52 protein-coding genes and 3 tRNA genes (1 of these 55 running past the window's edge) are annotated in these 56,453 nt (G+C 70.2%); 23 read left to right on the top strand and 32 right to left on the bottom strand.

Translation table 11 applies throughout. The features are described from left to right. From ACWDEN_RS36635 to ACWDEN_RS36605, 7 genes are all read left to right on the top strand, one after another. On the top strand, positions 1 to 519 hold the 3' portion of the coding sequence (locus ACWDEN_RS36635; RefSeq protein ID WP_450862251.1) for a hypothetical protein. 144 nt of this gene lie to the left of the window's left edge; only the last 519 of its 663 coding nucleotides appear in the window; the start codon falls outside the window, past its left edge; the stop codon is at positions 517 to 519. Then, positions 519 to 2,228 carry a putative T7SS-secreted protein gene (locus ACWDEN_RS36630; RefSeq protein ID WP_450862249.1) on the top strand — a complete coding sequence of 570 codons (1,710 nt, stop codon included), beginning with the start codon at positions 519 to 521 and terminating at the stop codon, positions 2,226 to 2,228. The genes ACWDEN_RS36635 and ACWDEN_RS36630 overlap by 1 nt, the downstream gene beginning before the upstream one ends. A gap of 5 nt (positions 2,229 to 2,233) precedes the next feature. Beyond that, positions 2,234 to 2,545, top strand: coding sequence for a YrhB domain-containing protein (locus ACWDEN_RS36625; protein WP_450862247.1), 312 nt, complete (start codon positions 2,234 to 2,236; stop codon positions 2,543 to 2,545). 1 nt (position 2,546) lies between these two features. Then, the gene (locus ACWDEN_RS36620; RefSeq protein ID WP_450862245.1) at positions 2,547 to 3,848 is read left to right on the top strand and encodes a YrhB domain-containing protein; all 1,302 of its coding nucleotides are present in this window, start codon (positions 2,547 to 2,549) and stop codon (positions 3,846 to 3,848) included. Positions 3,849 to 4,122: 274 nt separating this feature from the next. Next, a complete protein-coding gene (locus tag ACWDEN_RS36615) occupies positions 4,123 to 5,043 on the top strand; it encodes a serine/threonine protein kinase (protein ID WP_450862243.1) in 921 nt (306 codons plus the stop codon). Beyond that, the gene (locus ACWDEN_RS36610; protein ID WP_450862241.1) at positions 5,043 to 7,238 is read left to right on the top strand and encodes a protein kinase domain-containing protein; all 2,196 of its coding nucleotides are present in this window, start codon (positions 5,043 to 5,045) and stop codon (positions 7,236 to 7,238) included. Before ACWDEN_RS36615 ends, ACWDEN_RS36610 begins: the two co-directional genes overlap by 1 nt. Positions 7,239 to 7,284: 46 nt before the next feature. After that, positions 7,285 to 9,420 (top strand): protein kinase domain-containing protein, encoded by a 2,136-nt coding sequence (locus tag ACWDEN_RS36605; protein ID WP_450862239.1) that lies wholly within the window; start codon positions 7,285 to 7,287, stop codon positions 9,418 to 9,420. A gap of 34 nt (positions 9,421 to 9,454) precedes the next feature. Here ACWDEN_RS36605 and ACWDEN_RS36600 read toward each other — a convergent pair whose 3' ends face one another. From ACWDEN_RS36600 to ACWDEN_RS36590, 3 genes are read right to left on the bottom strand one after another with little or no spacing between them, the layout of a single operon-like run. Further along, on the bottom strand, positions 9,455 to 10,639 hold the full coding sequence (locus ACWDEN_RS36600; RefSeq protein ID WP_450862237.1) for a hypothetical protein: 1,185 nt from the start codon (positions 10,637 to 10,639) through the stop codon (positions 9,455 to 9,457). A 19-nt stretch (positions 10,640 to 10,658) separates the two neighbouring features. Further along, positions 10,659 to 10,838 carry a DUF397 domain-containing protein gene (locus ACWDEN_RS36595; protein ID WP_450862235.1) on the bottom strand — a complete coding sequence of 60 codons (180 nt, stop codon included), beginning with the start codon at positions 10,836 to 10,838 and terminating at the stop codon, positions 10,659 to 10,661. Further along, a complete protein-coding gene (locus tag ACWDEN_RS36590) occupies positions 10,835 to 11,680 on the bottom strand; it encodes a helix-turn-helix domain-containing protein (RefSeq protein ID WP_450862233.1) in 846 nt (281 codons plus the stop codon). Before ACWDEN_RS36590 ends, ACWDEN_RS36595 begins: the two co-directional genes overlap by 4 nt. Positions 11,681 to 11,816: 136 nt before the next feature. Between ACWDEN_RS36590 and ACWDEN_RS36585 the strand changes: the two genes are divergently transcribed. From ACWDEN_RS36585 to ACWDEN_RS36570, 4 genes are all read left to right on the top strand, one after another. Continuing rightward, entirely contained in the window at positions 11,817 to 12,326 is a 510-nt protein-coding gene (locus tag ACWDEN_RS36585) for an ATP-binding protein (RefSeq protein ID WP_450862231.1), read from the top strand. A gap of 200 nt (positions 12,327 to 12,526) precedes the next feature. Next, positions 12,527 to 13,486 (top strand): helix-turn-helix domain-containing protein, encoded by a 960-nt coding sequence (locus ACWDEN_RS36580; protein ID WP_450862229.1) that lies wholly within the window; start codon positions 12,527 to 12,529, stop codon positions 13,484 to 13,486. Positions 13,487 to 13,573: 87 nt separating this feature from the next. Further along, on the top strand, positions 13,574 to 13,921 hold the full coding sequence (locus ACWDEN_RS36575; protein ID WP_450862227.1) for a hypothetical protein: 348 nt from the start codon (positions 13,574 to 13,576) through the stop codon (positions 13,919 to 13,921). After that, the gene (locus tag ACWDEN_RS36570) at positions 13,918 to 14,175 is read left to right on the top strand and encodes a hypothetical protein (RefSeq protein ID WP_450862225.1); all 258 of its coding nucleotides are present in this window, start codon (positions 13,918 to 13,920) and stop codon (positions 14,173 to 14,175) included. Before ACWDEN_RS36575 ends, ACWDEN_RS36570 begins: the two co-directional genes overlap by 4 nt. Positions 14,176 to 14,219: 44 nt before the next feature. Here ACWDEN_RS36570 and ACWDEN_RS36565 read toward each other — a convergent pair whose 3' ends face one another. The 5 genes from ACWDEN_RS36565 to rpsL form a co-directional block, all read right to left on the bottom strand. Continuing rightward, positions 14,220 to 14,900: a serine/arginine repetitive matrix protein 2 gene (locus ACWDEN_RS36565; protein ID WP_450862223.1), complete on the bottom strand. Its 681-nt coding sequence runs from the start codon at positions 14,898 to 14,900 to the stop codon at positions 14,220 to 14,222. Positions 14,901 to 15,046: 146 nt separating this feature from the next. Continuing rightward, a complete protein-coding gene (gene tuf, locus ACWDEN_RS36560; RefSeq protein ID WP_351618223.1) occupies positions 15,047 to 16,240 on the bottom strand; it encodes an elongation factor Tu in 1,194 nt (397 codons plus the stop codon). A 156-nt stretch (positions 16,241 to 16,396) separates the two neighbouring features. After that, a complete protein-coding gene (gene fusA / locus ACWDEN_RS36555; RefSeq protein ID WP_450862221.1) occupies positions 16,397 to 18,523 on the bottom strand; it encodes an elongation factor G in 2,127 nt (708 codons plus the stop codon). A 39-nt stretch (positions 18,524 to 18,562) separates the two neighbouring features. Then, on the bottom strand, positions 18,563 to 19,033 hold the full coding sequence (rpsG, locus tag ACWDEN_RS36550; protein ID WP_055706461.1) for a 30S ribosomal protein S7: 471 nt from the start codon (positions 19,031 to 19,033) through the stop codon (positions 18,563 to 18,565). 2 nt (positions 19,034 to 19,035) lie between these two features. Next, positions 19,036 to 19,407: a 30S ribosomal protein S12 gene (gene rpsL / locus ACWDEN_RS36545; protein ID WP_003948652.1), complete on the bottom strand. Its 372-nt coding sequence runs from the start codon at positions 19,405 to 19,407 to the stop codon at positions 19,036 to 19,038. 456 nt (positions 19,408 to 19,863) lie between these two features. On the opposite strand from rpsL, the gene ACWDEN_RS36540 reads away from it, so the two are divergent. The 6 genes from ACWDEN_RS36540 to ACWDEN_RS36515 all read left to right on the top strand — a co-directional run bounded on the left by ACWDEN_RS36540 (position 19,864) and on the right by ACWDEN_RS36515 (position 27,927). Then, entirely contained in the window at positions 19,864 to 20,658 is a 795-nt protein-coding gene (locus tag ACWDEN_RS36540) for a Crp/Fnr family transcriptional regulator (protein ID WP_450862219.1), read from the top strand. Between the two features lie 622 nt (positions 20,659 to 21,280). Then, positions 21,281 to 22,186, top strand: a complete 906-nt coding sequence (locus tag ACWDEN_RS36535) for a hypothetical protein (RefSeq protein WP_450862217.1) — start codon at positions 21,281 to 21,283, stop codon at positions 22,184 to 22,186. Next, positions 22,183 to 24,396, top strand: coding sequence for a hypothetical protein (locus ACWDEN_RS36530; protein ID WP_351620446.1), 2,214 nt, complete (start codon positions 22,183 to 22,185; stop codon positions 24,394 to 24,396). The genes ACWDEN_RS36535 and ACWDEN_RS36530 overlap by 4 nt, the downstream gene beginning before the upstream one ends. Positions 24,397 to 24,417: 21 nt before the next feature. Further along, positions 24,418 to 26,028: a hypothetical protein gene (locus ACWDEN_RS36525; protein ID WP_351620443.1), complete on the top strand. Its 1,611-nt coding sequence runs from the start codon at positions 24,418 to 24,420 to the stop codon at positions 26,026 to 26,028. Beyond that, positions 26,025 to 26,570, top strand: coding sequence for a Pycsar system effector family protein (locus ACWDEN_RS36520; RefSeq protein WP_351620440.1), 546 nt, complete (start codon positions 26,025 to 26,027; stop codon positions 26,568 to 26,570). Before ACWDEN_RS36525 ends, ACWDEN_RS36520 begins: the two co-directional genes overlap by 4 nt. Positions 26,571 to 26,622: 52 nt before the next feature. Beyond that, positions 26,623 to 27,927, top strand: coding sequence for a M48 family metalloprotease (locus tag ACWDEN_RS36515; RefSeq protein WP_351620437.1), 1,305 nt, complete (start codon positions 26,623 to 26,625; stop codon positions 27,925 to 27,927). Between the two features lie 77 nt (positions 27,928 to 28,004). Here the strand turns inward: ACWDEN_RS36515 and ACWDEN_RS36510 are convergent, their stop codons facing one another. The 10 genes from ACWDEN_RS36510 to ACWDEN_RS36465 all read right to left on the bottom strand — a co-directional run bounded on the left by ACWDEN_RS36510 (position 28,005) and on the right by ACWDEN_RS36465 (position 41,329). After that, positions 28,005 to 31,904, bottom strand: a complete 3,900-nt coding sequence (locus tag ACWDEN_RS36510; protein WP_351620434.1) for a DNA-directed RNA polymerase subunit beta' — start codon at positions 31,902 to 31,904, stop codon at positions 28,005 to 28,007. 98 nt (positions 31,905 to 32,002) lie between these two features. Further along, positions 32,003 to 35,491, bottom strand: a complete 3,489-nt coding sequence (gene rpoB / locus ACWDEN_RS36505) for a DNA-directed RNA polymerase subunit beta (protein ID WP_351620431.1) — start codon at positions 35,489 to 35,491, stop codon at positions 32,003 to 32,005. Between the two features lie 578 nt (positions 35,492 to 36,069). Continuing rightward, entirely contained in the window at positions 36,070 to 36,453 is a 384-nt protein-coding gene (gene rplL, locus ACWDEN_RS36500) for a 50S ribosomal protein L7/L12 (RefSeq protein ID WP_351620428.1), read from the bottom strand. 112 nt (positions 36,454 to 36,565) lie between these two features. Next, positions 36,566 to 37,096, bottom strand: coding sequence for a 50S ribosomal protein L10 (gene rplJ, locus ACWDEN_RS36495; protein ID WP_069779227.1), 531 nt, complete (start codon positions 37,094 to 37,096; stop codon positions 36,566 to 36,568). 280 nt (positions 37,097 to 37,376) lie between these two features. After that, a complete protein-coding gene (locus tag ACWDEN_RS36490) occupies positions 37,377 to 38,315 on the bottom strand; it encodes a hypothetical protein (RefSeq protein WP_351620448.1) in 939 nt (312 codons plus the stop codon). Positions 38,316 to 38,496: 181 nt separating this feature from the next. Beyond that, on the bottom strand, positions 38,497 to 39,222 hold the full coding sequence (gene rplA / locus ACWDEN_RS36485; RefSeq protein WP_055706206.1) for a 50S ribosomal protein L1: 726 nt from the start codon (positions 39,220 to 39,222) through the stop codon (positions 38,497 to 38,499). 97 nt (positions 39,223 to 39,319) lie between these two features. Next, the gene (rplK, locus tag ACWDEN_RS36480) at positions 39,320 to 39,754 is read right to left on the bottom strand and encodes a 50S ribosomal protein L11 (RefSeq protein WP_031167035.1); all 435 of its coding nucleotides are present in this window, start codon (positions 39,752 to 39,754) and stop codon (positions 39,320 to 39,322) included. 170 nt (positions 39,755 to 39,924) lie between these two features. Further along, positions 39,925 to 40,785, bottom strand: coding sequence for a transcription termination/antitermination protein NusG (gene nusG / locus ACWDEN_RS36475; protein ID WP_351620425.1), 861 nt, complete (start codon positions 40,783 to 40,785; stop codon positions 39,925 to 39,927). Positions 40,786 to 40,865: 80 nt separating this feature from the next. Continuing rightward, positions 40,866 to 41,150, bottom strand: coding sequence for a preprotein translocase subunit SecE (gene secE / locus ACWDEN_RS36470; RefSeq protein WP_351620422.1), 285 nt, complete (start codon positions 41,148 to 41,150; stop codon positions 40,866 to 40,868). A 106-nt stretch (positions 41,151 to 41,256) separates the two neighbouring features. Then, positions 41,257 to 41,329 (bottom strand) — tRNA-Trp (locus ACWDEN_RS36465). Positions 41,330 to 41,591: 262 nt separating this feature from the next. Here ACWDEN_RS36465 and ACWDEN_RS36460 point away from each other — a divergent pair. Then, positions 41,592 to 42,818, top strand: coding sequence for a pyridoxal phosphate-dependent aminotransferase (locus ACWDEN_RS36460; protein ID WP_351620420.1), 1,227 nt, complete (start codon positions 41,592 to 41,594; stop codon positions 42,816 to 42,818). A gap of 147 nt (positions 42,819 to 42,965) precedes the next feature. Continuing rightward, on the top strand, positions 42,966 to 44,006 hold the full coding sequence (locus ACWDEN_RS36455; RefSeq protein WP_351620417.1) for an adenosine deaminase: 1,041 nt from the start codon (positions 42,966 to 42,968) through the stop codon (positions 44,004 to 44,006). Here the strand turns inward: ACWDEN_RS36455 and ACWDEN_RS36450 are convergent. After that, positions 43,951 to 44,658 carry a hypothetical protein gene (locus tag ACWDEN_RS36450; RefSeq protein ID WP_450862211.1) on the bottom strand — a complete coding sequence of 236 codons (708 nt, stop codon included), beginning with the start codon at positions 44,656 to 44,658 and terminating at the stop codon, positions 43,951 to 43,953. The genes ACWDEN_RS36455 and ACWDEN_RS36450 overlap by 56 nt on opposite strands. A gap of 45 nt (positions 44,659 to 44,703) precedes the next feature. Further along, positions 44,704 to 45,315 carry a TetR/AcrR family transcriptional regulator gene (locus ACWDEN_RS36445; RefSeq protein ID WP_450862209.1) on the bottom strand — a complete coding sequence of 204 codons (612 nt, stop codon included), beginning with the start codon at positions 45,313 to 45,315 and terminating at the stop codon, positions 44,704 to 44,706. 102 nt (positions 45,316 to 45,417) lie between these two features. On the opposite strand from ACWDEN_RS36445, the gene ACWDEN_RS36440 reads away from it, so the two are divergent. After that, positions 45,418 to 46,050, top strand: a complete 633-nt coding sequence (locus ACWDEN_RS36440) for an NAD(P)-dependent oxidoreductase (protein ID WP_450862207.1) — start codon at positions 45,418 to 45,420, stop codon at positions 46,048 to 46,050. Positions 46,051 to 46,069: 19 nt separating this feature from the next. Here the strand turns inward: ACWDEN_RS36440 and ACWDEN_RS36435 are convergent, their stop codons facing one another. The 9 genes from ACWDEN_RS36435 to ACWDEN_RS36395 all read right to left on the bottom strand — a co-directional run bounded on the left by ACWDEN_RS36435 (position 46,070) and on the right by ACWDEN_RS36395 (position 51,901). Next, a complete protein-coding gene (locus ACWDEN_RS36435) occupies positions 46,070 to 47,125 on the bottom strand; it encodes a UDP-N-acetylmuramate dehydrogenase (protein WP_351622926.1) in 1,056 nt (351 codons plus the stop codon). A 567-nt stretch (positions 47,126 to 47,692) separates the two neighbouring features. After that, a complete protein-coding gene (locus tag ACWDEN_RS36430) occupies positions 47,693 to 48,082 on the bottom strand; it encodes a DUF3291 domain-containing protein (protein ID WP_351622928.1) in 390 nt (129 codons plus the stop codon). A gap of 44 nt (positions 48,083 to 48,126) precedes the next feature. Continuing rightward, positions 48,127 to 49,611 (bottom strand): DHA2 family efflux MFS transporter permease subunit, encoded by a 1,485-nt coding sequence (locus ACWDEN_RS36425; protein WP_351622930.1) that lies wholly within the window; start codon positions 49,609 to 49,611, stop codon positions 48,127 to 48,129. Positions 49,612 to 49,698: 87 nt separating this feature from the next. After that, complete coding sequence (locus ACWDEN_RS36420; RefSeq protein WP_450862204.1) at positions 49,699 to 50,268, bottom strand: TetR/AcrR family transcriptional regulator; 570 nt, start codon at positions 50,266 to 50,268, stop codon at positions 49,699 to 49,701. A gap of 113 nt (positions 50,269 to 50,381) precedes the next feature. Then, positions 50,382 to 50,810, bottom strand: coding sequence for a MaoC family dehydratase (locus ACWDEN_RS36415; RefSeq protein ID WP_351622934.1), 429 nt, complete (start codon positions 50,808 to 50,810; stop codon positions 50,382 to 50,384). A gap of 7 nt (positions 50,811 to 50,817) precedes the next feature. Then, entirely contained in the window at positions 50,818 to 51,270 is a 453-nt protein-coding gene (locus tag ACWDEN_RS36410) for a MaoC family dehydratase N-terminal domain-containing protein (protein ID WP_351622936.1), read from the bottom strand. A gap of 184 nt (positions 51,271 to 51,454) precedes the next feature. Further along, on the bottom strand, positions 51,455 to 51,619 hold the full coding sequence (gene rpmG / locus ACWDEN_RS36405; RefSeq protein WP_003948671.1) for a 50S ribosomal protein L33: 165 nt from the start codon (positions 51,617 to 51,619) through the stop codon (positions 51,455 to 51,457). A gap of 90 nt (positions 51,620 to 51,709) precedes the next feature. After that, positions 51,710 to 51,782 (bottom strand) — tRNA-Met (locus tag ACWDEN_RS36400). Between the two features lie 46 nt (positions 51,783 to 51,828). Then, positions 51,829 to 51,901 (bottom strand) — tRNA-Thr (locus tag ACWDEN_RS36395). Between the two features lie 396 nt (positions 51,902 to 52,297). Between ACWDEN_RS36395 and ACWDEN_RS36390 the strand changes: the two genes are divergently transcribed. Next, entirely contained in the window at positions 52,298 to 53,575 is a 1,278-nt protein-coding gene (locus tag ACWDEN_RS36390; protein WP_450862202.1) for an amidohydrolase family protein, read from the top strand. A gap of 253 nt (positions 53,576 to 53,828) precedes the next feature. Continuing rightward, a complete protein-coding gene (locus ACWDEN_RS36385) occupies positions 53,829 to 54,485 on the top strand; it encodes an SDR family oxidoreductase (protein ID WP_351612168.1) in 657 nt (218 codons plus the stop codon). A gap of 139 nt (positions 54,486 to 54,624) precedes the next feature. Here ACWDEN_RS36385 and ACWDEN_RS36380 read toward each other — a convergent pair whose 3' ends face one another. The 3 genes from ACWDEN_RS36380 to ACWDEN_RS36370 are packed head-to-tail and all read right to left on the bottom strand — an operon-like array spanning position 54,625 to position 55,505. Then, the gene (locus ACWDEN_RS36380) at positions 54,625 to 54,837 is read right to left on the bottom strand and encodes a hypothetical protein (protein ID WP_351612171.1); all 213 of its coding nucleotides are present in this window, start codon (positions 54,835 to 54,837) and stop codon (positions 54,625 to 54,627) included. Positions 54,838 to 54,882: 45 nt separating this feature from the next. After that, positions 54,883 to 55,107: a hypothetical protein gene (locus ACWDEN_RS36375; RefSeq protein WP_351612174.1), complete on the bottom strand. Its 225-nt coding sequence runs from the start codon at positions 55,105 to 55,107 to the stop codon at positions 54,883 to 54,885. 44 nt (positions 55,108 to 55,151) lie between these two features. Then, the gene (locus ACWDEN_RS36370; RefSeq protein ID WP_450862199.1) at positions 55,152 to 55,505 is read right to left on the bottom strand and encodes a DUF6233 domain-containing protein; all 354 of its coding nucleotides are present in this window, start codon (positions 55,503 to 55,505) and stop codon (positions 55,152 to 55,154) included. A 199-nt stretch (positions 55,506 to 55,704) separates the two neighbouring features. On the opposite strand from ACWDEN_RS36370, the gene ACWDEN_RS36365 reads away from it, so the two are divergent. Further along, complete coding sequence (locus ACWDEN_RS36365) at positions 55,705 to 56,187, top strand: carboxymuconolactone decarboxylase family protein (RefSeq protein WP_351612179.1); 483 nt, start codon at positions 55,705 to 55,707, stop codon at positions 56,185 to 56,187. The last annotated feature ends 266 nt before the right edge of the window (positions 56,188 to 56,453 follow it).

Raw genomic sequence — 56,453 nt, 5'->3', positions numbered from 1 at the left:
AGCCAGCTGGAACTGTCCGGCCTGGAACTGGGCGACGAGACCCTCACGAGCACCTTCCACTCGTTCTGCGAGCGCTGGGAGTGGGGCGTGCGCTCACTGATCAACGAGGGCAACGCCCTGGCCGTGAAGACGGGCATGTCCGCCGGGACGTACTACGAGACCGATCAGTACGTCAAAGGCACGATGAAGATCGGGCTGAACTCGCTGATCGGCAATCCGCACGCGTCGGAGGACGAGGTCACCAAGCAGGGCTGGGGAGAGATCGCCACCCAGGACCTGCACCCCGACTACAGCGAGCAGTCCTTCGAGCGGGCCTACGACAACAGCCTCCAGGGCTGGAAGGACGCCGGCCGGGACATGATGACCTCCCAGGTCATCGGCCCGCCGGGAATGAACCCGGAGGACCTGCACGGCGCCTTCGGCGTGTCGGACACGCAGTACAACAAGTTCCTCGACGACACCTTCGGCCCCTCACCCGAGGAGCGGGCCCGCATGCAGCAGGGCGGGGGCGAAGGCTGATGGGCGTCCTGGGGGACATCGGTCACGGCCTGGCAGACGGCGCCAACTGGGCCCTCGGCAAAGGCGAGAAGCTTGCCGACGACACCAAGAAGGTGGTCGGCGCGGGCATCGACTACGGCGCTCACAAGATCGGCGAAGGCCTCGACGAGGCCGGCTATCACGGCGCGGCCCGGAAGGTGGAGGACTGGGGCGACGAGATCGCCTCCGACCTCGGCGCCACCCCTGGTGAACGGCAGCTGGGCGACAGCGACGATCCCAAGGACCTGGTCCACGGCGACCATGGCAAGATCGTGGCGACCGCCAAGCACCTGAAGGACTTCTTCAGCGCCTTCGAGAAGGTCAGCGCCGGTCTGAAGAGGGTGGACTCCTCCGGCTGGAAAGGCGAGGGCGGTGACGCCTTCCGCAAGAAGTTCGGTGTGCACCCGGCGAAGTGGCTGCACGCGGCCGACGCCTGTGAGGCCGCCTCGGACGCGCTGACGGCCTACGCGGAGACCGTGAAGTGGGCGCAGGACCAGGCCAAGGAAGCCATCGCGCTGTACAAGCGCGGCAAGCAGGCGTCCGAATCGGCCGTCAGCGCGTACAACAAGCGCATCGACGCCTACAACGCGAAGATCAAGAAGAACCAGGACCCGGGCCCGGAGCCCGAGCCGTTCCACGACCCCGGCAAGACCGACATCGAGGCGGCCCGGCAGAAGCTCGGCGAAGCACGCAAGCAGCGCAACACCGCCGCCGCCACCGCCAACGGCAAGATCAAGGCGGCCCTGGCCCACGCGCCCGCCGAGCCGCCCCCGCTGGACCGCCTCGGCAACGATTTCATGGACGGCGCGCAAGCCGCCAACACGGAGCTGCTGCATGTCGCCGGCGGCGTGGTCAAGGGCGCGGCCGGCCTGGTCAACTTCGTACGCGGCCTCGACCCGATGGACCCGTACAACCTGACCCACCCGGCCGAGTACCTCCAGGGTGTCTCGATGACGCTCTCCGGCCTGGTCTCGACGGCCGCCCATCCCGAACGGGCGCTCAAGGCCGCCGTCGACGGCTTCGAGAAGGACCCTTCCGAGTTCATGGGCCGGCTGCTGCCGCAGGTGATCGGCACGGACGGCGCCGGCCTCGCGGCCGGTGGGCTGCGCACGGCGGTCGAGGAGGGCGCCGAAGCCACGGCCGCGAACATGGCCAAGGGGGGCCTGGAACAGGCGGGAGAGGCAGGTGGCAAGTGGAGCCATCTGGCGCGGCCGTCGACCGCGGCCTCGCGAAGGGCGATTCACTACGAGTCGGTGACTCCCGATGAGGCGCAGGCGTTCATCGACGACCAGGTTCCCTGGCTCAAGGACGTGAACAACACGGGCATGCCCGGATACACCCAGAACTGCAGTCACAACGTCGTCGCAGTGGAACGCCGGCTCAACGGCGAAGAGGTCAGCGCCGCGCCCAAGCAGATTCCCGACCACATTCCCCCGGAGGCACTGGGGCTGCAGAACGTCCCCAAGGGACTCTATATCCGTGCGCACACCTACGATGACGTCATCCGCGACCTGGAGCTGCGAGGAGAGGGCTCGAGAAGCGCGGTGTACATCGCCCGGCCCGATGGGTCGGCCCATGTCTTCAACGCCGTGAACACGGAGCACGGTGTGGTGTTCCTCGACGGCCAGAGCGGGACGCTCGGCAGACTGGAGCATGGTGTCTCGCGTATCGGCTACATTCCTTATCGTTAGTGGAGTTGGCATTGTTGACCAGGGATGAAGCGGTGGCTTCGGCCGCCGTGTATCTGAAAACCGTCGCCTACCCCGACCGGGCCGATTCCGTGGTCGTGCTTCCTGACACGGCGATCGAATTCCGTTACGGCTGGACGGTGCGCTTCGATTTCAAGGAGCATCTGGAAACGGGCGACCCGATGGCGGCCCCGTTCAGTTCGGTGATCGTCGCCCCGCACGACGGCACGGGGGTCCACTTCCCTCCGACGTTCCTGCCGACGGGGGAGTACATGGAGCGGCGGGCCGCTGGTGACTGGCCGCCGAAGAAGGGCCATTGAGATGCCGGGTCCCGACCAGCGGGCCACAGCCTGGCTGCACATGACCTACGGCGGGCTGGTCGAGCCGGCCTCGCCGCACCCGGTGCACGAGACGGCCACGGCCTGGCTGCTGGCGTGCCGGACCCTGCCTCAGCCGGGTTACCCGCAGACGCCCATGCTCGCGTCGTCCGTCGTCGTGCCGAAGGACGGTGGCTCGCCCTTCCATCCGGCGCCGAGTACTCCCCTCGCGGACCTGGAGCCCGCCGGGCCCCAGGAAGCCGCCGCCCGCGTCGAAGGCCAGCCGCGCCGGATCAATGCCCGCGGTTGTGTGATCGCCGTCCACTCCGCGGTCAACGGCTGCCCCTCGGTGGCGTTGCCCTGGCGCCCGGCCGACGAGGCACCCGGCTGGTGGCCCAGGATGGCCCGCCGGTATTTCCCCGGCTTCGAGGAGGTAGCGGTCAGCGACTGGGACGACGTGGTGAAGGCCGTCGCCGATCCGGGACCGGACACCCGGGGCCTGGTCTGGGTGCGCCGTGAGATCGGCGGCCAGGAGGCCACCGGGAACCTGCTGTACGCCCAGAACCACAAGGGCCAGGTCGTCCTGCTGGACGGTCTGACCTCTTCGCTCGCCCGGCTCGACATGGCACCGCTGCTGCGCGAGATCGTCCTCCTGCGGGCCCTGCCCGGGGCGTCCGCAGGCCGGCGTTCTCCCTGGCAGCAATCGGCACCCGACTTCGCCTCGGCAGTCGCCAAGGCCCGGCTCTGGCTCGACGACGCCTACCGGGGACAGGTGGACCTGGACAGGCCGACCGCCCAGGACGAGACGCGGCGCGGCTGGATCTTCTCCTGCAACAGCAGGCGCTTCCTGGATGACGGACAGTGGCAGGACGCCATGCTCGACGCCACGGTCGTCGTACCGAAGGACGACACCGCGCCCTTCGGCCTTCCGAACTCGGACCCCTGGGCATGGCTGGCCAGCTGGGACGCCGGCGAGGATCCAGGCACGGCGAACCTGCCCACACCGCCCACTCCAGGGCATGCGTCATGGTACGAGCCGACGCTCGCCCAGCTCGGCCAGGTGTTGTCCGTGTCGGAGCATCCGGACTGGCAGACGACGATGGACGCGCTCGCGGCGCTACCGGTCGGTGCCCGCGCCCTGGTCTGGGTCCGCCGCACGGACGGCCGCGGCCGCGAGGCCGTGGGCTGGCTGGTGAATGCGGTGCGCCTGGAGGACGGCGTCATGGTCATCGATGGTTCGTCGGACGAGCCGGTGTCCTTCGACCCGACGGGCGTGCACCGCCTGCACATCATCCGCTACCGCTGACCCCGCTCCAGCACCTCGGTGACCGTTGCCGCCCCGGCCGGGAGAACAGCCCTGCCGGCCGCCGAGTCGACTACTTCGGCGTCACCGCGTACCGGTTCGGCGGGTGGGGGCGGTCCCGGCGACGGGAGCGGCGCTGCTCACACTGGCGCTGCTGATGTGGGGTGCCGGTCGTGACGTGAGGCAGACCTGGCCCTCCCAAGGGTGCGCTCAGAGCGGACCGACCCCCTCCAGGTAAGATCCGACATCTGTGCCGACAACCGGGGGGAACGCGCGCATGATGCAGCTGCGTCACGACGACCCGGCGTGGATCGGCCCGTACGCGGTTCTGGGCGGGATCGACGAGGAGCACGAGCGGCGGCGGGCGCCCGATCGCCGGTATGTCGCCCGCAGCGCGGACGGCCGGCGCACGGTCCTGGTCCATGTTCCGCGCCCCGAGACCGATCCGGCCCGCTGGGCCGCCGAGGCCGAAGACGCCCGGCGACTGTCCGTATCCGGCTTCGCGCCCGTGACGGAGGTGGTCCAGGCCGCCGCTTCACCCTGGCACGCCGCTCCGTACACCCCGGTACTGCCCTTGCCCGCCGCCCTCGCCGCACATGGTGGTCCGCTGGCGGAGACCGTCGTACGCGCCCTGGGCGCGGCCCTCGCCGGCACGCTGGCCACGGCCCACGCGCGGGGTGTGACCCACGCCGGTCTGTCCCCGGCCGCCGTCCTGCTCGGTGTGGACGGACCGCTGCTGGCCTGCTTCGGTGCGGTGCGCGCCATCGCCCCGGACGGCGAGCCGCGGCTGGGCAGGCCAGGACTGGACCCCGGCTGTCTGGCTCCGGAGCAGGCCCAGGGCGGGCGTCCCCGGCCCCTCGGTGACGTGTACGCGCTCGGCGCCGTGCTGTCGTACGCGAGCAGCGGCTACACCGTCCCGGACCGGAAGGAACTGCCGGCGTCGCTGCGCGAGCCGATCACGGCCTGCCTCGCCCGTGACGCCGCCCGGCGGCCGTCGGCGGCCGACCTCTCAGCCGGTCTGGCAGCACCCCGGCTCGGACACCAAGTGGCCCCGCAGGCCCCGACACCGGTCCCCACGGTTCTCGACGGCCCTGCGTTCCCTCTGCCGTCCCGGATCGTCGCCGCTCTGGCCCGTCAGTCGGCGGCCGTTCTCATCGCCCGACCGGCCGCACGTACCCAGGAGGCGGGGCGGCCCTGATGTTCACCCCTCTCGCTCACGACGATCCCGGGACGCTCGGCGCCTACCACCTGATCGCCCGCCTCGGCAGCGGTGGCATGGGCACCGTCTATCTCGGCCGCGCAGACACCGGGGTCGTCGTCGCCCTCAAGACGATGCACGCCCGCATCGCAGCGGATCCCGTCTTCCGGACCCGGTTCCGGCTGGAGACGGACGCCGCACGGGTGATCGGCGGGGAGCACGGCGCCCGGGTCTTCGACGCCGACATCGTCCACAGCACGCCCTGGCTGGCCACCGAGTATCTGATCGGCCCGCCCCTGGACGACGCCGTCCGGCTGAACGGGCCACTGCCGGAACGAGCGGTCCGGGCCCTCGGTGCCCGGCTGTGCGCCGCGCTGGCCCAGCTGCACGACTCGGACGTCGTCCACCGCGACCTGAAGCCCTCCAACATCATCGTGACAGCGGACGGCCCCAAGGTCATCGACTTCGGTATCGCTCGGGCGCTCGGCGACGACCGGCTCACCCGGGCAGGTGCGGCTGCGGGCACGCCTGCGTTCATGTCGCCCGAGCAGGCGGCGGGCGGGGAGCACACGCCGGCCGGTGACGTCTTCGCCCTGGCGGGAGTGCTGGTCCACGCCGCGACGGGCAGGGGCCCGTTCGGCGCGGGGCAGGCGGCGGATCTGCTGTACCGGGTGCGGTATGCGGAACCGGACCTGACCGGGGTTCCGGCCGGGCTCGTCTCCGCGCTGCGGCCGTGCTTCGCCAAGGATCCGCTGCACCGGCCCACAACCGACCAGCTCCGCTGCCAACTGGGCGGTGACGAGGGAGACTTCGCGGACTTTCTGCCGGAGCCGGTCCTGGTGGACATCGCCCGGCGAGCCGCCGACGTCTGGCGGGTCGAGCCCCGCCGGCTGCCGCCCCCGGCCGGGCACGGCCTCGCGGACACCGCACCCGACGGCACCGGGACGCGAATGTCCCGACGCCGTCTGCTCACGCTCGGCGGCACCACGGCCCTCGGCGTCGCCGCGGCCGGGACAGGTGCCTGGGCCTGGCTCGGCAACCACGGCGGCGGCACGCCCACCCCGCCCCGGCCGACCGGCGCCGCACAGCGGAAACCCGCCTGGGACCTGCTCTGGCAGGTGTCGGCCGACTTCGACGACCCACTCGTCCCGCCGGCGCCGCTCTTGCTGGACCGGCTCCTCGTCGTCGGCCAGGTCGAACTCAAGGGCTTGAACCCGACCAGCGGAAAGGCGCTCTGGCCGCAGTACGCCGCGATCTCTTTCCAGCATCGTACGGCCACGGACGGCACCTTGATCCACACGCTCGACCACGTCACCGAGGATCCCCCGCCACTGACCGTGTGCCGGGTCGACCCGGCCGACGGCAGCGCGGGTGACCCGCTCATTGAGCTCAAGGACTTCAGCGGGGACCTCTACGGGACCCAGTTGCTCTGTGCCACGGACACCGCGCTCTACGCGGTCGGCGGCCGTGGCACCCAGCCGATCGACAGCGATTCCTTCCGCAGGGGCCAGGCCTGGTATCTGCTCGCGTTCGACCTCCGGGCCCGCAAGAAGCTGTGGGGCGTGCCGCTGCCTGCGCGCCCCGAAGGCTCCCCACGGCTCCACTTCCTGTCCGCCCAGGTCTCGGGTGCCCGTCTCGTCCTCGTCCAGCAGGCAGCCGATGGCGCAACCGAGCTGGTCGTCCGCGACACCGGTACCGGGCGACTGCTGTGGAGCCGCGCACTGGACAGTGCGCAGCCTGCCTTCAGCCGGGCCTGTCTCGCCGTCGACGACCGGCACGTGTACCCGTCGGCCGGCGGGCTGCTCGCGCTCGGCCTGGACGACGGCAAGGTCGCCTGGCGCTACGACAAGGGTCCCGCCGGAGCCACGTACAGCCCGCCCGCCGTCAAGGACGGGGTGGTGTACGCGGTGGAGGCCGGCCGCGGGGTTGTCGCTGTCGAAGCCGTCAGCGGCGAACCGCGCTGGACGGAGAAGAGCGGCGGCGCCACCGCCGCGGATCTCGTCGCCCCGCCGGTGGTGGGCCTCGCCTACGTGTACCGCAACGCGTCGCCGCACCTGGCGGCTGTCGACCTGACCGACGGCGGCACGACACGCCCCGTCAAGGCCGCCGCGACGGCCCGCTACTTCGCTCACCCGGCCTCGGGGCGACTGATCGCCGTGGGCGACAACTACGCCGCCGGCTATCCGCTCCTCTGACCCTCTGCCCCTCTGAGACGGAACGACGAAAGAGTCAGCACCGGACATGAAGCCACTGGACACCGGAGACCCGCTCCGCCTCGGGCCCTACCGCATCCTCGGCGTGCTCGGCGAGGGTGGCATGGGCAAGGTCTACGTCGGCCAGGAACGCGACGGTCGCACGGCCGCCGTGAAGGTGCTGCACCGCCACCTGGCGGACGACCCGCAGCTCGGTCAGCGTTTCGTGCGCGAGGCCCGGATGGCGCAGGCGGTCAGCAGCCCGGGTGTGGCCCGGGTCCTGGACGCGCAGACCGAGGGCGGGCGCCCGTGGATCGCGACCGAGTTCCTCTGCGGCCCGACCCTGGACGAGGCGGTCGGCACCTACGGACCGCTCGACGAGAACGGGGTCCGGGCTCTCGCGGCGGCACTCGCCCTCGCGCTCCGGGACATCCACGCCGCCGGGCTGGTGCACCGCGACCTGAAACCCGCCAACGTGGTGCTCACCTCGGCAGGCCCGCGCGTTATCGACTTCGGCATCGCCCGTCCCGAGCACGGACTCACCCTCACCACCACCGGCCAGGTTCCGGTCACCCCGGGCTACGGCGCGCCGGAACAGGCTCTCGGTCAGCGCGTCGGCCCGGCCGCCGATGTCTTCTCCCTCGGCGCCCTGCTGGTGTACGCGGCGAGCGGGCAGCGCGCGTACGGGGGTTCACACGTCGCGGCCGTCCAGTACGAGGTCGTCCACGGCATGCCGCGCATGGACCGCATCCCGCCCTCCCTCCAGCAGCTCATCGGCCCGTGCCTGGCCAAGGATCCCGCGTACCGGCCCGCCCCGGACGCCATCGCGCAGGCCTTCGCTCCGCCACGCGGCGCCGACCGGGTGTGGCGTTCCGGCCCGTTGGCCGAGGACGTGCGGCGCCGTGAACGCGCCCTGCACGAGCTGACCACGCTGCCGGGCACGAGCAGCGCGCCGGGCGGGGTCTCCCGGCGCCGTGTGCTGACGGCTGTCGCGGTCGGCGCCCCGGTCGCCCTCGCCGGCGCGGGCACGGCCACCTGGTGGTTCTGGCGCAAGGACCGCAGCAATCTCTTCGACATCCCGCCCGCCGTCGCGACCCCGAAGGCCCGCCTGCTGTCGGCGGAGAAGGGGGACTACGTCCTCGGACAGACGCCGGACCCGATCTGGACCCGGCCGTCCGTCCTCAGTGCCGACGCACCCGCGCCGTTGCCCGTACGCGACGTCCTGATCGTCGGAGACAGCAAGGGCAGCATCACGGCACACAACGTCGTCGACGGGAAACCACGCTGGTCCGCGCCCGAAGCCCAGGCGATAAGCCGTTTCGTATCGCTCTCCGACCGGCTGGTCGCCGCTGTCGACAGCCATGGCACACTGCGGACCTTCGTGGCGTCCACCGGCGCCCCCAAGTGGACGGCGCCCGCGGAGGCCTCCTACATCCTGGCGGCCGACGCCGAGGCGGTGTACGTCGTCACCGACGACGGCCGACTGCGCAGCGTCGGCCGCTCCGACGCGAAGATCCGCTGGACCGCGAAACCCCGTGCCGACCTCGGCACGACCGGCTCGGCGAAGGGTGTCGTGGCCCAGGGCGTCCTGGCTGTCGCCACGAAGGCCGGGGACGTCCTCGCCGTCGACACACGCACCGGCCGCACGGCATGGGTGCTGCGTGACCAGGCCGACGACAGGCCGGGGATCGCCGCATCGGGCGGGACCCTGTTCGTGAGCGGCAGCCCGTACTTCACGGCCCGTCGCCTCACCGACGGCAAGCAGCTGTGGCGCCCGGACCTGAGACGGACGGACGGCACGAAGATCTTTTGGGGTCCCTCGGCGATCCACGGCCCCTACGTCTTCGCGGCCGCACTCGGAGCACCGGTGCGTTTCGACATCAAGAACGGGAAACAGAGCGGCTGGCTCTACGACCTCGAGTACATGTGCGACCCGCACAGCCCACTGGCGGTACAGGGCCACGGCTTCTGGTCGGTCGCCGTCAACGCGACGGAGGGCGCGGTCGGCGTCCTCGATGTGGCCGACGGGCCGCAAAGCTCCGGCTTCGATCCCAACTCCACGCTGGGCAAGACAACCTGGAGCTTTCGCATCATCAAGAACCCCAGGAGTTACTGGATGACGGCCGACGCCAACCGTGTGTTCATCGTGGACGGCGACTCACTCACGGCGCTGCCGGTCTTCTGATCTCGCGCTGGTCCTCTCGCATGCACGGACCTCGTCAGGTGCGGGTGACCGTGCCGCAGCCCTTGTGGTGGTCGTCCGTCACGGGCTTGCTGCGGTCGTAAGGGTCTGCGGCGGGGCCCGTGCCCGGGGCGCCGGTGGGGGTGCTGTCCGGGAAGACGGGGTGGTAGTAGCCGTCGTAGACGCCGCACTCGCTGTTGTAGAATTCGCTGTCGGACGACCGGACGGTGAGCTTGCCCTCGGTCGCGATCCACTTGTGCGGGTCGAGCAGGACGAGGGTCAGGTCGCGGCGGATGATCGTGCGTGCTACGGCATCGCCGCCGTCGCCCTTTCCGCCGGCCCGGACCAGGGGGTAGACGAAGGTGTAGTCCGCGTGCACCCGCACCTCGCCCGCGGCACCGGCGGAGAACGTCATATGGCCGCGCACCTTGACCACGTCCCCGGCGAGGGCCACATCCGCCGGGTCGAAGCGGGTCACCAGTTGCAGGAGGTCGTGGTGACGGTCCGGGGTGCGCAGCGAGCGCCGCAGGTCGGACAGTTGGGGCTGCTTCGGGTCGAGCAGGGCCATCGCCGAGTCGGGCTGTCCGCCGCGCAGCACGGCCGGGTCCAGGTTGGTGCCGACCAGGAACTCCTTGGTGTGGCGCAGGGCGAGAGCCACGTCCTCCTGACTCATCCCGCCCACTGCCTTCGCAGGCGGCACCTCGACAGCATCCGCCCCGTCGGCCCACCGCTGGGCGGGCGATCCGCGAAACGGGTCCTTGCGGGTGGGCAGTCCGGCCTGACCGACCGCGCCTGGTGCGCCGGACGGCGGCGCCGTCTCGGCAGGCAGCGGCGAGGCCGAATCGGCGGCGCCGTGGTCGCGGCCGGGAAGCCGGTCCAGCAGCAGCGACGGCCGTACGGCTACGACGGCGAGCGCCACCGCCAGCACCACACCGATCACCGAACCCACGGTCCGGCGCCGGCTGCTCCGCCCCACCGGAGGATGCGGCTCGTGCGCCCGCTTCCGCCGCCACCGCCACCGGCCGCCGCTATCGGCCGTCCGGCCTCGCATCGCCTCGTCCTGCTCCTGCAGCCGACGGGTCACCATCCGCGCCCGCGCGGACGGCTCCTTCGGCGCGTTCCTGCCACCGTCCTCCACGGCCTCGCGCAGGAACGCCTCCCACTGCTCGTCGGGTATGGAGGACTCATCGGGGTGATCAGGGGGTGACGGGACGGTGCTCACGGGTTCTCTTCCGGGTGTGTCAGATCCTGCGAACGAACTCCGACCAGGCCTCCGGCGCGAGGGCGAGCCGGGGGCCGTCGGCGTTCTTGGAGTCGCGGATGTGGATGGTGGTAGGGGTGGGGGCGACCTCGATGCAGTCGTTGCCGTTGCTACTGCTGCTGTAGCTGCTCTTGAACCAGTGGAGTTCCGGGGTGCTCATAGTTCTCCCAGTGCTTGCTCGATGAAGACCAGAGACTCCTCTGGCGTGAGCGCCTGAGCCCGGATGATGCCATAGCGCAGGTCGAGGACACGGAGTTGCCTCGGGCTCGAGACCGGGCGGCCCGAGAAGTCACCGTCGGTACGGCCAACTCCCGTTCCATCCAGGAACTTCAGCACCTCGATCAGACCACCCGTCCCAGGGTGATTCGCGCGGGCGGTCGGCATCACTTGAAGCTCCACGAACGGCAACCGGGCCACCTCCAGCATGTGTTCTAGCTGTCGGCGCAACACCATTGTGTCCCCGACCGGGCGGCGCAGTGTCACCTCTTCCTGGACGAAGCTGAACTCGGGTGCGGGCGACCGCTCGAAGACGGACTTCCGGGCGATGCGCGCCGCCACCATGCGCTCCAGCTGATCCGGGGTATAGGCCGGACGCCAGGTGCGAAGCAGCGCTCGTGCGTACTCCTCCGTCTGCAGCAGGCCATGGATGTTGTGGTGGCTGTACAGCAGTAGCTCGACCGCCCGGCCCTCCATCTCCGCCAGCTCCCGCACCTTCTTCGGATACCGGGCCTTGCGCATGTCCTCCATGAAGGCCCTCAGATGCCCCTGCGCCTTCAGGATCTGGTCCGCCCTGTCCAGCAGCTCAGGCCGGGGAATCCGCACGCCGCGCTCGATCTTGCGGATCATGTCCTCGCCGTAGCCCAGGGCCTCGGCCAGCTCGGCCACGCTCAGCCCGGCCGCCTCGCGGCACACCCTGAGCAGGCGCCCCACCGCCTGGACCACCGGCTCGATCTCGTCCCCCGGCTCGACGTCCCAACCCGCCTCGTCCACACCGTCGCTCATGACCCTCCTCCGACGCGCACCTGTACCCGTACAACGCCCGAGACAGCCGAGACAGCCGAGACAAAGCGGATACAGTCACCGTACGTGAAGGCGTTGTCACTCACCTATGGAAGCAGGGACCGCCACGCTGAGTGACATGAATCAACAAACCGCCGAGACGGCCGAGATCGGCGAGGCCCCGGCCGAACTCACCAGCCCAATCCCCAACTTCACGGTCCTCCTGTCCCCCACGCGTCGCGGCGCCCGGCTGGCCCGACTGCTGGCTACCGAGCAACTCCGCACCTGGGGGCTTCCGTTGGATGCGGCGCAGCACATCGTGGGTGAGCTGGCCGCCAACGCCGCGATCCACGGCCGGGTGTCCGGACGGAACTTCCGGCTCACCCTCTACGTCGTCGGCGACATCCTCCGCATCGAGGTGACCGACACGCGCGGTGACCGCCTGCCCAGACTCCAATCCCCGTCTCCGCAGGGCGAGTCGGGCCGGGGACTGGTCCTCGTGGACGCGTTGGCCGACCGCTGGGGTGTCTCGACGGGCCGGACTCCACGCAAGACCGTATGGGCCGAGGTCACCGTCCCCGCACCGGAACCCGGGGCCTCGCGCTCCGGTGCCACGAGCGGCCTTTCCCAAAGAAGAAAAACGAAGTGAAAAGGACCCCCGCCAAGCCCCACCTCTCCCGCCCGCGGCGCAAACTCACTCGCCTGGGTGAACTTCGCCAACTCGGGTGGATTTGCGCCCCGTTGCCTGCCTTACGCTCGGCGCAACACAACCCCAGACATGCGACGGCCCCCGCCGGGACTGGCATCCCAGTGCGAGGGCCTGACCACCGAGGAAGGTCACTCTTCCTGATGGATACCCAGCACCCTAGCGCGGCCCCACCCGCCCGGTCCCGCTTTGCGGGCAACAAGCACCCGAACCGGCGTCCCCCGTCCACGCCGGACGCCGGCGGGCTCATCCACGAGCACACCCGCCACACCACCCGCTTCACGGTGATCGGCAACCACCTCACCCAGCACCCGGATCTGTCCCTCCTCGCGATCGGTCTGGCCTGTCACATCCAGTCCCTGCCGAAGGGCGCCCGCGTCGACATCAAGACCCTGGCCGCCCGCTTCCCAGAGGGCGCGACCCGTATCGGCGCCGCGCTGCGCGAACTGGAGGCCCACGGCTATCTGCGCCGCGAACGCGCCCGCACCCCCGGCGGGCGCATCGTCACCCGCACGATCTCCTGCAACCAGCCACAGGCAGCCGTACGCCGGCACGCACCCGCCATCGCCCACACCAACCAGACGGCGGCCCCCGAGGAACCCCCTGCAAGGCACGACAAGCCCCACGAACCCCGCAAGAAGCGGCACCCGCTTCCCCCGGTCCCCCAGCCGGCGTACCCCTCTCCCGCCCTCCTCGAGCAGGCCACGGATCTCCTCGCCACTCTCCACCGCGAGGACCCCCGCCTCCTCCTCTCCGCCTGCGACACCGCCCACCTGGCCCCCGGCGTCGTCACCTGGCTGCTGCACGACGTGTCCCCGACCGCCGTACGCCGCGCCCTGACCGCCGACCTGCCACCCGAGGGTGTACGCCGCCCAGCAGCTCTGCCGGCCCACCGCCTCACAGCCCGGCTCCCGCCCCCACCCCCCTTCCGAGCCCCGCCCGCCCCACGACCCGTCCGGCGTCCCCTGCGGAACTGCGACGGCTGCGACCGCGCCTTCCGCGGACCCGGGCCCGGAGGTCTGTGCCGGGACTGCCGTGCCACGGCCACGAGCCCCGCAGGATCTCGGCCCGACTCCGGCCCCGGCCACTCCCCCACCCACTGACCAGGAAGACGGCACAGCATGTCCGCGCTCCCGCACCACAGCCGCCCCGGACGACTACCCTGGCCAGTGCACTCCCGGGAGGACTCCATGAGCACGCAGGCCGACCACGGACACGAGCTGGTTCCTCGTCCCGAACAGACTCCGGACGCTTTGCGGGCCGCCCTCGCCGTCGTCGATCCGGGGCGCCTGCCGGAGATGCAGCGGACGAAGGACGAGGCGTTCGCCAAGGCCGTGGATTGGCAGTCACTCAGCCCGGTGCGGAGCTGGGTTCTGGCCTGGGCCAGGGACATCGAGATCGCCCGCCGCCCCGACCTCGCCGCCCGCCATGCCCGAGCCAAGAACGACCTGGAACATGAAGACCCGGCCGTCGCCGGGGCAGCCCTGCGGGAACTGAGCGCTGTCCTGGACGAGGCGATGGAGGCAGTACGCGCTTGAGCTGGACCTGGGAGTACGCCTTCGCAGCAGAGGCAGCCGCCCGTCATCTCCCACCCGGCTTCCTCGCCGAGGTTGAACGCAAGGCAGCCGAGCTGGTCCGAGCCGCTGAGGCGTTGTACGTGCACGGCCGAGCCCACGCCGGTCATGACCCCAAGGGCGGAGACGTCATCGTCCCCGGCGGGATGTTCACGTACCAGATCGTCGTGCGCAGCGAGCGCGTCTATGTCCTGCAGATCACCTACCTGAGCCGGTGAGCCGACGACCGGCCGCTCTCCGTGCGGCCGGGTGACGAACCGTGTCAGGACACCGGCCCGGCCGGGGGCCACGCCGTAGGTCCGGAGGGCGGTGGACCCCACTGCGGTGGCGGGGCCGACGCGGCGGCCAGCCGGCGCCGGTGCCGACCGCGTCGGACAGCGGTGACGATGACGATGGTGGCGGTGGTGGCGACCGCGGCGAGGAAGCAGGCGATCCCCGCGGCGATGCTCCCGATCGTGGCCCCCACCCGGGGCTTGTCTCCCAGGGCGAACTCGGCCGGCAGCTCGGAGGTGCAGGTGAGCGTGTAGTCGCCGCTGCTGCCGGGTTTCACCTCGAGGACGCGGTCCCAGGTGCGGGAACCGAGGGTGATGGTGAAGGTGCTGTCCGGCTGGGTCATCGACCCGGACCGCATCTGCGGGATCCGGCAGACGACATGGCCCTGCCCGGACTGGGAGACGTAGATCGCCTTCGTCTTCCCCCGGACGAAGCCGAACGTCCGCGAGTCACCGCTGGAGAAGCTGTGGGCGGTGTCGATCGAGTCCACGGTGTCCTTCACCGTCACCACGATGAAGGCGACGCCGGCACCGGCCAGTACAAGCCCCAGCAGCGCGGATACCACGTACCAGATGCGCCGGGGCCGCAGGTCCTTCGCCGGGATGTTCACCGGCGGAGGCGGCGGACCGCCGTACGGGGGTCCCCACGGGTACGGATTCTGTATCGCCACGAGGGCGCATCGTACGGCAATGGCTGCGGCAGGCGTGCAGTGAAAACCGCCCCCCCGGAACGACGAAGAGGCCCGTACGACCGGAGTCGTACGGGCCTCTCCCAGGTCAGAGACCTCAGGTCAGGTGACCCTCAAGCAAGCTGGACTTACTTGACGATCTTGGTGACCTGGCCGGCGCCCACGGTGCGGCCACCCTCGCGGATGGCGAACTTCAGGCCCTCCTCCATGGCGACGGGCTGGATGAGGTCCACCTTCATCTCGGTGTTGTCACCCGGCATGACCATCTCGGTGCCCTCGGGGAGGGTCACCACGCCGGTCACGTCCGTCGTACGGAAGTAGAACTGCGGGCGGTAGTTGTTGAAGAACGGCGTGTGGCGGCCGCCCTCGTCCTTGGACAGGATGTAGGCCTGGGCCTCGAACTCGGTGTGCGGGGTGACCGAGCCCGGCTTGATGATGACCTGGCCGCGCTCGACGTCCTCGCGCTTGATGCCGCGGAGCAGCAGACCGACGTTCTCACCGGCCTGGCCCTCGTCGAGCAGCTTGCGGAACATCTCGATGCCGGTGACCGTGGTGCTGGTCTTCTCCGGCTTGATGCCGATGATGTCGACGGTCTCGTTGACCTTCAGGACACCACGCTCGATACGGCCGGTGACGACCGTACCGCGACCGGTGATCGTGAAGACGTCCTCGATCGGCATCAGGAACGGCTTGTCGACGTCGCGCTCCGGCTGCGGGATCGACTCGTCGACGGCGGCCATCAGGTTGAGGACGGAGTCCACCCACTCCTTCTCGCCCTCGAGGGCCTTGAGAGCGGAGACCTTGACGACCGGAACGTCGTCGCCGGGGAACTCGTACTCGGAGAGGAGCTCACGGACCTCGAGCTCGACGAGCTCCAGGATCTCCTCGTCGTCCACCATGTCGGCCTTGTTCAGGGCGACGACGATGTACGGAACGCCGACCTGGCGGGCCAGGAGCACGTGCTCCTTGGTCTGCGGCATCGGGCCGTCGGTGGCGGCCACCACGAGGATGGCGCCGTCCATCTGCGCCGCACCCGTGATCATGTTCTTGATGTAGTCCGCGTGACCCGGGCAGTCGACGTGGGCGTAGTGACGCGCCTCGGTCTGGTACTCGACGTGCGCGATGGAGATGGTGATACCGCGCTGGCGCTCCTCGGGCGCCTTGTCGATGTTGTCGAACGGGGTGGCCTCGTTCAGGTCCGGGTACGCGTCGTGCAGCACCTTGGTAATGGCGGCCGTGAGGGTCGTCTTACCGTGGTCGATGTGACCGATGGTGCCGATGTTGACGTGCGGCTTAGTCCGCTCGAACTTCGCCTTCGCCACTGGGGTCCTCCTGTGGAGTGGTTCTGTACGCCTTACTTCATCGGCGCCAGGTGATCTTTGCTGTAAAGGCCCGGAACCGGGGGCAAACATCCGGGTTTACGGCTGTTTGCCCCTTGAGGCTCCGGAGTCAAGCCTACGGCGTGTGAACGCGGTGCGTTACTCGCCCTTGGCCTTCGCGATGATCTCCTCGGCGACGTTCCGCGGAACCTCGGCGTAGGAGTCGAACTGCATGGAGTAGCTCGCACGGCCGGACGTCTTGCTGCGCAGGTCGCCGACGTAACCGAACATCTCCGAGAGGGGCACGAGGCCCTTCACGACGCGGGCACCGGCCCGCTCCTCCATGGCCTGGATCTGGCCACGGCGGGAGTTGATGTCACCGATGACCTCACCCATGTAGTCCTCGGGCGTGGTGACCTCGACGGCCATCATCGGCTCGAGCAGCACGGGCGAAGCCTTGCGCGCGGCCTCCTTGAAGGCCTGCGAACCGGCGATCTTGAAGGCGAGCTCGGAGGAGTCGACCTCGTGGTAGGCACCGTCGTGCAGGATCACGCGGACACCGGTCATCTCGTAACCGGCGAGGATGCCGAACTGCATGGCCTCCTGCGCACCGGCGTCGACCGAAGGGATGTACTCCTTCGGGATACGACCACCGGTCACCTTGTTCACGAACTCGTACGAGGTGTCGCCACCCTCGAGCGGCTCGATGCCGATCTGCACCTTCGCGAACTGACCGGTACCACCGGTCTGCTTCTTGTGGGTGTAGTCGACGCGCTCGACGGCCTTGCGGATCGTCTCGCGGTAGGCCACCTGCGGCTTGCCGACGTTGGCCTCGACCTTGAACTCACGGCGCATACGGTCGACCAGCACCTCGAGGTGCAGCTCGCCCATACCACCGATGATGGTCTGGCCGGTCTCCTCGTCCGAGTGGACCTGGAAGGACGGGTCCTCCTCGGCCAGGCGCTGGATCGCGACGCCCAGCTTCTCCTGGTCGCCCTTCGACTTGGGCTCGATGGCGACCTGGATGACCGGCGCCGGGAAGTCCATGGACTCCAGGATGACCGGGTTCTTGTCGTCGGCCAGCGTCTCACCGGTGGTGGTCTGCTTCAGGCCCATGACGGCGACGATGTCGCCGGCGCCCACCGAGTCGATCTCCTCACGCTTGTTGGCGTGCATGCGGTAGATCTTGCCGATGCGCTCCTTCTTGCCCTTGACGGAGTTCAGCACCGAAGAGCCGGACTCCAGGCGGCCCGAGTAGACCCGGACGAAGGTGAGCTTGCCGAGGTGCGGGTCGCTCATGATCTTGAACGCCAGCGCGGACAGCGGCTCGTCGTCGGACGGCTTGCGCTTGACGACCTCCTCCGGGTTGTTGACCGCGTGGCCCTCGATGGCCTCGATGTCAACCGGGGAAGGCAGGTAGCGCACGACCGCGTCGAGCAGGGGCTGGACGCCCTTGTTCTTGAACGCGGTGCCACAGAACACCGGGGTCACGGTGGTGCCGGTGCCCTTGCCGGACGCGATGGTGATACGACGGATCGCCGCGTAGAGCTGCTCCTCGGTGGGCTCCTCGCCCTCCAGGTACAGCTCCATCAGCTGCTCGTCGTTCTCGGCGACGGCCTCGAGGAGCTTGCCGCGCCATTCCTCGGCCGCCTCGGTGTGCGTGGCCGGGATGTCGACGACGTCGTACATCTCGCCCTTGGTCGCCTCGGCGGACCACACGAGCGCCTTCATGCGGACCAGGTCCACGACGCCCTTGAAGTCGGCCTCGGCACCGATCGGCAGCTGCATCACGATCGGCTGAGCGCCGAGGCGGTCAGAGATCATGTCGACGCAGCGGTGGAACTCGGCACCGGTCCGGTCCAGCTTGTTGACGAAGCAGATACGCGGAACGCCGTAGCGGTCCGCCTGACGCCACACGGTCTCGGACTGCGGCTCAACGCCGGCGACGCCGTCGAACACCGTCACGGCACCGTCGAGCACGCGCAGGGAGCGCTCCACCTCGACGGTGAAGTCGACGTGGCCCGGGGTGTCGATGATGTTGATGGTGTGGTCGACGTTCTCCAGCGGCCAGTGGCAGGTGGTGGCAGCAGAGGTGATCGTGATGCCACGCTCCTGCTCCTGCTCCATCCAGTCCATGGTGGCAGCGCCGTCGTGGACCTCACCGATCTTGTACGACACACCGGTGTAGAACAGGATCCGCTCGGTGGTGGTCGTCTTGCCCGCGTCGATGTGGGCCATGATGCCGATGTTGCGCACCTTGGCCAGGTCAAGTGAAGTGGTAGCCATAAGGCTTCAGTCTTCTCTCGGTCTCGATGTGGGTAGCGACTACCAGCGGTAGTGCGCGAAGGCCTTGTTGGACTCGGCCATCTTGTGGGTGTCCTCGCGCTTCTTCACGGCCGCACCGAGGCCGTTGGAGGCATCGAGAAGCTCGTTGAGGAGACGCTCGGTCATGGTCTTCTCGCGACGGGCGCGGGAGTAACCGACCAGCCAGCGCAGCGCCAGGGTGTTGGCACGGCCGGGCTTGACCTCGACCGGGACCTGGTAGGTGGCGCCACCGACACGGCGGGACTTGACCTCGAGGGTCGGCTTGATGTTCTCGAGAGCGCGCTTGAGCGTGACGACCGGGTCGTTGCCGGTCTTCTCGCGCAGGCCCTCCATGGCGCCGTAGACGATGCGCTCGGCGGTGGAGCGCTTGCCGTTCAGCAGCACCTTGTTGATCAGGGAGGTCACCAGAGGAGAACCGTAGACCGGGTCGATGATGACCGGGCGCTTCGGGGCGGGGCCCTTACGAGGCATTCTTACTTCTCCTTCTTGGCGCCGTAACGGCTGCGAGCCTGCTTGCGGTTCTTGACACCCTGGGTGTCGAGAGAGCCGCGGATGATCTTGTAGCGAACACCCGGCAGGTCCTTCACACGGCCGCCGCGCACGAGCACGATGGAGTGCTCCTGCAGGTTGTGTCCCTCACCCGGAATGTAAGCGGTGACCTCGATGCCGCTGGTCAGACGCACACGCGCGACCTTGCGGAGGGCCGAGTTCGGCTTCTTCGGGGTGGTCGTGAACACACGCGTGCAGACGCCACGACGCTGAGGGGAGCCCTCGAGTGCGGGCGTCTTGTTCTTCTCGACCTTGTCCTGCCGGCCCTTGCGGACCAGCTGCTGGATCGTAGGCACTACTTCTCCGGTTTCTGTGTGCCGATGGGTACAGCTAACCTGGAACGTCGCCGACCCACGCGGTCGGGTGTGTCGAATCCGGCGGACTCCCGCCGCAAGGCGAAAAGAGCACAGATTACGGTGGCCGCTCATAGCTCGCCATGCGGTTTGAAGGCACGCACGAGAGCCAGGGCACACCCCAGGCACAAGGTCTGAGCGTACCTACCTCACGGACTTCGGTCAAAACAAATGGAGCGAGCACCGACACGCCGGACTTCCCACCTCGCCGGCCGGGATTCGTCCCAGTTGTCCAGCGCCCGCCGCGAGCCGCCCACCGAACGGCGTCAGGCCTGGTCGGAAGGCCGGAAAGTGCCCTCCGGCCGTACCTGGCCGGTTTCCGCTCTTGCCGAGGATATGCCTGGTGCGCTTTCAGTACGTTGATCCGTCCGCTGCGGGTGAACAATTCGGGGGGCCGGCATGGCGAGCACTTGGACGACCGCGTCTGCACGGGACGACGGCGGCCTGGACGACCGGGTGCCCTTCCTGGCCCGGCTGGAAACCGAGGACCGGGAGGTGCTGCTCGCCCTCGGCCGGGAGCTGGCCTTCACCGCCCGCATGGTGCTGATCCACCAGCACGAGCCCTCCTCCCATGTGCTCTTTCTCGTGCAGGGCTGGACCAAGGTGACCGCGGCGGCCGCCAACGGATACGAGGCGCTGCTCGCGCTGCGCGGCCCCGGTGACATCGTCGGCGAGTCGGCGGCGCTCACCGGGCGGCCGCGTTCGGCCACGGTGACCGCGCTGGAGCCGGTGCGCTCGCTGGCCGTGGAGCACGAGCGGTTCCGGGACTTCCTGCGCCGCTCCCCCGCCGCGTCGTTCGCCCTGCTGGGCCTCACCGCCGACCGCACCCGGGCGGCCGACCGGCGCCGCCTGGAGTTCGCCTCCATGAACGTGCGCGAGCGGCTCGCCGTCCTGCTGCTGGACCTGGCCCGCACGCACGGCCGCCGCACCGAGGAGGGCATCGAGGTCTCCGTCCCCCTGAGCAAACAGGAGCTTGCGGGCTCGGTGGGTGCCTCCCGCGAGATGGTCCAGCGCCTGCTGAAGGAGCTGCGCGACAAACACGCGGTCACCACGGGCCGCCGGGCCCTGCTCATCCACCGCCCCGACGTGCTGCGCCGAATAGCGGCCGCGGCCTCCACCTCCGCCCCGGGCGCCCCGGGCGCCCCGGGCGCCCCGTGGATTCCGTCACCGCCGGGACCGCCGGACGGGGGGTGACGGCGGGCATCGCGGGCGTGGGGGTGACGGCGGGCATCGCGGGCGCGTGACGGCGGGCAGCGGGGCCGCTGGCAAGGCGCCAGCGTTCATCGGAGCGGCCTCAGGAGGGTGACGGCCGCAGGACGGTTCCAGCAGTCATCCAGGACCGCAGGGTGCGACACCGGTCACCGGCACCGCCAGAAGGGTGACAGCCGCAGGACCGTGGCAGCAGTCACCGGCACCGCAGGGACGGCGACAACCGCAGGACGGTCACAGCAGCCGCCGGCGCCGCCAGATGGGTGACAGACGCAGCGCGGTGCCGGCCTGGCAGGGGGCCTCGGGGCCGGGCCGTCCCAGGGACGGACGGCTGCCCCCACGGCCGCCCGGAGAGCGACGCCGGCCATCACTGCTGCCCCCGGACCCCGAAGAGCGACGGCGGCCACCCCAAAGGGACCGGCTCCCGAAGAGCGGCGCCGGCCACCACGGTCACCCGAGAGGGACCGAGCCCCCGAAGGGTGACGGCGGCCCCCCGGGTCACTCTGTGCACACGGTCACACTTCGACTGCGTCATCCGCCCTCACGGCCGCCGCCGCGGTGCGGCCACTCTGCTGTCCTGCACGGCGGACCCCCCCGAGAGGCGACGATGACCGACCCCGTGAGCCGTACGATCCTGCTGCTGGACATCGAGAGGTTCAGCCACCGAGACGACGTGGAGCAGGCCTATCTGCGGCGCATGCTCTACGACATCACCGACCGCACCCTGGAACGCGCCGGCATCGACGAGACCCAGCGGTTGCGCGCCGACCGCGGGGACGCGGTCCTGGCACTCATCGATGCGAACGCCTCGGTCACGACGCTGCTGCGCGTCCTGCTCAAGGAGGTCCCGGCCGAGCTGCACGCCGTCAACCGCATGGCGTCCCGCTCGGCCCAGATCCGGCTGCGCGGTGTCGTCGCCACCGGCTATGTCGCCGTGGACGAACTCGACGGCTGGGTCGGCTCCGATCTGAACCACGCCTGCCGCCTGCTCGACGCCGGCCTGTTGCGCGACGCCCTGCGCGAGCGGTCCGACGACTTCGCGCTGTGCGTCTCGGACGCCCTGTACGCGGGCGTGGTGCGCCACGACCACCCGGGCATTCCCGCGGCCGAGTTCCGCCCGGTGACGGTGGGCAGCAAGAACGGCCCGCTGAAGGCCTGGCTGCACGGGCCGCTGCCCGCCGGCCTGGACCGGCAGGAGGACCGGCAGGAGGACCAGCAGCAGGACTGTCAGGAGGACCACCGTGACACGGGGGAGGGGGAGGTGCCGGGCGGTTCGGGGGACCGCCCGGCACCGCGCACGCCCGCTGCCCCCGCCGAGGACGGCCCGGCGCCGGCCGGATCAGGGGGAGCCCCGGCCCCGGGCCCGGTCATCAACGTCCACGGCGGCAGCTTCACCGGCGGGCTGATCGGCGGCAACCAGTTCGGCGGCATCAGCGGCGGCCACTTCACCGGCGACGTCGTCTTCGGCGAACCCGGCAAGGACGGCGGGCGCGGGCGGGGTGAGACCGCGTGAGCACACCCGAGGCGCAGGCCCCGCCCCGCCCGGCGGCCGCAGCGGGGAACGAGCCGGCCCCGGACGAGCCCAGACCGCCCGAAGGCGCCGCGGACGCGGGCGAGTCCGAGGAGCGGGACCAGCCGCAGACCGCCTGGTCGGCGCGGCGCGACCTGGTCGACCACAGCCCCCGCAGCATGAACGTCGGCGCCCGCGCCCGCTTCAGCGGCGGTCTGCTCGGCGGCGACCAGCACGGCGGCATCAGCGGCGGCCACTTCACCGGGGACGTCTTCCTGGGCGGCAGGACGGAGGTCTACCAGCTCGCCGCGTCCGGGGCCGCCGCCCCTCCCTCCGGCGAGGTGCCCGAGGCCACCCTGGAGGAGCTGGAGCGCGGTTTCGCGGCCGACGAACGGCTGATGGACCGCCTGCTGCGCCGGCTGCGCGACGACCGGGTCCTGGTGCTGTCCGGCGGCCGCTTCACCGGCCGGCGCACGGCCGCCCTGATGCTGCTGCGCCGCCTGGGTGCCCTGCCCGTGCGCACCCTGGTCAGCGACACCACCGCCGACAGCCTCGCCGAGCGGCTCGGCGGTGAGCGGGGCGAGCCGAAGGCCCGCGGCCATGTCCTGTGCGACCTCGCCCCGCGCCGCGACCGGCCGCTGCGCTGGACGCATCTGCTCGCCGCCCGCGAACGCCTCACCGAGCGGGACGCCTACCTCGTCGTCACCCTCGATCCCGGCGCCGCGCTGGACGACGTGACCGCCGAGGAGTGGCGCCCGCCGGCCGCGGCCGACGTGCTCGCGGCTCAGCTGAGCGCCCGCACCGACCAGGAGACGGCTGGGAAGATGCTCGGCCTGCCGCCGGTGACCGAATTCCTGCAGCGCAGTCACCAGCCGCGCGAGGCCGCCGCGTTCGCCCGGCTCCTCGCCCGGTACGCGACCGGAGAGGCCGCCGAGGACGCCGTAGGACAGTTCTCGCTGGTGTCCCTGGAGAACCAGGTCCAGGAGTGGTTCGAGGCGGAGGAGTCCGAACTCCACCTGCGGGACAAGGCCTTCCTCGTCGCGCTCGCCGCCTTCGACGGCGGACCCTACGCGCTCACCGCCGAACTGAGCGACCTGCTCTACCGGTTCCTCCAGGAGACCGAGAACCCGGCCCGCGTCCCCGAGGTCCCCGTCTTCGGCACGCACGTCGGCAAGCGGCTGCAACTGGCGCGGGCGCGCATCTACGGGGAGCCCGAGCACACCGAGTGGGGCCCGGTCGACCAGCAGAAGGCCGCGTTCCGCGACGAACGCGCCTCCCTGGTGCTGCTGCGCGAGGTGTGGACCGGCCACCCCTCCGCCCGGCCCGCGCTGGTCGCCTGGCTGCGCCGGCTCGCGGACGACGGCCGCCCGCTGGTGCGCACCCGGGCCGCCTCCACCGCGGCCGTCCTCGCCCGCACCGACCTGCCGTCCGCGATGGCGCTGGTCATCCAGCCGTGGGCGACCTCCAAGCGGTACCGGCAGCGGCTCGTGGCGGTCAACGCGCTCGCCCTGTCCCACCTGGTCGGCACACCCAACGTCCCGCGCATCCTGGACACCTGGTGCGAGGGCGACGACCCGAGGCTGCGCTGGGTGGCCGTAAGGGCCTACGGGTTGATCGGGGCGGAGCGACCGGAGCAGGCACTGGCCGCCCTGCGCGGGGCCGTACGGCGCCTGTACGCGGACACCCCGGACGACATCGACGGCGAACTGGCGCGGGAACTGGCCGAGTCCGTGGAGCTGTTGCTGCTGTCGGCGGCGAGCGACCGCGTCCTCGACGAGCTGCGCGAGCACCTGGCCGACGACCATGCCGTGCGGGACCTGGCGCTGAGCGGCTTCGTCGGGGCATGCCGGCACACCGAGGACGACGAGCGGTACGGCCTTCCTCTCGTCCTCGGCTGGTTCGCCCGCGCGGCCGCCGACGGCGGGCCCGCCGCGCAGGGCGTGCCGTTCCTGTGGCGGGCCGCGCTGGGCGATCCGCGCGCCACCCGGCAGGCCCTGCAGGTCCTGCGCACCTGGGTGCTCATCGCCGACCGGTCGACGGCCGTCGAGTGGGCCCTGGCCGCGCTGCTGCCCAGGCTCGTCACCACGGCCACCGAGCACGAGCGGCTGAACCACCTGCTGCGCACCATGCCGGGCGAGGACGGCACTCCCCCGCCCGAGGTCACCGACCGCCTGCTGACCGCGCTCCACACCGACCCACGTCCCACCCGCTGACCTACCCCTGGACGACACGCCATGCCCTCCTTCCGACCCGAGTGGCAGCAGCCCGCCGACCGGCACACCCAGCTGGTCGACCCGGTGCTCACCGTGCGGCAGCTGTCCCGCTTCGAGTTCAACTTCCGGTCCCTGGTCCGCATCGACCACGCACTCGTCTTCTCCACCCCCAAGGGCTCCTACGAGGCCTATCTGCCGCCGCAGCGGCCGACGCGCGCCGAGATCACGGCCAAGCGCTATTCCGCCGTCTACGAGGTGGACATGGGGGTCCATCCCTACACCACGACCCTCGCGCTGCCGAGCGACAACGACGCCTTCGAGTTCACCGCCGAGGTCGAGCTGTCCTGGCAGGTGCTGGACCCGGCCCGGTTCGTGGCGAGCGGCCACCGGGACGTGCCCGCCCTGGTGCTCGGCGAACTCCAGCAGGCCGCACGGCCGGTGTCCCGGGGCTTCCAGGTCGCGGACAGCGCGTCGGCCGAGCGGAAGCTGCTGGAGGCGGTGACCGTGCTGGGGCCGCTGGGCGCGACCGCGGGACTCCAGGTCACCTGGACCCTGCGGCTCAAGCGCGACCAGGCCGACATCGAGCACCAGCAGCGGCTGCGGGCCATCGACCACTCCGCCACCGAGCAGGTCCACGCGGCCCAGCGGGGCATGGAGGTCGACGTCGAGGTGGACCGCAGGCTGCGTCAGCAGGACGCCCTGCAGATCGAGCGGGCCGTCGCGTACGGCACCCAGCAGCACGAGCTGCTTCTGCGGCAGCAGCACTGGCAGCACGAGCAGGCCATGCTCGCCGGCGGGCAGCAGCACGAGCTCGCCCTGCAACAGGGCCGCCAGCAGATCGAGTTGCAGCAGATCGAGGCCCAGAAGATCGCGTTCTACCAGTACCACCTTCAGCAGGGCGGCGTGCACGCCTGGGCGCTCCACCTCGCCCAGCACCCCGAGGACTCCCAGCTGGTGATGTCCAGCATGCGCGAGGACCAACTGCGCATGATCCAGGCCCAGATGGACCTGGTGAAGCAGCTGCTGAGCGGCGACACGGCCGAGAGCTACGAGCTGGAGGGACCCAAGCAACTGGCTCTCCGCACGGTCAGCGACATCCTCAACCAGCGCCTCCCGGGAGTCCCGCAGAACCCGCCCCTGCTGCCGGGGGGCACCGGCTACGGCCCGCCGGTGCCCGACGGATCCGGCTACGGCCCACCGGCACAGCCGACGCCGGCCCCGCAGCCGGGGGCGCCGGGGGGAACACCACCGCCGCCGGCCCCCGAGGGGCAGCCCTCCGGCCCTCCCCCGTCTCCGGCACCTACGGCTCCCCCGGCGCCGCCGGCAGCTCCGACGGGCCCCTTCAGCCCGCCGGCGCCGCCGGCAGCGGCTCAGGCAGCGCCTTTCGGTCCGCCGGCCACGGGCGCGCCCCCCTTCCTGCCGCCGCCGGGAATGCCGGGGCCGTACGGCACCCCCGCCGCTCCGCCCCCGCCGCCCCAGCCCGCCTACGCCCCGCCGCCCCCGGCCTGGCAGCCGCCGCCCGGGTACGGCACGACGCCGACGGTGCCGGATGCGCGCGCCACGGCGGAACCGGACGACATCAAGGCGCCGGTCGCACCCGGCGACGAGGACGGCGACGGGAGCGCTCCATGACGGCCACGGCCCCGGATCCCCCCGGCGCACCGGGCGCCCCGGACGTCCCCGCCGCTGCCGCGCGGCTGTGCGAGCGGCTGCTCGCCGAGACACGGCACGAGATCGCCCACGCCGACAACAAGGCCTCCGTCCTGGTCGCCGCGCTCGGGATGACCGCCGGTGTGTTCAGCGGTCTGGTCGCCGGACGCAACTGGACCCCGTCCACCCTCTCCGCGCTTGGCACGGTCGTGTGGTGGGCGGGGGCCCTGTCGCTCCTGCTCTCGCTGTTCGCCCTGCTGCTCGCGGTACTGCCCCGCTACCAGCTGGGCACCTGGACGCCCGGGGAACCGCTGTCGTACTTCGGTGACATCCAACAGGCCGTCCGGCAGGGCCGGTTGGACACCGCTCTCGCCGACACCGAGCACCACCCCACGGCCGGGCTGGCCCGTGCCCTGACCGAGAACAGCCGGATCGCCACACGCAAGCACCAGTGGATCCGCACCGGGCTCATCGCCTTCTGCGCCGGCACGGTCCTGCTGCCCGCATCCCTGCTGATCGGCTGATCCGCCCGTCCGCAGCCGTCCCCACCCGCACGTGAAGGAACGAACGACCGCCATGACCCAGCCCACGCCCCCGGACCGACCCGAGCCCCCCGCCCGCCCCCACTCCGAGCCGGCCCCGCCGTACCCGCACACGGCGCCGCCCTACCCGCAGCCCACCGCTCCCCAGCAGCCCAGCGCTCCCGCGTACCCCCAGGCGGCACCGCAGTACCCGCAAGCGGCACCCGAATACCCGCAGGCAGCGCCCCAGTATCCGCAGGCAGCGCCTCAGTACCCCCAGGCGGCACCGCCCCAGCACTCACCAGCGGCGCCCTCGTACCCGCAGGCGGCGCCCGTGCCGCCGCAGTACCCGGCGGCGCCCGCGCCGGCGCCCGTGCCCCCGGCCCCCGCCCAGCACCCGCACCACATCGACACCGACCGGGGGCGGGTCTTCCTCTCCGCCGACCAGCGGCGGACGGACGCCACGGCCGTGGGGAACCTGCTGCTGCACGTGCCCAACTTCCTGTGCAGCCTCTTCGTCGTCGCCCTGGTCTCGCTGTTCTTCGGCGGCCTGGGCATCGTCGTCATACTCGCCTGGGTCGCCAGCGGCGCACTCGTGTTCCACCGGCCCACGGAAAGCGCCCTCGCGCGCCATGTGCTCCGTCTGCGCTACCCCACTCCACAAGAACGAGCCAAACTCGAACCGGTCTGGCGGGAGGTCACGGCCCGCGCCGGCATCGAAGGGCGTAACTACGAGCTGTGGGTGGAGGACAGCGACGCCCTGAACGCGGTCGCGGCGGCGGGACACATCGTCGGCGTCACCCGCTTCGCCATGAACGAGCTGCCCAACGGCGAACTGGCCGCCGTCATGGCGCACGAGCTGGGCCACCACGTCGGCGGCCACGCCTGGTCCTCGCTGCTCGGCTACTGGTACGCCCTGCCCGGCCGGGTGGCCTGGCGGGTGCTGAAGGCGTCCTTCGGCTTCATGTTCAAGGTGTCGCGTGCCTTCGGCTGCCTCGGCTTCGGCTTTCTGGTGCTGCTCGTCGGCGGGATCGCCCTGGCCACGATCTCCACGTTCTTCGGCCTGCCGCTGTTGATCCTGGCGGTGCCGTACGCGCTGGCCGCCGTGGGCCGCCGTGCCGAGCTGCGGGCCGACGAGCACGCCGCCGTGCTCGGCTTCGCCCCCATGCTGGCGGCCGTACTCGACAAGCTGCACCGGCAGGAGCAGTGGCAGCAGGCCCAGCTGGCCGCTCAGAACGGCGGGCGGCCCGTCGAGGAGAGCGCGCTGGCCCGGCTGCTGTCGTCCCATCCGGACCACTACACCCGGCTGCACCACCTGCAGCCGTATCTGCAGCCTCAGGGGCAGCAGCAGGGGCAGTAGCAGCGGCCGGCCGCACGGCCGGTGAACACGCCGAAGGGCGGCCACCCCGAGGGGTGACCGCCCTTCATGCTGCTCGCTTACTGGTTGTACGGACCGTAGTCGTAGTCCTCCAGCGGAACGGCCTGGCCGGAGCCGGTGCCGAACGGCGAGTAGTCGATGTCGTCGTAGCCGACGGCCGAGTACATCGCGGCCTTGGCCTCCTCGGTCGGCTCGACCCGGATGTTGCGGTAGCGGGACAGGCCCGTACCGGCCGGGATGAGCTTACCGATGATGACGTTCTCCTTGAGGCCGATGAGGCTGTCGGACTTGGCGTTGATCGCCGCGTCCGTCAGGACTCGGGTCGTCTCCTGGAAGGAGGCGGCCGACAGCCAGGACTCCGTCGCCAGCGAGGCCTTGGTGATACCCATCAGCTGCGGACGACCGGAGGCCGGGTGACCGCCCTCCTGGACCACACGACGGTTCTCGGTCTCGAACTTCGAGCGCTCGACCAGCTCGCCGGGCAGCAGCTCGGCGTCGCCGGACTCGATGATCGTCACGCGGCGGAGCATCTGCCGGATGATGATCTCGATGTGCTTGTCGTGGATCGACACACCCTGCGAGTTGTAGACCTTCTGGACCTCGCCGACCAGGTGGACCTGGACGGCACGCTGGCCCAGGATGCGCAGCACGTCGTGCGGGTTGGTGGCACCCACGGTGAGCTGCTGGCCCACCTCGACGTGCTCGCCCTCGCTGACCAGGACCTTGGCACGCTTGGAGATCGGGTACGCCGTCTCGTCGCTGCCGTCGTCCGGGGTGACGACGAGCTTCTTGGTCTTCTCGGTCTCCTCGATCCGCACGCGGCCGGAGGCCTCGGAGATCGGGGCGACACCCTTCGGGGTACGGGCCTCGAAGAGCTCGACGACACGCGGCAGACCCTGGGTGATGTCGTCACCGGCCACACCACCGGTGTGGAAGGTACGCATCGTCAGCTGGGTACCGGGCTCACCGATGGACTGGGCGGCGATGATGCCGACCGCCTCACCGATGTCGACCAGCTTGCCGGTGGCGAGCGAACGGCCGTAGCACATCGCGCAGGTGCCGACGGCGGACTCGCAGGTCAGGACCGAGCGGGTCTTGACCTCCTCGACGCCGTGCTTGACCAGCTCGTCGATGAGCACGTCACCGAGGTCGGTACCGGCCGGGGCCAGCACCTTGCCGTCGACGACGATGTCCTCGGCGAGGCAGCGCGCGTACACGGACGTCTCGACGTCGTCCGCCTTACGCAGCACGCCGTCCGCACCGCGCTCCGCGATGTGGAGCTTGAGGCCACGCTCAGTGCCGCAGTCCTCCTCGCGGATGATGACGTCCTGCGAGACGTCGACCAGACGACGGGTGAGGTAACCCGAGTCGGCGGTACGAAGGGCGGTGTCCGCCAGACCCTTACGGGCACCGTGCGTGGAGATGAAGTACTCCAGCACGGACAGACCCTCACGGAACGACGCCTTGATGGGCCGCGGGATCGTCTCGTTCTTCGCGTTCGACACCAGACCACGCATACCGGCGATCTGACGCATCTGCATCATGTTGCCTCGTGCACCCGAGTTCACCATCATGAAGATCGGGTTGGTCTTCGGGAAGTTCTCGTTCATCGCCTCGGCGACCTCGTTGGTCGCCTTGGTCCAGATCGCGATGAGCTCCTGCGTGCGCTCGTCCTTGGTGATCAGACCGCGCTCGTACTGCTTCTGGACCTTCTCGTCCTGCGCCTCGTAGCCCTTGACGATCTCCTTCTTCGCCTCGGGAACGACGACGTCGGAGATGGCGACGGTGACGCCGGAACGGGTGGCCCAGTAGAAGCCGGACGCCTTCAGGTTGTCGAGCGTCGCCGCCACGATGACCTTCGGGTAGCGCTCGGCGAGGTCGTTGACGATCTCGGAGAGCTGCTTCTTGCCGACCTCGTAGTCGACGAACGGGTAGTCCTCGGGCAGCAGCTCGTTGAAGAGCGCGCGGCCCAGGGTCGTGTTCAGACGGAACGAGTCACCCTGCTGCCACTCCGGCTCGCCCTCCTCGCGGGCCGGCGGGGTCCAGCCGCGCGGCGGGATGGTGCCCACCGGGAAGCGGATGTCCACGCGCGACTGCAGCGAGAGCTCGCCGGCGTCGAACGCCATGATCGCCTCGGCCACGGACGCGAACGAGCGGCCCTCGCCCTTGACGTCACGCATCTCGCCGTCGGTGGTGAGGAAGAACAGACCGAGGACCATGTCCTGGGTCGGCATCGTCACCGGACGGCCGTCGGCCGGCTTGAGGATGTTGTTCGAGGACAGCATCAGGATGCGGGCCTCGGCCTGCGCCTCCGCGGACAGCGGCAGGTGCACGGCCATCTGGTCACCGTCGAAGTCCGCGTTGAACGCGGTGCAGACGAGCGGGTGGATCTGGATGGCCTTGCCCTCGACCAGCTGCGGCTCGAAGGCCTGGATGCCGAGGCGGTGCAGGGTGGGAGCACGGTTCAGCAGGACCGGGTGCTCGGCGATGACCTCTTCGAGGACGTCGTACACGACCGTGCGGCCGCGCTCCACCATGCGCTTGGCGCTCTTGATGTTCTGCGCGTGGTTCAGGTCGACCAGGCGCTTCATCACGAACGGCTTGAACAGCTCCAGCGCCATCGCCTTCGGCAGACCGCACTGGTGCAGCTTCAGCTGCGGACCGACGACGATCACGGAACGCGCCGAGTAGTCGACACGCTTGCCGAGCAGGTTCTGACGGAAACGGCCCTGCTTACCCTTCAGCATGTCGCTGAGGGACTTCAGCGGGCGGTTGCCGGGACCGGTCACCGGACGGCCGCGACGGCCGTTGTCGAAGAGGGCGTCAACGGCCTCCTGAAGCATGCGCTTCTCGTTGTTGACGATGATCTCCGGGGCACCGAGGTCCAGGAGCCTCTTCAGACGGTTGTTGCGGTTGATGACACGGCGGTACAGGTCGTTCAGGTCGGAGGTCGCGAAGCGGCCACCGTCCAGCTGCACCATCGGACGCAGGTCCGGCGGGATGACCGGGACGCAGTCCAGGACCATGCCCTTGGGGCTGTTGGACGTCTGCAGGAACGCGGAGACGACCTTCAGGCGCTTGAGGGCACGGGTCTTCTTCTGGCCCTTGCCGGTGCGGATGATCTCGCGGAGCCGCTCGGCCTCCTCCTCCAGGTCGAAGGACTCCAGGCGCTTCTGCAGCGCCGCGGCACCCATCGAGCCGTCGAAGTACGTGCCGAAGCGGTCACGCAGCTCGCGGTAGAGCAGCTCGTCGCCCTCGAGGTCCTGGACCTTGAGGTTCTTGAACCGGTTCCACACCTCGTCGAGGCGGTCGATCTCGCGCTGCGCGCGGTCGCGCAGCTGCTTCATCTCGCGCTCGGCACCCTCGCGCACCTTGCGGCGCACGTCGGCCTTGGCGCCCTCGGCCTCCAGCTCGGCCAGGTCGGCCTCGAGCTTCTTGGCGCGGGCCTCCAGGTCGGCGTCGCGGCGGTTCTCGATCTGCTGGCGCTCGACCGAGACATGCGCCTCCAGGGAGGGCAGGTCGCGGGTACGGCGCTCCTCGTCGACGTACGTGATCATGTACGCGGCGAAGTAGATGACCTTCTCGAGGTCCTTCGGCGCCAGGTCCAGCAGGTAGCCGAGGCGCGAGGGGACACCCTTGAAGTACCAGATGTGCGTGACGGGCGCGGCCAGCTCGATGTGGCCCATCCGCTCACGGCGCACCTTGGCGCGCGTGACCTCGACGCCACAGCGCTCGCAGATGATGCCCTTGAAGCGGACGCGCTTGTACTTGCCGCAGTAGCACTCCCAGTCCCGGGTGGGGCCGAAGATCTTCTCGCAGAAGAGTCCGTCCTTCTCGGGCTTGAGGGTGCGGTAGTTGATGGTCTCGGGCTTCTTGACCTCGCCGTGGCTCCACTGACGGATGTCGTCAGCGGTGGCCAGGCCGATCCGGAGCTCGTCGAAGAAGTTGACGTCGAGCACTATGCGTCAATCCCTCTCAGGGTCGTAAGTCTGTGGTCTGAAACGGGGGCCTGGGGGTCGGCGGGGCCCTTAAGGGTGAGGGCCCCGCCGGACTCCCGTCAGACCTCTTCGACGCTGCTCGGCTCGCGCCGGGACAGGTCGATGCCGAGCTCCTCCGCAGCGCGGAAGACATCCTCGTCGGTGTCACGCATCTCGATGGACATACCGTCGCTGGACAGCACCTCCACGTTCAGGCAGAGCGACTGCATCTCCTTGATGAGGACCTTGAAGGACTCGGGGATGCCGGGCTCGGGGATGTTCTCGCCCTTGACGATGGCCTCGTAGACCTTCACGCGGCCGGTGACGTCGTCGGACTTGATGGTCAGCAGCTCCTGGAGGGCGTACGCGGCGCCGTAGGCCTCGAGGGCCCACACCTCCATCTCGCCGAACCGCTGGCCACCGAACTGGGCCTTACCACCCAGCGGCTGCTGGGTGATCATCGAGTACGGACCGGTCGAGCGGGCGTGCAGCTTGTCGTCGACCAGGTGGTGCAGCTTCAGGATGTACATGTAGCCGACCGAGATCGGGTCCGGGAACGGCTCACCGGAGCGGCCGTCGAACAGCCGCGCCTTGCCGGACGGGAGCACCATGCGCTCGCCGTCGCGGTTCGGGATGGTGTGCTGCAGCAGACCCGCCAGCTCGTCCTCGCGGGCACCGTCGAAGACCGGGGTGGCGACGTTGGTGCGCGGGGCAACCTGGTCGGCGCCGATGGCCTGCAGGCGCTGGGCCCACTCGTCCGCGAGGCCGGAGACGTCCCAGCCGCGGCTGGCGAGCCAGCCGAGGTGGATCTCCAGGACCTGTCCCGGGTTCATTCGGGACGGCACACCCAGCGGGTTGAGGATGATGTCGACCGGAGTTCCGTCCTCGAGGAACGGCATGTCCTCGATGGGCAGGATCTTGGAGATGACACCCTTGTTGCCGTGACGGCCGGCGAGCTTGTCACCGTCGGTGATCTTGCGCTTCTGCGCGACGTAGACGCGGACCAGCTGGTTCACGCCCGGCGGCAGCTCGTCGCCCTCCTCGCGGTCGAAGACGCGCACGCCGATGACCTTGCCGGTCTCGCCGTGCGGCACCTTCAGCGAGGTGTCACGGACCTCACGGGCCTTCTCACCGAAGATCGCGCGGAGCAGGCGCTCCTCGGGGGTCAGCTCGGTCTCACCCTTCGGGGTGACCTTGCCGACGAGGATGTCACCGGCGATGACCTCGGCACCGATGCGGATGATGCCGCGCTCGTCGAGGTCGGCGAGGACCTCCTCGGAGACGTTCGGGATGTCCCGGGTGATCTCCTCGGGGCCGAGCTTGGTGTCACGGGCGTCGACCTCGTGCTCCTCGATGTGGATCGAGGAGAGGACGTCGTCCTGCACGAGGCGCTGCGACAGGATGATCGCGTCCTCGTAGTTGTGACCCTCCCACGGCATGAACGCCACGAGCAGGTTCTTGCCGAGGGCCATCTCGCCGTTCTGGGTGGCCGGGCCGTCGGCCAGGACCTGGCCGGTGACGACGCGGTCGCCCTCGTTGACGATGACCTTCTGGTTGACCGAGGTGCCCTGGTTGGACCGGGAGAACTTGGCCAGGCGGTACGTGATGTACGTGCCGTCGTCGTTGGCGGTGGTGATGTAGTCCGCGGAGACCTCCTGGACCACACCGTCCTTCTCGGCCTTGACCACGTCGCCGGCGTCGACCGCGGAGCGGTACTCCATGCCGGTGCCGACGAGCGGCGCCTCGGACTTAATCAGCGGCACGGCCTGACGCATCATGTTCGCGCCCATGAGGGCACGGTTGGCGTCGTCGTGCTCGAGGAAGGGGATCATGGCGGTCGCGACCGACACCATCTGGCGCGGCGAGACGTCCATGTAGTCCACGTCCTCGGGGGCGACGTAGTCGACCTCGCCGCCACGGCGGCGGACCAGCACGCGGGCCTCGGCGAAGCGGAGCTCGTCGGTCAGCGGCGCGTTGGCCTGCGCGATGACGAAGCGGTCCTCCTCGTCGGCGGTCAGGTAGTCCACCTCGTCGGTGACCACACCCTGCTCGTCGACCTTGCGGTACGGGGTCTCGATGAAACCGAACGCGTTGACCCGGCCGTAGGAGGCGAGCGAGCCGATCAGACCGATGTTCGGGCCTTCCGGCGTCTCGATCGGGCACATGCGGCCGTAGTGCGAGGGGTGCACGTCACGGACCTCGAAGCCGGCCCGCTCACGGGAGAGACCACCCGGGCCGAGGGCGTTCAGACGACGCTTGTGCGTCAGCCCCGACAGCGGGTTGTTCTGGTCCATGAACTGGGACAGCTGCGAGGTGCCGAAGAACTCCTTGATCGACGCCACGACCGGGCGGATGTTGATCAGGGTCTGCGGCGTGATCGCCTCGACGTCCTGGGTGGTCATGCGCTCGCGCACGACGCGCTCCATACGGGCGAGACCCGTACGGACCTGGTTCTGGATCAGCTCGCCGACGCTGCGGATACGACGGTTGCCGAAGTGGTCGATGTCGTCGGTCTCGACCATGATCGAGCGGCCGGACTCGCCGGTCGTCTCGGTCTCGCCGGCGTGCAGCTTCACCAGGTACTTGATGGTGGCGATGATGTCGTCGGTGGTGAGCACACCGGCGTCCAGCGGCTCGTCCGCACCGAGCTTCTTGTTGACCTTGTAGCGGCCGACCTTGGCGAGGTCGTAGCGCTTGGGGTTGAAGTAGAGGTTCTCCAGCAGCGTCTGCGCGGCCTCACGCGTGGGGGGCTCGCCCGGACGCAGCTTGCGGTAGATGTCGAGCAGCGCGTCGTCCTGGCCCTGGGTGTGGTCCTTCTCCAGGGTGGCGCGCATGGACTCGTACTCGCCGAACTCCTCGAGGATCTGCTCGGTCGTCCAGCCGAGCGCCTTCAGCAGCACGGTGACCGACTGCTTGCGCTTGCGGTCGATACGCACACCGACCATGTCGCGCTTGTCGATCTCCATCTCCAGCCAGGCACCCCGGGACGGGATGATCTTGGCGGAGAAGATGTCCTTGTCGGACGTCTTGTCGATGGTGGAGTCGAAGTAGACACCGGGGGAACGGACCAGCTGGGACACCACGACACGCTCGGTGCCGTTGATGACGAAGGTGCCCTTGTTCGTCATGAGCGGGAAATCGCCCATGAAGACCGTCTGGGACTTGATCTCACCGGTCTCGTTGTTGGTGAACTCCGCGGTGACGAAGAGCGGGGCGGCGTACGTGAAGTCGCGCTCCTTGCACTCGTCGATGGAGTTCTTCGGCGGCTCGAAGCGGTGGTCCCGGAACGTCAGGGACATCGACCCGGAGAAGTCCTCGATGGGGGAGATCTCCTCGAAGATCTCCTCCAGACCGGACTTGGTGGGGACGTCCTGACCGTTCTCCAGAGCCTCCTCGACCCGACTCTGCCAGGCGGTGTTGCCGAGCAGCCAGTCGAAGCTCTCGGTCTGCAGCGCGAGCAGGTTCGGAACCTCGAGAGGCTCCTTGATCTTTGCAAAGGAGATGCGCAGCGGGGCGGTGCTGGCGCCGTTGTTCATATTCGCGGTCGAGGCATTGCGCGAGGCGGCCAAGAGGGGGTCCTTCCGAGGGCTCGGACTCACTACGCGCGTACCGGCCCCTCACCCGTACACAGAGACAGAAACCCCAGGTCAAGGGAGCTTTTGTCGTCAGTGCTCGAGTGAGGGCAGACCCCTGGTGACGGGCAGGGGACAGCTAACAGGCAGCGCAAAGGGTCAGTGTAGCCACTTGGCACACTGATGTCCAGTGCGGGTTTGTCGAGACCCTCGCTGTGCTCACCACTCTTGTCAACGCCCTCGGCATGCTGCCCTCAACGCACGTTGATACTGCCCTCTTCGCCGTCGATCCATGCCTCGGATTCGGATCCTTGTGACGACGCGTCCTGAGAATTGCGCGCTGCGTGCGGTTCGTCAAGGGCTCCCTTGCGGGAACCGGGGATCCGGAGACACGGCGAAGATCACCTTACCCCTCACGAACACAGGTGCAAGGCAGCCCAGGCCGGGCTCCGGGGAACGCCGAAGGGCGACCACCCGGATGGATGATCGCCCTTCGGTGCGTTCGCGTTACAGCCCTACGGGACTGATTTCAGCGCGCGGCCGGGTCCTGCGGTGCGTGCGGGACCCGGAAGGTGTTACTTGACCTCGACGGAGGCGCCGGCGGCCTTGAGGGACTCGGCGGCCTTGTCGGCGGCTTCCTTGTTGACCTTCTCGAGGACCGGCTTCGGGGTGCCGTCGACGAGGTCCTTGGCCTCCTTCAGACCCAGGGAGGTCAGCTCACGCACGACCTTGATGACCTGGATCTTCTTGTCGCCGGCGCCGGTGAGGATGACGTCGAACTCGTCCTTCTCCTCCTCGGCCTCGGCCGGGGCGGCCGGACCGGCCGGACCGGCAACGGCGACCGCGGCGGCGGCGGTGACGTCGAACTTCTCCTCGAAGGCCTTCACGAACTCGGAGAGCTCGATGAGGGTCATCTCCTCGAACTGCGCGAGCAGGTCTTCCTGGCTGAGCTTCGCCATGATGGGCGATCCTTCCACTCAAATCGGCAGGTGCCGGATGTACTGGATGTGGCGGGCGTACGTCGGCCCGCTGCGACCCGTGCCGTCGGCGCGGGTCAGAAAGCGAGCCGAATTACTCGGCACCGCCCTGCTCGGCCTGCTTGGCGCGCAGCGCGTCCACGGTACGGACGAGCTTCGACGGCAGCGCCTGGAAGAGCTGAGCAGCCTGGGACTGCTTGCCCTTGAAGGCACCGGCCAGCTTGCTGAGCAGAACCTCGCGGGACTCGAGGTCCGCAAGCTTCTTGATCTCGTCGGCGGAGAGGGCCTTGCCCTCGAGGACACCGCCCTTGATGACGAGATTGGGGTTGTCCTTGGCGAAGTCACGCAGACCCTTCGCCGACTCCACCGGGTCACCGGTGACGAAGGCGACGGCCGTCGGGCCAGCGAAGAGCTGGTCCTCCAGCGTGATCCCGGCCTCCTTGGCCGCAATCTTGGTCAGCGTGTTCTTCACCACGGCGTACTGGGCGTTCTCACCGAGCGACCGGCGCAGCGTCTTGAGCTGCGCCACGGTGAGACCGCGGTACTCGGTCAGCACGGCGGCGTTGGAGCTGCGGAACTTGTCCGTCAGCTCCGCAACCGCGGCAGCCTTGTCGGGCCTCGCCATAGAGCCTCGGCCTCCTTCCGGGTGATTCGGACCGCGCGGACCCGAAGGAGGACTGGGAAAAACGAAACGCCCCGGCGCAGGCGCACGGGGCGGACTCGACCGGCCGCACACGCGCTCAGCGCGCGCACTCCGGGAGTTCTTCCACTGTCACCTGCGCGGGTCGCCCACTTTTCAGCGGATCCTTCGGCCACCGCACCCTCGTTCGAGCGTGCGACAACGACCAGCGGTCTTTGGCTTCCGTGGAAGAGTACGGGACGGCCCCCCGCCCAGGCAAATCGGGTCAGGACGTCGTCATGCTCGTGCCGCTGCCCGTCGCGGTGCCGTTGGGCAGGCCGCTGGACTTCATGAGCTTGGCGAAGTCCAGCGTGTCGGAGGCCGGCGGGGCCTCGGTGGTGACCGGGACGCCGTAGTCGCTGTAGTAGGCGGTGTTGACCATCTCGCCCTTGGCCGTGGCGCCCTTCTCGATCTTCTTCACGAGCAGGTTCTGGTCGTTGAGCCAGATGTCGACGGTCTCGGTGGTGATGCCCGCCTGGTCGAGCTGCTTCTTCAGGGCGGCCAGCTGGTCCGCGCTGATGTTGCTGTTCCTGCCCGCGAGGTCGGCGACGTTCACCGTGCCCGAGTAGTGCCGGGTGTGTACGCCGGAGACCGTCTCCTCGCCCACCTTCTTGACATCACCGGAGGCCAGCAGCAGCTTCACGGACTGGTTCGGCGTGGCGGTGCGGACCTGGTCCTTCAGGTACGCCCCGGAGGCACCGCTGACCTGGGCGAGGAGGTCGTACGAGTACTTGATCCAGTGCTTGCCGCCCAGGCGCTCGGCGGACGCGCCGCCCAGGTTCGCGTAGTAGGCGTCCGGCAGGTAGCGGGCCTGCAGCGACGGCGCCGCACCGACCTTGTGCATGGCCTCGGCGATCTTGCCGCCGGTGTAGGTGATGGTGAGGCTGCCGGTGAGGCCGTTGCCCCAGCGCATGGTGCCGTTTCCCGACATCGACATCACGTCGCCGACGACCATGGTGGAGCGCACCTTCGCCGAGTCCGCCTTGTCGGTGGACTGCTCGGCGGTGCGCAGCACGGCCGCGATGGGGCTGATGTGGATCGTCTCGCCGCCGGCGGCCTTGTCCCCCTTGCCGGAGCCTGAGGAGGAGCCGCAGGCTGCCACGGAGGTCAGCGCGGCGACCACCGCTACGGAAAGGGCCGTGCGGCGAACGGTCGTGCTCTTCATCTGGTCCCACCCCTGTTGCGAGTCGTTGTGCCCGGCACGGTAGTCCAGGGCACTGACAGTCATTCGAAAGGCCGTACAAAGTAAGGCCGTACGAAGAAAGGACGGACCCCGCACCTCGAAGGTTGCAGGGCCCGCCCTTGCTCACGCGTACCTGACGCGGCTACCGGGGTGAGCGGACGGCTCAGACGGCGGCCGGGTCCTCCTCGACGAGGAGGTTGCGGGTGCGGTTGGGGTCGACCGGAATGCCGGGGCCCATCGTGGTGGTGATGGCGGCCTTCTTGAGGTAGCGACCCTTGGCGGCGGACGGCTTCAGACGGAGGATCTCCTCCAGCGCCGCGCCGTAGTTCTCCACCAGCTTGGCGTCGTCGAAGGACGCCTTGCCGATGATGAAGTGCAGGTTCGAGTGCTTGTCGACGCGGAACTCGATCTTGCCGCCCTTGATGTCGGTGACGGCCTTGGCGACGTCGGGGGTGACGGTGCCGGTCTTCGGGTTCGGCATCAGACCACGCGGGCCGAGGACGCGGCCGAGGCGGCCGACCTTGCCCATGAGGTCCGGGGTGGCGACGACGGCGTCGAAGTCCAGGCGGCCCTTCGAGACCTCGTCGATCAGCTCGTCGGCACCGACGATGTCGGCGCCCGCGGCACGCGCGGCCTCGGCACGGTCACCGGTCGCGAAGACCAGGACCCGGGCGGTCTTACCGGTGCCGTGCGGAAGGTTCACGGTGCCACGGACCATCTGGTCGGCCTTGCGCGGGTCGACACCCAGACGGAAGGCGACCTCGACGGTGGCGTCGAACTTGGTCGTGGAGGTCTCCTTGGCGAGACGGACGGCCTCGAGCGGGGCGTACAGCTTCTCCCGGTCGACCTTGGCGTCCGCAGCGCGGAGAGCCTTGCTGCGCTTGCTCACAACTTGCTCCTGTGTGTTCTGAAAGGAGTCGTGGTCCCTGGGCCGAGCAGGCCCTGCCACGTGCGGCCGAGGCCGCATGACTGCTGGGGGGTTGAGGTCAGCCCTCGACCGTGATGCCCATGGAACGGGCGGTACCGGCGATGATCTTCGACGCGGCGTCCAGGTCGTTGGCGTTGAGGTCGGGCATCTTGGTCTGGGCGATCTCGCGGACCTGCGCCTCGGTGATCTTGGCGACCTTGGTCTTGTGCGGCTCGCCGGAGCCCTTCTCGACACCAGCGGCCTTGAGGATCATCTTCGCGGCCGGCGGCGTCTTGGTGACGAAGGTGAAGGAGCGGTCCTCGTAGACCGTGATCTCCACCGGGATCACCCAGCCACGCTGCGACTCGGTCGCGGCGTTGTACGCCTTGCAGAACTCCATGATGTTGACGCCGTGCTGACCCAGCGCGGGGCCGACCGGCGGGGCCGGGTTCGCCGCACCGGCGTTGATCTGGAGCTTGATGAGCCCCGTGACCTTCTTCTTCTTGGGAGGCATAGCTCTCCGGGTCCTTTCATTCGGGTCCATGCCCGCGCGAGGATCGCGATCCTGACGCAGGCATACCGCACAACGATAACGGGTATAGATGCGCGGCCAAAAACCGAGCAGGTCAGACCGGCTGAGACAGCCCGCCTGACCTGCGCGGAAGAGCGACGTCCAGAAATGGACTAGTTCTTCTGGATCTGGTCGAAGGAGAGCTCGACCGGCGTCTCGCGGCCGAAGATCTCCACCAGGCCCTTGACCTTCTTCGAGTCGGGGTTGATCTCGTTGATGGTCGCCTGCAGCGTGGCGAACGGGCCGTCGGTGACGGTGACCGAGTCGCCGACCTCGAAGTCCAGCACCTGGACCTCGACCTTGCGCTGCGGGGCGGGCTTGCCCTCGGCCTCGGCGGCCTCGCGGGCGGCCTTCTCCTCGGCCTCCGGGGCGAGCATCTTGACGATCTCGTCCAGGGTCAGCGGGTACGGGTCGTAGGCGTTGCCGACGAAGCCGGTGACGCCGGGGGTGTTGCGGACGACACCCCAGGACTCGTTGGTCAGGTCCATGCGGACCAGGACGTAACCCGGCAGCTTGTTCTGCTTGATCGTCTTGCGGTCGCCGTTCTTGATCTGGACGACCTCTTCCTGCGGCACCTCGGCCTGGAAGATGTAGTCCTCGACGTTCAGCGAGACGGCGCGCTGCTCCAGGTTGGTCTTCACGCGGTTCTCGTAGCCGGCGTAGGTGTGGATGACGTACCACTCGCCGGGCAGGGAGCGCAGTTCCTCGCGCAGGGCCTCGACGGGGTCGACGGGCTCGGCCGGCTCTTCCTCGGCGGCCTCGGCGGCGGCCTCCTCGGCAGCCTCGCCGGCCTCCTCGTCCTCGTCCTCGACGTTCAGGGCAGCCTCTTCGGCCGGCTCCCCCGCCTCGGCCTCGGCAGCCTCGAACTCGTCCTGCTCGTCCGCGCCCTCGACGATGTCGAGCTCGTCGTCCACCATCTCGGCAGCGGTCCCGCGAGGCTCGGTGGCGTCGTCGTTCAGGTTCGGGTCAGACACGATGGCTGCTTCTTCCTGGATACATAGGGGTGGAACATGCGAAAACGGGCGCCGGTGCCACGGCGCCCTTCGCTCTTGGCTCAGCCGAAGACGTACTTGGCCGCGTGGTTGAGCCCATAGTCAATCACGGTCACCAGCGCGATCATGATGGCGACGAAGAAGATCACCACGGTGGTGTACGACGTCAGCTGGTTGCGCGTCGGCCAGACGACCTTGCGGAGCTCCGCGATGACCTGGCGGTAGAAGGTGGCCAGGCGCTTCAGCGGGCCCTTCTTGGCGCGCTTGCCGCCCTTGCGTGTCTTCTTCGACTCGAGTGCCTCGTCCTGGGCATCAGGCGTGTCGATGGAGCCCACGGCGTCCGTCATTGTCCTCACCTGGTCCCGGGTCGTGGCCGTGCCGCGCCCGGTTTCTGAGCCGCACGGCGGTGCAATGCTGTACGTACATGCGCACACATCCTGGCGGTGTGTGTAGCAGGGCCGGAGGGACTTGAACCCCCAACCGCCGGTTTTGGAGACCGGTGCTCTACCAATTGAGCTACGACCCTTTGTGTGTCCCCCAACGTACCGCATCCGGCCGGGTGCGGGGTGTGCACCGGTTTCGGCGGCGGCTTCTGAAGGCCAACGAGGTGAGAGTGTACGTGGTCCGCGGCCCGGCGTCGAACAGAAAGCGCCCGTCCGGGGCCTGTTGACCAAAGATCGTCCTGGCCGGGGACCGGATTCGGACCCGTGTTCACGCATCGACCCCTGGTTGTTCAGTCCGTGAAACCCGTGTGCCGGGGACATTTCCGGTCTGGAACGATGGGCTCCATGAGCGCTGCAACCCCACCCACCGAGCGCCGGGTCTCCGCCCGAGTCGGCGCGATCTCCGAGTCCGCCACCCTCGCCGTGGACGCCAAGGCCAAGGCCCTGAAGGCCGCCGGGCGTCCGGTGATCGGCTTCGGCGCCGGCGAGCCCGACTTCCCGACCCCGGACTACATCGTCGAGGCGGCCGTAGAGGCCTGCAAGAACCCCAAGTACCACCGCTACACGCCGGCCGGCGGCCTGCCCGAGCTGAAGGCCGCGATCGCCGCGAAGACGCTGCGCGACTCCGGCTGGGAGCCCGACGTCTCGCAGATCCTCGTCACCAACGGCGGCAAGCAGGCCATCTACGAGGCGTTCGCCGCGATCCTCGACCCGGGCGACGAGGTCATCGTCCCGGCGCCGTACTGGACGACGTACCCGGAGTCGATCCGCCTGGCCGGGGGTGTCCCGGTGGAGGTCGTGGCCGACGAGACCACCGGCTACCGCGTCTCGGTCGAGCAGCTGGAGGCGGCGCGCACGGAGAAGACCAAGGTCGTGCTCTTCGTCTCCCCGTCCAACCCGACCGGCGCGGTGTACTCCGAGGCCGAGACCGAGGCGATCGGCCGCTGGGCCGTCGAGCACGGTCTGTGGGTGCTGACCGACGAGATCTACGAGCACCTGGTCTACGGCGACGCGGCCTCCGTGTCGCTGCCGGCGCTGCTGCCCGAGCTGCGCGACAAGTGCATCGTGGTCAACGGTGTCGCGAAGACGTACGCCATGACCGGCTGGCGCGTGGGCTGGGTCATCGGCCCGAAGGACGTCGTCAAGGCCGCGACCAACCTGCAGTCGCACGCCACCTCCAACGTCTCCAACGTGGCGCAGGTGGCCGCCCTGGCCGCCGTCTCGGGTGACCTCGAGGCCGTGGCGAGGATGCGCGAGGCCTTCGACCGGCGCCGCAGGACCATCGTGCGGATGCTCAACGAGATCGACGGCGTGGTCTGCCCCGAGCCCGAGGGCGCCTTCTACGCCTACCCGTCGGTCAAGGCGCTGCTCGGCAAGGAGATCCGGGGCAAGCGCCCGCAGGACACGGTCGAGCTGGCCGCGCTGATCCTGGAGGAGGCCGAGGTCGCGGTCGTCCCGGGCGAGGCCTTCGGCACGCCGGGTTATCTGCGGCTGTCGTACGCGCTGGGCGACGAGGACCTCGTCGAGGGCGTGAGCCGCATCCAGAAGCTGCTGGCGGAGGCCAAGGCCTGAGCAGTCCAGCTTTGGACAACCGAGCGGTCCATTTTTGGACAGGGGCACCCGGGAACCTTCCCGGGTGCCCCCGTTCGTTTGTGCGAGCAAGACCACGTACGGGGAAACGGCTACCGGTACGGCAGGGACGTACGGCAGGATCTGGGAATGGAGCGTGTACGTGATCTCTCTGAGCTGCCGAAAGCCCATCTGCACCTGCACTTCACCGGTTCGATGCGGCCGGGGACCGTCCTGGAACTGGCCGACAAGCACGGCGTACGTCTGCCCGAGGCCCTGACGGACGCACTGACCAGCGGCGAACCGCCGAAGCTGCGGGCCACCGACGAGCGGGGCTGGTTCCGTTTCCAGCGGCTCTACGACGCGGCGCGCTCCTGCCTGCGGGAACCGGAGGACATCCAGCGCCTGGTCCGGGAGGCCGCCGAGGAGGACCTGAAGGACGGCTCGGGCTGGCTGGAGATCCAGGTGGACCCGACGTCGTACGCGCCCCGGCTGGGCGGTCTGATCCCCGCACTGGAGATCATCCTGGACGCCGTGGACACGACCTCCCGGGAGACCGGGCTCGACATGCGCGTGCTGGTCGCCGCCAACCGCATGAAGCACCCTCTGGACGCCCGTACCCTGGCCCGCCTCGCGGTGCGGTACGCGGACCGGGGCGTGGTCGGTTTCGGGCTCTCCAACGACGAGCGGCGGGGCATGGCGCGGGACTTCGACCGGGCCTTCCACATCGCGCGCGAGGGCGGCCTGCTGTCGGCCCCGCACGGCGGCGAGCTGACCGGCCCGGCGTCGGTGCGCGACTGCCTGGACGACCTGCACGCCTCGCGAATCGGCCACGGGGTGCGCGCGGCGGAGGACCCGCGGCTGCTGAAGCGGCTGGCGGACCGGCAGGTGACCTGCGAGGTGTGCCCGGCGTCGAACGTGGCGCTCGGCGTGTACGAGAAGCCCGAGGACGTCCCGCTGCGGACCCTCTTCGAGGCGGGCGTTCCGATGGCCCTCGGCGCCGACGACCCGCTGCTGTTCGGCTCCCGGCTGGCCGCCCAGTACGAGATCGCCCGGCACGCGCACGGCTTCTCGGACGCCGAGCTCGCCGAGCTGGCCCGGCAGTCGGTACGGGGTTCGGCCGCCCCGGAGGACGTCAGGGCGCGGCTGCTGGCCGGCGTGGACGACTGGCTGGCCCGCCCGGCCGTCTGAAGTGGGCGTAGGGCGGGTAGGGCTTGAAACAGACCAGGACGTCGATGGAGTGCCCGCCGCCGGGCGGCTGGAGCAGGGCCGGGAGCTCCGCCATCAGCGTGGCGTGTCCCTTGGCGACGTTCTTCCGGTACGGCCCGTTGCCGGCCGCGTGGGCGAACCAGGTGGCCGTCTCGGCGAACACGTCCCGGCTGCCGAAGAGGAAGAACGTACGGGCGTGCGTGGCGTGCCGCAGCACGTCCCGGAGGCCGGGCCGCTCCCGGCGCTCGCGCCAGGCGGCGGCGTCCCGCGCGGTGCGCGCCTCGTCGGTGCGGACGGTCAGCGGCGCGCCCCGGCCGAGCCTGCGGCGCAGTTCGGGCCACTGGGCGGGGCGCAGCCCGAGGGTGTGATGGGCGAGGACGAGGTCGACCCGCTCGCCCACGCCCTCGTCGGGCGGGACGCCGTCGCGCAGCGGCACGTGGACGATCGTGTGCCGGGAGTAGGCGGCGAAGGAGAACAGGCCGGCCAGCCGGCTCAGTCCGTCGTGGTCGCCGAGCAGCAGGCCGATGGGTTCGGGTGCGCGCAGCGAGGTGTGGCGCAGGGGCTGCCGGGGCTGGACGACCCGGTGCTCGTGCGGGCCGGTGCGGGGCCGGAACTCGCGCAGCCTCAGCCGCATACGGTCGTGATCGCGGGGGCGTTTGTCATGCCCCCAGCGTGAGGCTCACGCGGAGGCCGGGGCAACGGAGATTCCGCCCAGCAGCGTCCGTGCGAGCCGCGCGGCGAACGCGTCGACCGACGGCCGCTCGCCCGTGTCGGTCGCGTCGTAGGCGAAGGCGCGCTGCGCGCAGGCACCCAGCAGCAGGGAGGCGGCCGCGAAGGTGTCGGCGTCGGCGCGGACACGGCCGACGGCCTGTTCCGCGCGCAGGTAGGCGTCCAGGTCCTGGATGGGCCGGTGCGGGCCGGCGCCGAGGGTGCGCAGGGCGTCGTCGTGGCGCCGTTTGAGCTGGGTCTCGGCGTACAGGGAGGCGGCGATCGGGAAGCTCTGCTCGTAGAAGAGGGCGGCCTGGCGGGCGATCTCGGTGAGGTTGCCCTCCAGGGTGCCCTGTCCCGGTTTCGCGGCGAGGCCGTTGAGGAGGGGCGTGAGCCGGGGCAGCCGCTCGGCGAGCACGCGTACGAACAGGTCTTCCTTGCTGTCGAAGTACTTGTAGAGGGCCGCTTCGGAGCAGCCGGCCGCGCGGGCGATCTCCTTGGTGGTGGCGCGGGCGAGTCCGACGGTGAGCATGAGCTCGTGGGCGGCGTCGAGGATGCGGACACGCGCCGGCTTCGGCTCCATGGGCGTCCAATCGGGCTTGACGAGTGGGTGAGTGCTTACCCACTCTAGAGTGAGCAAGGGTGAGTGAATACTCACCCACCAATCCCGAGTACGGGAGCATTCATGAACCTCACCGTTTTCGGCGCCACCGGCGGCATCGGCCGGGAGATCGTCCGCCAGGCGCTCGGCGCGGGCCACCGGGTGACGGCCGTGGTCCGCGATCCGGCCCGGCTCGACGTCACGGGGGACGCACTGGAGGTCTTCCGCGCCGACCTCACCGACCCCGAGGAGCTGCGCGCCGCCGTCCGGGGCCGGGACGCGGTCCTCTCCGGCCTGGGCGCGCGCAGCCGCAAGGACGCCGGGGTCGCCACCCGGCTGACCCGTACGGTTCTGCGCGCCATGGAGGCGGAGGGCGTACGACGGCTGCTCGTGGTCAGCGCCGGTCCCGTCGGCCCCGCCCCCGAGGACGACGGCGCCCTGGACCGTGCGATGCGCGGCCTGGTGTCGGCCGTCCTGAAGGACGTCTACACCGACCTGCGCGGGATGGAGGCCGAGCTGGCCCGCAGCGGCATGGACTGGACGTCCGTACGGCCGCCGCGCCTGCAGGACAAGCCGCTCACCGGCCGCTACCGCACCGCCGTCGGCGGCTTCCCGCGCAAGGGCCGCTTCATCGCGCGCGCCGACGTGGCGCACGCGATGCTGGCGATGATCGATGACGAGGGGACGGTGAAGCAGGGGGTGGGGGTGGCGTACTAGGCCACCGCCGTTCGTGCCGTCAGAGGCTGACGCCGACCGTCACCGGTTCGTTGACGAGCGTGATCCCGAAGGCCTCACGGACGCCGGCGACCACCTCGCGGGCCAGGGCCAGCAGGTCCTCGGTGGTGGCGGCGCCCCGGTTGGTGAGGGCGAGGGTGTGCTTGGTGGAGATGCGGGCCGGTCCGGTGCCGTAGCCCTTGGTGAAGCCCGCCTTGTCGATCAGCCAGGCCGCGGAGGTCTTCGTACGGCCCTCCCCCGCCGGGTAGGCGGGCGGCTCCACGCCGTCGCCCAGCCGCTCGCGCACGCGCGCGTGGAACGCGGCGAACTGTTCGTCGGTGAGGATCGGGTTGGTGAAAAAGGACCCGGCGGACCAGGTGTCGTGGTCCTCGGGGTCGAGCACCATGCCTTTCCCGGTGCGCAGCTTCAGCACTGTCTCGCGGGCGTCGGCCAGCGGTACCCGGTCTCCCGGTTCGACGCCGAGCGCGCGGGCCGTCTCGGCGTACTTGACGGGCCCGGAGAGCCCGTCGGCGTCCTCCAGCTCGAAGCGGACGCGCAGCACGACATAGCGCTCGGGGTCGGCCTTGAAGCGGCTGTGGCGGTACGAGAAGGCGCACTCCTCGTTCGTCAGCGTGACGGTCTCGCCGGCGCGCCGGTCGTAGGCGATGACCTCGGTGATGGTGGAGGAGACCTCCTGGCCGTAGGCGCCCACGTTCTGGATCGGCGTGGCGCCCGCGGAGCCGGGGATGCCGGCCAGGCACTCGATACCGGCGAGCCCCGCCTCGACCGTGCGGGCGACGGCGTCCGTCCACACCTCGCCGGCCGCGAGCTCCAGCGTCGTGCCGCGCAGCTCGACCCCGCGTGTGGCGATGCGCAGGGCGGTGCCGTCGAACCCCTTGTCGCCGATGACCAGGTTCGATCCGCCGCCGATGACCAGCAGTGGCGTCCCGCTGTCATCGGCCTCACGGACGGCGGCGATCACCTCGGCGTCGGTCACCGCAGTGACCAGCCGCGTCGCTGGACCGCCCAGCCGGAAGGTGGTCAGCGGGGCAAGAGGGGCGTCGTGGAGTACCTGCACGGGCCCAAGACTACGAGACGACTCCGCCGGCACGGGCGACGGTCACGGCACCACGACGGACGCCGGGGGCCCCTTCTTCTGCCTGACGCCGCGGGCCCCTCCTCCTGCCGGACGCCGGGGGCCCTACTTCTGCCGGACGACGGGGGCCCCTACTTCTGCGGGACGACGGGACTCCTCCACCGACGGCGTCGGCCCCGGCCGACGGCAGGGCCGCCCCGGCACGCAGTCGCGTCCTGCTGCCGGAGGCACAACATCCGTAGGAGCGGCGGTTACGACACCGTGGCAGTCGCCGGAGGCCCTCGGCCCCGGGCCGACGGCAGGGCCGCCCCGGCACGGCCGCGGTGCCGCGCCAAGCCTTGGTCCCACGCCGACCGCACCCAGCCGCTCCGCAACCCGCACGCACCGACAGGCACGTACGCGCGTGTGAACGCGTGACATGCGTGCACGCGCGCGTGAACACCTGACAGATGTGCACCGCACGTGAACCACAACACACGTGCACGCGCGCGTGGCTCCCCTCGAAGGCCACGCGCGCGTGGACGGCGTACCGTCTCTGCCGCCGACGGTCTACGTGAGCCGCCGCTCCGCCTCCTCCCAGGTCACCGGCAGTTGGTCGCTGGTGGTCTGCCACGTGGCGAACGCGGAGTCCCGCATCCGGGAGGCCAGCGCGCGGGAGGTGGGCCGGTGGGCACCGGAGTGGGCGAAGGCCTTCAGCGCGTCGGCGGACTCCCAGGCGGACAGCGTCCAGAAGGTCCGCCGCAGGGGCTGTGCCCTGAGGGAGGCCCCGTACGCGCCGGGCGCCCTGCCCACCTGCCGCCACACGGCCGGGGTGCGAACCAGGAAGCGGAGGGCGCCCCACAGGGAGCGGGTCTCGAAGCGCGAGGCGAAGACGTGCACCTCGGTGTCCTGCGGCGGGGTGTTCGGCACGATCCAGGGAAGAGCGGGGAGTGCGGGCATCGCGAACTCCTTGTGACGAGGGTGGCGAGGTGCCGGGCAGGTCTTCAGCGGGCGGTGGCCGCCGGCACCGGAGCCTCGGCGCCAGCGGCCTCCGGGGCCGGGGCGGGCGTCTGCCCGTCCGCTGCGGGGGCGAGGCGGGCGGCGCCGAGCCGGGCCGGGATCACCAGGGCCGCGACCGCGGCGAGGGCGACAACCGCCGAGCCGGTGACCAGGGCCGGCCGCAGGCCGTCGACGAAGCTCTGTGCGCTGTCGTAGCCGCCCTGTGCGGAGAAGATCGACGACATCACGGCGATGCCGAGCGCGCCGCCCACCTCGCGCAGCGCGTTGTTGGCCCCGGAGGCGATGCCCTGTTCCTGCGGGCGGACGCTGGACATCACCAGGTTGGCGGCCGGAGCGAAGTACAGGGCCATGCCGATCCCGCTGATGACCAGGGCGGGCAGCTGGGCGGCGTAGGAGGCGTCCGCGGTGGCGACGGCGGCCATGTAGCCGAGACCGAGGGCCTGCAGGAACAGGCCCGCGGCGACGACCGGTCGGCCGCCGATGCGGTCGGAGAGGATTCCGGCGATCGGCGCGACGAGCATCGGCATGCCGGTCCAGGGCAGCATCCTCAGGCCCGCCTCGGTGGGCGAGTAGCCGAGCACGCCCTGCATGTACTGGCTGAGCAGGAAGATCGAGCCGAACATGCCGACGAACATCAGCAGGCTGGCGGCGTTGATGCCGGAGAAGGCCCGGGACCGGAACAGCCGCATCGGCAGCATGGGGGCGGCCGCGCGGGAGCTGTACAGAACGAACCCGGTCAGCAGCGCGCCCCCGGCGAACAGCGAGGTGAGGACCACGGAGTCGGTCCAGCCGTCGGCGGGGCCGCGGACCAGGCCGTAGACGATCCCGAAGAGGCCGCCGCTGGCGAGCAGGGTGCCGGGGACGTCGAGCCGGGCGCCGGTGCCGTGGGACTCGGCGAGGCGGAGACGGGCGAGCGGCAGGGTGATCAGGCCGAGCGGCACGTTCAGCCAGAAGATCCAGTGCCAGGACACGTGCTCGGTGAGGCTGCCGCCGATGAGCGGTCCGGAGGCGACGGCGAGCCCGTTGACGGCGCCCCAGATGCCGTACATCATCCCGCGCTTGGCGGCGGGCACGGCCGCGGTCAGCAGGGTCAGCGTCAGCGGCATCATCACGGCCGCGCCGACACCCTGGACCGCGCGGGCGGCGATCAGGGAGCCGATGCCGGGGGCCATGGCCGCGGCGGCGGAGGCGCCGGTGAAGACGGCGAGTCCGGCGATGAAGAGCCGGCGGCGCCCGAAGCGGTCGCCGAGCGCCGCGCCGAACATCAGCAGGACGGCGAAGGTGAGCGTGTAGGCGCTCACGGTCCACTCGAGGTCGTCCAGCGCGCCGCCGAGGTCCTTGCGGATGGAGGGCAGGGCGGTGGTGACGACGAGGTTGTCGAGGGCCGCCATGAAGCCGGCGACGCTGGTGATGACGAGGGCCCAGGCGGCGCTTCCGCGCCCCGCGCTCGTCGCGGTCTGCTGTGACATCTCTCCCCCAGAGAGCGATCTCTAGTTAGTTATTGATGACTAACTTTTGTGCGCAAAGAAAGAGGCGGGACAGTCCGCCTCGTTCCGCTACTTCTCCAGTCGGCCGGTGATCCGGGCCGCCGGATACATCCCCTGCCAGACCCGGTGCTCCGGCGGGAACCTCATGGCCGCGAGGGTGTTGATGAGCATTCCGTACGCCAGGAAGGTCGTGGTCCCGTTGTCGTCCGCCCCCAGCGGCAGGTGAACGGTGTCCCAGAGCTTCATCCAGGAGGCCCGTACGGCCTCGCCGAACTCGTGGTCCCCCTCCGCCTCGGCCGCCGCGACCGTGATGTACGTCTGCATCTGCATCTGCAACCTCTCGGGCTGCTCCGTGATCATTCGCACGTAGGCGTTCGCCATGGCGTGCAGGGCCTCCTCGCCCTGCAGCCCCGCGGCCGCCTCCTGGAAGACCCGGCAGGTGTCCTCCACGCAGCGCAGCGACGCGGCCGCGAAGATCGCCTTCTTGCCCGCGAAGAGCCGGAAGAGGTACGGCTGCGACACACCCACGCGGCTCGCGATCGCCTCCGTGGAAGTGCCGTAGTAGCCCTTCTGCGCGAATTCCGCGATCGCCGCGCGAACGACGCTCTCGCGCCGCTCCTCTGCGCTCATCCTGACCATGGGAGGTAAGTTAGTGCTCAATCACTAACTTGGCAAGGCCCTCGTGCGCGGATGTGCGTAAGGGGCGTCCCACCAGGAGGACGCCCCTTACATCACCGTTCCGGTGGAAGCCGTCAGGCCAGCCGTACGACCGCCCGGGACACGCCCAGCACCTTCTGGCCGTCGCTGGTCGCCGTCAGGTCCACGCGTACGGTGTTGTCGTCCAGCTTGGCCGCGACCTTGCCGCTGACCTCGATCAGCGCACCCTTGTCGTCGTTCGGCACGACGACGGGCTTGGTGAAGCGGACGCCGTACTCCACGACCGCGCCGGGGTCCCCGGTCCAGTCGGTGACCACGCGGATCGCCTCGGCCATGGTGAACATGCCGTGCGCGATGACGTCCGGCAGGCCGACCTCCTTGGCGAACTTCTCGTTCCAGTGGATCGGGTTGAAGTCCCCGGAGGCACCCGCGTAGCGCACGAGCGTGGCGCGGGTCACGGGAAAGGTCTGCGCCGGCAGTTCGGTGCCGACCTCGACGTCGTCGTACGCGATCTTCGCCGTCATCAGGTCCTCACGCCCCCTCGGCCGCGCGGGCCACGAGCTTGGTCCAGGCGGTCACGACGTGCTCACCGGCCTCGTCGTGCACCTCACCACGGATGTCCAGGATGTCGTTGCCCGCGAGGGACTTGATCCCCTCGATGCTGGAGGTGACCGTGAGCCGGTCGCCGACCCGCACGGGGCGGCTGTAGGCGAACTTCTGGTCGCCGTGCACCACGCGGCTGTAGTCGAGACCGAGCTGCGGGTCCTCGACGATCTGCCCCGCGGCCGGGAACGTGATGGCGAACACGAACGTCGGCGGGGCGATCACATCGGAATGACCGAACGCCTTCGCGGCCTCCGGGTCCGTGTAGACCGGGTTGGTCTCGCCCACCGCCTCGGCGAACTCGCGGATCTTCTCCCGGCCCACCTCGTAGGGCGCGGTGGGCGGGTAGGTCCGTCCCACGAAGGACTGGTCGAGCGCCATGGCCCGGCACCTCCTGATGTCTGCTGTGATGGCCCCAAATTAGCCGGAATCCACGGCGGGGATCGCGCGGGGGACGGGTGAGTCCCGGCCGCTGAAGCGCGGGTGAAGCCGAAGCCCCGGTGGAGGGGGTGAAACGCCGCGAGGCCGCCCCCTCGGAAGGGGACGGCCTCGCGGACGAGCCTGTTTATCGCGTTTCGCGGTGCGCGGTGTGCGCGTTGCAACGCGGGCAGTGCTTCTTCATCTCAAGACGGTCCGGGTTGTTACGCCGGTTCTTCTTGGTGATGTAGTTCCGCTCCTTGCACTCCACGCAGGCCAGCGTGATCTTCGGGCGGACGTCGGTGGCAGCCACGTGAGTGCTCCTAAGACGAACGGGTGGACTAATTCAACGCAAGAAAGAGTAGCCGATCGAAGGACCGACCCCGCAATCGGCTACTGTGAGTAGCGGTGACCGGACTTGAACCGGTGACACAGCGATTATGAGCCGCTTGCTCTACCGACTGAGCTACACCGCTGCGGTGCGATCGAGTCCCGCCTTTCGACGGGAACCTCTCACACCAGAGCCCCAAAACGGAATCGAACCGTTGACCTTCTCCTTACCATGGAGACGCTCTGCCGACTGAGCTATTGGGGCGAGCGATGAAGACATTACACGGTCCGCCGCCGTTCACCCAAATCCGTATCCGGCAGCCCGCGACCACCCCCGGCCCAGGGCCCGCAGCGACCTCATGGGTCGCAGTGCGGGGGCCGATGAGGCAGTGGGTGATCGCCAAGAGCGGCCGGCCCGGGACGCCTAGTGACAGAAGCGGGGCACGCACGCGTGCGCGTCGCCGGGGGAGAACGAGGGCCGCGCGGGTGGGCGACACGTAGTACCGCGAAGGGCGGACCACACCGGTACGACTATTGCGCTCCTGCGCGCCCGGCACGGCTCGCCACCCTAGGCTCGACTCGCCCGGCGTGATCTTGGGGCCCGGGCCCCGGAGTCTCACACGGGCGCGCCCGAGCCCCCGGCCCCCGACCCTGGAGCGCGATGCCCGACAGCCAGCCGCAGCCCCACCCGCAGTCGAACTCGGGATCCTCGGGCAAGTTCGCCCCGGCCGCTCTGCTGCTGTGCGGGGCGCGGCTCACCGACGGCCGCACGGTGGACGTACGGCTGGGCGGCGGGCGCATCGAGGCGGTGGGCACGGCCGGCAGTCTGGCGCCGGGCCCCACGCGGATGGGCGCCACGCGGACGGGCGCCACGCGCGTGGACCTGAGCGGCTACCTGCTCCTGCCGGCCCCGGCCGAGCCGCACGCCCACGGAGACACCGCGCTGTCCGCCGAGCGCCCCGGCCCGGCGTCGTACACCCCCGAGGACGTCCAGCGCCGGGCGACCGAGGCGGCCCTGCTGCAGCTCGGGCACGGGGCGACGGCGGCACGCGCGCACGTGCGCGTGGGCGATGTGCAGGGGCTCGACGCGCTGGGCGCCGTCCTGCAGGCGCGGCGCTCGCTACGGGGGCTCGCCGAGCTGACGACGGTGGCGATGCCACGGCTGCTGACCGGCGTGGCCGGGGCCGACGGGCTGGCGATGCTGCGCGACGCGCTCAAGATGGGCGCCTCCGTGGTGGGCGGCTGCCCCGACCTGGACCCCGATCCCACGGGCTATGTGGAGACCGTCCTGGAGATCGCCTCCGAGCACGGCTGCCCGGTGGACCTGCACACGGACGCCTCCGACCCCGCCCGGTTGTCCCGGCTCGCTGCCCTGGCCGGGGGACTGCGCCCCGGCGTGACGATCGGACCGTGCGCCGGTCTCGCGCGCCTGCCCACCGAGGCCGCCTGCCGCGCCGCCGACCAGCTCGCGGCGGCCGGTGTGACGGTCGTGTGCCTGCCCCAGGGCGGCTGCTGCGGAACCGACCGCCGGGGCGCCGCTCCGGTACGGCTGCTGCGCGCGGCCGGGGTGCGCGTGTCGGCGGGCAGCGGCGCCCTGCGCGACGCCTCCAACCCCGTGGGCCGCGGTGACCCCCTGGAGGCGGCCTACCTCCTCGCCTCCGCGCACGGCCTGCGCCCGGAGGACGCCTACGACGCCGTCAGCACCTCGGCCCGCGCGACGCTGGGCCTGCCGGAGGTACGCGTGGAGGCCGGCTTCCCCGCCGACCTCCTCGCCGTACGCGGCAACCGCCTGGCCGGCGCCCTGTCCCTGGCCTACAGCCGGATCGTGGTCCATCGCGGCCGGGTGGTGGCCCGCACGAGCGCGGTACGCGAGTACTGCAACTCGGCGGCCACGGCGGAACTCGGGTTGCCGCGACAGGGGCGGGGCGCGTTGTCGTGAGGGGGCGCGCGGTCTCGGGTGGGCGCCGGGGGGCCAGGGCGCGGCGCCTGCAGAGCTGAGAGGCGCGTGGATGGGCGTGCACGTCGGCGCGTACCCGTCCACCTGCCCCCGGCGCGCTCCCGTCCACCTGCGCCCGGCCTGTGGCCGTTCGCGTCGCGCCCGGCGCGGGTCGGCGGGCGCGCGCCCGGCGCGGTCCTGCCACGCCGGTCAACTCGCGCGGCGGATGCGCCCCGTCCGGCGTACGGTCGGTTTCATGCGCATTGTCATCGCTGGTGGTCATGGTCAGATCGCGCTACGGCTGGAGCGCCTGCTCTCCGCGCGCGGGGACGAGGTCGCGGGGATCATCCGCAGGTCCGAACAGGGCGACGATCTGCGGACGGCCGGCGCCGAACCGGTACTGCTCGACCTGGAGTCCGCCTCCGTGGAGGAGGTCGCGGCGCACCTGCAGGGCGCCGACGCGGCGGTCTTCGCGGCCGGAGCGGGCCCGGGCAGCGGGGCGGCCCGCAAGGAGACGGTGGACAGGGGCGCGGCGGTGCTGTTCGCGGACGCGGCCGTTCGCGCGCGCGTGCGCCGATTCCTGGTCGTGTCCTCGATGGGCGCGGATCCCGCTCACCAGGGCGACGGTGTCTTCGACGCCTACTTGCGCGCCAAGGGCGAGGCGGACGCGTACGTCACCCGCCAGGAGGCCCTGGACTGGACGATCCTGCGCCCCGGCTCGCTGACGGACGACGCCGGCACCGGTCAGGTCCGTCTGGAGGCGCACACCGGGCGCGGCGCGATCCCCCGGGACGATGTGGCCGCCGTACTCGCGGAGTTGGTGGACACCCCGGCGACGACCGGCCTGACGCTGGAGCTGATCAGCGGATCGACTCCGGTGTCGGTGGCGGTGAAATCGGTGGCCGGGAACTGAGGCCGGCCACCGGCCGTTGAACGGACGGATCCCGCCACCGGGCCTTCGGTATCGCTGACCTGTCACACCGTCAGATCCTCCCGCCCCGCCCACACACGCGAGCCGGCCCCCTCCGTCTCGTCATGACACTCGTCATGACTCAGAACAGAGGCAACTGCCCGGGAAACTCCGGTACGGCGTACCCGTCCAACGCCGGCTGGACGGCCCCGAGTTGCGCCTGCCGCCGCGACCCGGCGCAGGAGACGAGTTCTCCGTTCTCCCGCGCCCCGGGCGGGTCGTGCCGCGCGTAGCGGCCCGCGACCACGGCGATGTCGCGGTGGCACACAGGACAGGTTCTGCGTCGGGAGGACATGCCGTCAGTGTGCCCGCACCGGCGCCGGTCGGCACGACACCGCGGTCAGGTCCGGGTCTCGGCTTCCCAGCGGTCGGGTCCCACCCCCCGCCAGTCGATCAGCGGCGAGTCGGCCACCTGCTCCGGCTCGATCTCCAGCCCCGCGCGGCGCAGGAACTCCACCAGGTCCCCGACGTTGTGCGCCAGGCCGAGGATCTCGCCGTCCACCCGGACCCGGCGGCCGCCGGTCGGGGACGGCAGGTGCACGATAATGGGTCGTTTCCCGGCCATGGCTCCAGCATCGTCCGGACCGCCCGGGAACGCACCCGGACCGGTCATTCCAGTATTCCCAGCACGGTGTCGGGGCGGCACAGCGGGCATGCTGCGACACCTCCCTCGGCGAGGGCACGTACGGCCTCGTCCCGGTCGGCCCCTTTGGCGCGCCCGCCGGCGCTCGTACAGCCGCCGACGTGGACGTACACCGCGGTGCGGCCGTTCAGGCCGCGCTCGATCAGCCACTCCGGAGCGGCCTGCCGGGTGGCCAGGCGGCGCTGCCGTTCGGCCTCCCGGCGTTCCTCGTCCGCGATCCACCGGTCCATCAGGGCGAGCTGCCGCACGGCTTCATGTTCGACGACGCGGCGCGCGAAACGCAGCATGTCGAGACGCGTCAGCGGACGATCATCGTTCACACGTTCGATTCTAGTGAAGGGACCGGGAAGTGCGACCAGCGGGAGGCGACCGAACAGGGTTCGCGTGAAAACGGCTCTCCGTCGTCGAGAGGCGTCGAGACGCGGGTCACATCCATTCCTGTCACAGTGCGCGGGGCCGCTCTGTCCAAGAGGGCGTACGCAGAGGGCGTACACACCGGCAACCACCCAGGAGTACACCGTGGAAGCTCGTCTGAACGTCATGGCCGCCCCGGTCGCGGCCAAGGTCATGAAGCACATCATCGCCGCGGGCATGGCCCTCTCCGAGTCGACCGTGCCGGCCTCGACACGCGAACTGATGATGCTCCGCGCCAGCCAGATCAACGGCTGTGCCGGATGCATCGACATGCACACCAAGGAAGCCGCCGCGGCCGGGGAGACCGCCGTACGCCTCCACCTCGTGGCCGCCTGGCGGGAGGCCAAGGTCTTCACCGACGCCGAGCGCGCCGCACTGGAGCTGACGGAGCAGGGCACCCGCATCGCCGACGCGGCCGGCGGCGTCCCGGACGAGGTCTGGGCGAACGCGGCCAAGTACTACGACGAGGACCAACTCGCCGACCTGGTGGCCCAGATCGCCGTCATCAACGCCTTCAACCGCGGAAACGTCATCACCCAGCAGCCCGCCGGTGACTACGAGGCGGGCATGGTCGCCAAGTTCCACTGAGGGTCGACGACGAGAGCCCCGTGACCCGCTCTCGCAGGTCACGGGGCTCTCGTTCCCGTGTGGCGGCGCCAGGATTCGAACCTGGGAAGGCTGAGCCGGCGGATTTACAGCGGGCTCATCTCACGCCGCGCGACCTGCGGCTTTCCACTGCCAGCTCAATACCGGGGAACACCAGGGGGAAACAACCTCAGATCCTGCCGCCCTGTCGAAGGCCATCCTGCCCACCTGGAGCGGTGCGGGGGGGGGGGCGGGGGGGGCGCCCGGCC

The sequence above is a fragment of the Streptomyces sp. NPDC001153 genome (assembly GCF_053598315.1).
This window is presented reverse-complemented; position numbering and strand designations above follow the sequence as displayed.

Coding starts and splice junctions, on each gene's coding strand:
- ACWDEN_RS36425 (WP_351622930.1), bottom strand. CDS start 49,611: ATGTCACAGCAGACCGCGACGAGCGCGGGGCGCGGAAGCGCCGCCTGG.
- ACWDEN_RS36515 (WP_351620437.1), top strand. CDS start 26,623: ATGACCCAGCCCACGCCCCCGGACCGACCCGAGCCCCCCGCCCGCCCC.
- ACWDEN_RS36490 (WP_351620448.1), bottom strand. CDS start 38,315: ATGAAGAGCACGACCGTTCGCCGCACGGCCCTTTCCGTAGCGGTGGTC.
- ACWDEN_RS36595 (WP_450862235.1), bottom strand. CDS start 10,838: ATGAGCACCCCGGAACTCCACTGGTTCAAGAGCAGCTACAGCAGCAGT.
- ACWDEN_RS36535 (WP_450862217.1), top strand. CDS start 21,281: ATGACCGACCCCGTGAGCCGTACGATCCTGCTGCTGGACATCGAGAGG.
- ACWDEN_RS36450 (WP_450862211.1), bottom strand. CDS start 44,658: ATGCGGCTGAGGCTGCGCGAGTTCCGGCCCCGCACCGGCCCGCACGAG.
- rplK (WP_031167035.1), bottom strand. CDS start 39,754: ATGCCTCCCAAGAAGAAGAAGGTCACGGGGCTCATCAAGCTCCAGATC.
- ACWDEN_RS36605 (WP_450862239.1), top strand. CDS start 7,285: ATGAAGCCACTGGACACCGGAGACCCGCTCCGCCTCGGGCCCTACCGC.
- ACWDEN_RS36430 (WP_351622928.1), bottom strand. CDS start 48,082: ATGCCCGCACTCCCCGCTCTTCCCTGGATCGTGCCGAACACCCCGCCG.
- ACWDEN_RS36610 (WP_450862241.1), top strand. CDS start 5,043: ATGTTCACCCCTCTCGCTCACGACGATCCCGGGACGCTCGGCGCCTAC.
- ACWDEN_RS36630 (WP_450862249.1), top strand. CDS start 519: ATGGGCGTCCTGGGGGACATCGGTCACGGCCTGGCAGACGGCGCCAAC.
- ACWDEN_RS36615 (WP_450862243.1), top strand. CDS start 4,123: ATGATGCAGCTGCGTCACGACGACCCGGCGTGGATCGGCCCGTACGCG.
- ACWDEN_RS36415 (WP_351622934.1), bottom strand. CDS start 50,810: ATGACGGCGAAGATCGCGTACGACGACGTCGAGGTCGGCACCGAACTG.
- ACWDEN_RS36575 (WP_450862227.1), top strand. CDS start 13,574: ATGAGCACGCAGGCCGACCACGGACACGAGCTGGTTCCTCGTCCCGAA.
- ACWDEN_RS36455 (WP_351620417.1), top strand. CDS start 42,966: ATGGAGCGTGTACGTGATCTCTCTGAGCTGCCGAAAGCCCATCTGCAC.
- ACWDEN_RS36580 (WP_450862229.1), top strand. CDS start 12,527: ATGGATACCCAGCACCCTAGCGCGGCCCCACCCGCCCGGTCCCGCTTT.
- rpsG (WP_055706461.1), bottom strand. CDS start 19,033: ATGCCTCGTAAGGGCCCCGCCCCGAAGCGCCCGGTCATCATCGACCCG.
- ACWDEN_RS36420 (WP_450862204.1), bottom strand. CDS start 50,268: ATGGTCAGGATGAGCGCAGAGGAGCGGCGCGAGAGCGTCGTTCGCGCG.
- ACWDEN_RS36440 (WP_450862207.1), top strand. CDS start 45,418: ATGAACCTCACCGTTTTCGGCGCCACCGGCGGCATCGGCCGGGAGATC.
- secE (WP_351620422.1), bottom strand. CDS start 41,150: ATGACGGACGCCGTGGGCTCCATCGACACGCCTGATGCCCAGGACGAG.
- rplL (WP_351620428.1), bottom strand. CDS start 36,453: ATGGCGAAGCTCAGCCAGGAAGACCTGCTCGCGCAGTTCGAGGAGATG.
- ACWDEN_RS36390 (WP_450862202.1), top strand. CDS start 52,298: ATGCCCGACAGCCAGCCGCAGCCCCACCCGCAGTCGAACTCGGGATCC.
- ACWDEN_RS36445 (WP_450862209.1), bottom strand. CDS start 45,315: ATGGAGCCGAAGCCGGCGCGTGTCCGCATCCTCGACGCCGCCCACGAG.
- rplJ (WP_069779227.1), bottom strand. CDS start 37,096: ATGGCGAGGCCCGACAAGGCTGCCGCGGTTGCGGAGCTGACGGACAAG.
- ACWDEN_RS36525 (WP_351620443.1), top strand. CDS start 24,418: ATGCCCTCCTTCCGACCCGAGTGGCAGCAGCCCGCCGACCGGCACACC.
- ACWDEN_RS36520 (WP_351620440.1), top strand. CDS start 26,025: ATGACGGCCACGGCCCCGGATCCCCCCGGCGCACCGGGCGCCCCGGAC.
- ACWDEN_RS36460 (WP_351620420.1), top strand. CDS start 41,592: ATGAGCGCTGCAACCCCACCCACCGAGCGCCGGGTCTCCGCCCGAGTC.
- ACWDEN_RS36380 (WP_351612171.1), bottom strand. CDS start 54,837: ATGTCCTCCCGACGCAGAACCTGTCCTGTGTGCCACCGCGACATCGCC.
- ACWDEN_RS36385 (WP_351612168.1), top strand. CDS start 53,829: ATGCGCATTGTCATCGCTGGTGGTCATGGTCAGATCGCGCTACGGCTG.
- ACWDEN_RS36620 (WP_450862245.1), top strand. CDS start 2,547: ATGCCGGGTCCCGACCAGCGGGCCACAGCCTGGCTGCACATGACCTAC.
- ACWDEN_RS36590 (WP_450862233.1), bottom strand. CDS start 11,680: ATGAGCGACGGTGTGGACGAGGCGGGTTGGGACGTCGAGCCGGGGGAC.
- ACWDEN_RS36540 (WP_450862219.1), top strand. CDS start 19,864: ATGGCGAGCACTTGGACGACCGCGTCTGCACGGGACGACGGCGGCCTG.
- ACWDEN_RS36375 (WP_351612174.1), bottom strand. CDS start 55,107: ATGGCCGGGAAACGACCCATTATCGTGCACCTGCCGTCCCCGACCGGC.
- ACWDEN_RS36585 (WP_450862231.1), top strand. CDS start 11,817: ATGAATCAACAAACCGCCGAGACGGCCGAGATCGGCGAGGCCCCGGCC.
- ACWDEN_RS36410 (WP_351622936.1), bottom strand. CDS start 51,270: ATGGCGCTCGACCAGTCCTTCGTGGGACGGACCTACCCGCCCACCGCG.
- fusA (WP_450862221.1), bottom strand. CDS start 18,523: ATGGCTACCACTTCACTTGACCTGGCCAAGGTGCGCAACATCGGCATC.